General features: G+C 37.1%; 56 protein-coding genes and 1 pseudogene (1 of these 57 running past the window's edge). 34 read left to right on the top strand and 23 right to left on the bottom strand.

What is annotated here, in order from left to right; genetic code table 11:
* The 6 genes from C9E89_RS10275 to C9E89_RS10250 form a co-directional block, all read left to right on the top strand.
* Positions 1–2375: the 3' end of an LPD1 domain-containing protein gene (locus C9E89_RS10275; RefSeq protein ID WP_228199016.1), read on the top strand. 4846 nt of this gene lie to the left of the window's left edge; 2375 of the gene's 7221 nt are visible here — the last part of the coding sequence; its start codon lies beyond the left edge, outside the window; the stop codon is at positions 2373–2375.
* 9 nt (positions 2376–2384) lie between these two features.
* A complete protein-coding gene (locus tag C9E89_RS10270; protein WP_005005806.1) occupies positions 2385–2816 on the top strand; it encodes a hypothetical protein in 432 nt (143 codons plus the stop codon).
* Between the two features lie 272 nt (positions 2817–3088).
* Positions 3089–3661, top strand: a complete 573-nt coding sequence (locus C9E89_RS10265) for a hypothetical protein (protein WP_005028673.1) — start codon at positions 3089–3091, stop codon at positions 3659–3661.
* The gene (locus C9E89_RS10260; RefSeq protein WP_005028672.1) at positions 3615–4403 is read left to right on the top strand and encodes a hypothetical protein; all 789 of its coding nucleotides are present in this window, start codon (positions 3615–3617) and stop codon (positions 4401–4403) included. The genes C9E89_RS10265 and C9E89_RS10260 overlap by 47 nt, the downstream gene beginning before the upstream one ends.
* An 8-nt stretch (positions 4404–4411) precedes the next feature.
* A complete protein-coding gene (locus C9E89_RS10255; protein WP_005028671.1) occupies positions 4412–4894 on the top strand; it encodes a hypothetical protein in 483 nt (160 codons plus the stop codon).
* 97 nt (positions 4895–4991) lie between these two features.
* Positions 4992–6848, top strand: coding sequence for a phosphohexomutase domain-containing protein (locus tag C9E89_RS10250; RefSeq protein WP_005028670.1), 1857 nt, complete (start codon positions 4992–4994; stop codon positions 6846–6848).
* A 48-nt stretch (positions 6849–6896) separates the two neighbouring features.
* Here the strand turns inward: C9E89_RS10250 and C9E89_RS10245 are convergent, their stop codons facing one another.
* Both C9E89_RS10245 and C9E89_RS10240 read right to left on the bottom strand, forming a co-directional pair.
* Positions 6897–7298 (bottom strand): hypothetical protein, encoded by a 402-nt coding sequence (locus C9E89_RS10245; protein WP_005028669.1) that lies wholly within the window; start codon positions 7296–7298, stop codon positions 6897–6899.
* A gap of 49 nt (positions 7299–7347) precedes the next feature.
* Positions 7348–7761 (bottom strand): hypothetical protein, encoded by a 414-nt coding sequence (locus C9E89_RS10240; RefSeq protein WP_005028668.1) that lies wholly within the window; start codon positions 7759–7761, stop codon positions 7348–7350.
* Between the two features lie 266 nt (positions 7762–8027).
* On the opposite strand from C9E89_RS10240, the gene C9E89_RS10235 reads away from it, so the two are divergent.
* Positions 8028–11033, top strand: a complete 3006-nt coding sequence (locus C9E89_RS10235) for a DotA/TraY family protein (RefSeq protein ID WP_005028667.1) — start codon at positions 8028–8030, stop codon at positions 11031–11033.
* A 61-nt stretch (positions 11034–11094) separates the two neighbouring features.
* Here the strand turns inward: C9E89_RS10235 and C9E89_RS10230 are convergent, their stop codons facing one another.
* Positions 11095–11589, bottom strand: coding sequence for a hypothetical protein (locus tag C9E89_RS10230; protein ID WP_005028665.1), 495 nt, complete (start codon positions 11587–11589; stop codon positions 11095–11097).
* A gap of 243 nt (positions 11590–11832) precedes the next feature.
* On the opposite strand from C9E89_RS10230, the gene C9E89_RS10225 reads away from it, so the two are divergent.
* Genes C9E89_RS10225 through C9E89_RS10215 form a run of 3 tightly spaced genes read left to right on the top strand, consistent with a single transcriptional unit; the run spans position 11833 to position 14718 of the window.
* On the top strand, positions 11833–13845 hold the full coding sequence (locus tag C9E89_RS10225; RefSeq protein WP_005028664.1) for a peptidoglycan DD-metalloendopeptidase family protein: 2013 nt from the start codon (positions 11833–11835) through the stop codon (positions 13843–13845).
* Between the two features lie 22 nt (positions 13846–13867).
* A complete protein-coding gene (locus C9E89_RS10220; protein WP_005005820.1) occupies positions 13868–14278 on the top strand; it encodes a hypothetical protein in 411 nt (136 codons plus the stop codon).
* A 14-nt stretch (positions 14279–14292) separates the two neighbouring features.
* Positions 14293–14718, top strand: a complete 426-nt coding sequence (locus C9E89_RS10215; RefSeq protein ID WP_005028662.1) for a hypothetical protein — start codon at positions 14293–14295, stop codon at positions 14716–14718.
* 52 nt (positions 14719–14770) lie between these two features.
* Here the strand turns inward: C9E89_RS10215 and C9E89_RS10210 are convergent, their stop codons facing one another.
* The 7 genes from C9E89_RS10210 to C9E89_RS23785 all read right to left on the bottom strand — a co-directional run bounded on the left by C9E89_RS10210 (position 14771) and on the right by C9E89_RS23785 (position 21351).
* The gene (locus tag C9E89_RS10210) at positions 14771–15415 is read right to left on the bottom strand and encodes a hypothetical protein (protein WP_005028658.1); all 645 of its coding nucleotides are present in this window, start codon (positions 15413–15415) and stop codon (positions 14771–14773) included.
* Entirely contained in the window at positions 15408–16964 is a 1557-nt protein-coding gene (locus C9E89_RS10205) for a UvrD-helicase domain-containing protein (RefSeq protein WP_044100668.1), read from the bottom strand. Before C9E89_RS10205 ends, C9E89_RS10210 begins: the two co-directional genes overlap by 8 nt.
* A 3-nt stretch (positions 16965–16967) precedes the next feature.
* Positions 16968–17525, bottom strand: a complete 558-nt coding sequence (locus tag C9E89_RS10200; RefSeq protein WP_005028652.1) for a hypothetical protein — start codon at positions 17523–17525, stop codon at positions 16968–16970.
* Positions 17525–18094 (bottom strand): hypothetical protein, encoded by a 570-nt coding sequence (locus tag C9E89_RS10195; RefSeq protein WP_005028650.1) that lies wholly within the window; start codon positions 18092–18094, stop codon positions 17525–17527. The genes C9E89_RS10200 and C9E89_RS10195 overlap by 1 nt, the downstream gene beginning before the upstream one ends.
* Positions 18095–18106: 12 nt before the next feature.
* Positions 18107–18781, bottom strand: a complete 675-nt coding sequence (locus tag C9E89_RS10190; RefSeq protein ID WP_005028648.1) for a hypothetical protein — start codon at positions 18779–18781, stop codon at positions 18107–18109.
* A 12-nt stretch (positions 18782–18793) separates the two neighbouring features.
* Positions 18794–19699 carry a hypothetical protein gene (locus C9E89_RS10185; RefSeq protein ID WP_005028646.1) on the bottom strand — a complete coding sequence of 302 codons (906 nt, stop codon included), beginning with the start codon at positions 19697–19699 and terminating at the stop codon, positions 18794–18796.
* 122 nt (positions 19700–19821) lie between these two features.
* Positions 19822–21351 carry a secretion/conjugation apparatus DotM-related subunit gene (locus C9E89_RS23785; RefSeq protein WP_024160802.1) on the bottom strand — a complete coding sequence of 510 codons (1530 nt, stop codon included), beginning with the start codon at positions 21349–21351 and terminating at the stop codon, positions 19822–19824.
* A gap of 1081 nt (positions 21352–22432) precedes the next feature.
* Here C9E89_RS23785 and C9E89_RS10170 point away from each other — a divergent pair.
* Both C9E89_RS10170 and C9E89_RS10165 read left to right on the top strand, forming a co-directional pair.
* Positions 22433–23269, top strand: coding sequence for a ParA family protein (locus C9E89_RS10170; RefSeq protein ID WP_005028640.1), 837 nt, complete (start codon positions 22433–22435; stop codon positions 23267–23269).
* 9 nt (positions 23270–23278) lie between these two features.
* Entirely contained in the window at positions 23279–24340 is a 1062-nt protein-coding gene (locus tag C9E89_RS10165) for a ParB/RepB/Spo0J family partition protein (RefSeq protein WP_024160785.1), read from the top strand.
* A 45-nt stretch (positions 24341–24385) separates the two neighbouring features.
* Here the strand turns inward: C9E89_RS10165 and C9E89_RS10160 are convergent, their stop codons facing one another.
* The 5 genes from C9E89_RS10160 to C9E89_RS10135 form a co-directional block, all read right to left on the bottom strand.
* The gene (locus tag C9E89_RS10160) at positions 24386–25213 is read right to left on the bottom strand and encodes a hypothetical protein (protein ID WP_024160786.1); all 828 of its coding nucleotides are present in this window, start codon (positions 25211–25213) and stop codon (positions 24386–24388) included.
* The gene (locus C9E89_RS10155; RefSeq protein ID WP_024160787.1) at positions 25210–26316 is read right to left on the bottom strand and encodes a ParM/StbA family protein; all 1107 of its coding nucleotides are present in this window, start codon (positions 26314–26316) and stop codon (positions 25210–25212) included. Before C9E89_RS10155 ends, C9E89_RS10160 begins: the two co-directional genes overlap by 4 nt.
* Positions 26317–26621: 305 nt before the next feature.
* Complete coding sequence (locus tag C9E89_RS10145; RefSeq protein WP_024160788.1) at positions 26622–27917, bottom strand: ATPase, T2SS/T4P/T4SS family; 1296 nt, start codon at positions 27915–27917, stop codon at positions 26622–26624.
* Positions 27918–27944: 27 nt separating this feature from the next.
* Positions 27945–28754 carry a type IV secretory system conjugative DNA transfer family protein gene (locus C9E89_RS10140; protein ID WP_024160789.1) on the bottom strand — a complete coding sequence of 270 codons (810 nt, stop codon included), beginning with the start codon at positions 28752–28754 and terminating at the stop codon, positions 27945–27947.
* Positions 28755–28791: 37 nt separating this feature from the next.
* Positions 28792–29238: a DotD/TraH family lipoprotein gene (locus C9E89_RS10135; RefSeq protein WP_024160790.1), complete on the bottom strand. Its 447-nt coding sequence runs from the start codon at positions 29236–29238 to the stop codon at positions 28792–28794.
* A 1087-nt stretch (positions 29239–30325) separates the two neighbouring features.
* On the opposite strand from C9E89_RS10135, the gene C9E89_RS10130 reads away from it, so the two are divergent.
* The 12 genes from C9E89_RS10130 (at position 30326) to C9E89_RS10075 (ending at position 45443) form a co-directional block, all read left to right on the top strand.
* Complete coding sequence (locus C9E89_RS10130) at positions 30326–31546, top strand: hypothetical protein (RefSeq protein WP_228199015.1); 1221 nt, start codon at positions 30326–30328, stop codon at positions 31544–31546.
* Positions 31547–31834 (top strand): hypothetical protein, encoded by a 288-nt coding sequence (locus tag C9E89_RS10125; protein ID WP_024160792.1) that lies wholly within the window; start codon positions 31547–31549, stop codon positions 31832–31834. It begins immediately after the preceding gene.
* Between the two features lie 10 nt (positions 31835–31844).
* On the top strand, positions 31845–32528 hold the full coding sequence (locus tag C9E89_RS10120) for a DotI/IcmL family type IV secretion protein (RefSeq protein ID WP_005005897.1): 684 nt from the start codon (positions 31845–31847) through the stop codon (positions 32526–32528).
* An 85-nt stretch (positions 32529–32613) separates the two neighbouring features.
* Positions 32614–33489 (top strand): DotH/IcmK family type IV secretion protein, encoded by an 876-nt coding sequence (locus tag C9E89_RS10115; RefSeq protein WP_227518657.1) that lies wholly within the window; start codon positions 32614–32616, stop codon positions 33487–33489.
* Positions 33490–33510: 21 nt separating this feature from the next.
* Positions 33511–35022, top strand: a complete 1512-nt coding sequence (locus C9E89_RS10110; RefSeq protein ID WP_024160793.1) for a DotG/IcmE/VirB10 family protein — start codon at positions 33511–33513, stop codon at positions 35020–35022.
* 5 nt (positions 35023–35027) lie between these two features.
* Complete coding sequence (locus C9E89_RS10105) at positions 35028–35909, top strand: hypothetical protein (protein WP_024160794.1); 882 nt, start codon at positions 35028–35030, stop codon at positions 35907–35909.
* A 10-nt stretch (positions 35910–35919) separates the two neighbouring features.
* Positions 35920–36495, top strand: coding sequence for a hypothetical protein (locus C9E89_RS10100; protein WP_024160795.1), 576 nt, complete (start codon positions 35920–35922; stop codon positions 36493–36495).
* A gap of 167 nt (positions 36496–36662) precedes the next feature.
* Positions 36663–37076, top strand: a complete 414-nt coding sequence (locus C9E89_RS10095) for a hypothetical protein (protein WP_024160796.1) — start codon at positions 36663–36665, stop codon at positions 37074–37076.
* Positions 37077–37186: 110 nt separating this feature from the next.
* Complete coding sequence (locus C9E89_RS10090; protein ID WP_005005914.1) at positions 37187–38074, top strand: HNH endonuclease signature motif containing protein; 888 nt, start codon at positions 37187–37189, stop codon at positions 38072–38074.
* Between the two features lie 10 nt (positions 38075–38084).
* Positions 38085–39284, top strand: a complete 1200-nt coding sequence (locus C9E89_RS10085) for a hypothetical protein (RefSeq protein ID WP_005028615.1) — start codon at positions 38085–38087, stop codon at positions 39282–39284.
* Positions 39285–39345: 61 nt separating this feature from the next.
* Positions 39346–42528 (top strand): hypothetical protein, encoded by a 3183-nt coding sequence (locus tag C9E89_RS10080; protein ID WP_005028612.1) that lies wholly within the window; start codon positions 39346–39348, stop codon positions 42526–42528.
* Positions 42529–42650: 122 nt separating this feature from the next.
* Positions 42651–45443, top strand: coding sequence for a type IV secretion protein DotL (locus tag C9E89_RS10075; protein ID WP_042892356.1), 2793 nt, complete (start codon positions 42651–42653; stop codon positions 45441–45443).
* Between the two features lie 40 nt (positions 45444–45483).
* Here the strand turns inward: C9E89_RS10075 and C9E89_RS23215 are convergent, their stop codons facing one another.
* Positions 45484–45669, bottom strand: a complete 186-nt coding sequence (locus tag C9E89_RS23215) for a hypothetical protein (RefSeq protein WP_058952567.1) — start codon at positions 45667–45669, stop codon at positions 45484–45486.
* A 409-nt stretch (positions 45670–46078) separates the two neighbouring features.
* Here C9E89_RS23215 and C9E89_RS23285 point away from each other — a divergent pair, with 409 nt between their 5' ends.
* The 9 genes from C9E89_RS23285 to C9E89_RS10035 all read left to right on the top strand — a co-directional run bounded on the left by C9E89_RS23285 (position 46079) and on the right by C9E89_RS10035 (position 51800).
* On the top strand, positions 46079–46252 hold the full coding sequence (locus tag C9E89_RS23285) for a hypothetical protein (protein WP_162900306.1): 174 nt from the start codon (positions 46079–46081) through the stop codon (positions 46250–46252).
* A gap of 86 nt (positions 46253–46338) precedes the next feature.
* The gene (locus tag C9E89_RS10070; RefSeq protein ID WP_107008182.1) at positions 46339–47427 is read left to right on the top strand and encodes a DUF6685 family protein; all 1089 of its coding nucleotides are present in this window, start codon (positions 46339–46341) and stop codon (positions 47425–47427) included.
* A gap of 12 nt (positions 47428–47439) precedes the next feature.
* Positions 47440–47946 (top strand): hypothetical protein, encoded by a 507-nt coding sequence (locus tag C9E89_RS10065; protein ID WP_033917403.1) that lies wholly within the window; start codon positions 47440–47442, stop codon positions 47944–47946.
* A gap of 157 nt (positions 47947–48103) precedes the next feature.
* Entirely contained in the window at positions 48104–48634 is a 531-nt protein-coding gene (locus tag C9E89_RS10060; protein WP_033917402.1) for a hypothetical protein, read from the top strand.
* A 17-nt stretch (positions 48635–48651) separates the two neighbouring features.
* Entirely contained in the window at positions 48652–49002 is a 351-nt protein-coding gene (locus C9E89_RS10055; RefSeq protein ID WP_228199014.1) for a hypothetical protein, read from the top strand.
* A gap of 9 nt (positions 49003–49011) precedes the next feature.
* Positions 49012–49431 (top strand): hypothetical protein, encoded by a 420-nt coding sequence (locus C9E89_RS10050; RefSeq protein WP_000145713.1) that lies wholly within the window; start codon positions 49012–49014, stop codon positions 49429–49431.
* A 5-nt stretch (positions 49432–49436) separates the two neighbouring features.
* Positions 49437–49889: a hypothetical protein gene (locus C9E89_RS10045; protein WP_033917408.1), complete on the top strand. Its 453-nt coding sequence runs from the start codon at positions 49437–49439 to the stop codon at positions 49887–49889.
* Positions 49890–50165: 276 nt separating this feature from the next.
* Positions 50166–50675: a hypothetical protein gene (locus C9E89_RS10040; protein ID WP_005005975.1), complete on the top strand. Its 510-nt coding sequence runs from the start codon at positions 50166–50168 to the stop codon at positions 50673–50675.
* A 267-nt stretch (positions 50676–50942) separates the two neighbouring features.
* Positions 50943–51800 (top strand): hypothetical protein, encoded by an 858-nt coding sequence (locus C9E89_RS10035; protein ID WP_228199017.1) that lies wholly within the window; start codon positions 50943–50945, stop codon positions 51798–51800.
* A 55-nt stretch (positions 51801–51855) separates the two neighbouring features.
* Here C9E89_RS10035 and C9E89_RS10030 read toward each other — a convergent pair whose 3' ends face one another.
* The 6 genes and pseudogenes from C9E89_RS10030 to C9E89_RS10005 all read right to left on the bottom strand — a co-directional run bounded on the left by C9E89_RS10030 (position 51856) and on the right by C9E89_RS10005 (position 55816).
* Positions 51856–52233, bottom strand: coding sequence for a hypothetical protein (locus C9E89_RS10030; protein WP_024160775.1), 378 nt, complete (start codon positions 52231–52233; stop codon positions 51856–51858).
* A 13-nt stretch (positions 52234–52246) separates the two neighbouring features.
* A complete protein-coding gene (locus tag C9E89_RS10025) occupies positions 52247–52561 on the bottom strand; it encodes a hypothetical protein (protein ID WP_024160774.1) in 315 nt (104 codons plus the stop codon).
* An 85-nt stretch (positions 52562–52646) separates the two neighbouring features.
* Positions 52647–53398, bottom strand: a pseudogene (locus C9E89_RS10020) (IS5 family transposase).
* A 512-nt stretch (positions 53399–53910) separates the two neighbouring features.
* Complete coding sequence (locus tag C9E89_RS10015) at positions 53911–54861, bottom strand: hypothetical protein (protein ID WP_107008180.1); 951 nt, start codon at positions 54859–54861, stop codon at positions 53911–53913.
* Between the two features lie 11 nt (positions 54862–54872).
* A complete protein-coding gene (locus tag C9E89_RS10010) occupies positions 54873–55343 on the bottom strand; it encodes a hypothetical protein (protein WP_005005983.1) in 471 nt (156 codons plus the stop codon).
* Positions 55344–55408: 65 nt separating this feature from the next.
* Positions 55409–55816 carry a hypothetical protein gene (locus tag C9E89_RS10005; RefSeq protein WP_005005986.1) on the bottom strand — a complete coding sequence of 136 codons (408 nt, stop codon included), beginning with the start codon at positions 55814–55816 and terminating at the stop codon, positions 55409–55411.
* A 221-nt stretch (positions 55817–56037) separates the two neighbouring features.
* Here C9E89_RS10005 and C9E89_RS10000 point away from each other — a divergent pair, with 221 nt between their 5' ends.
* On the top strand, positions 56038–56331 hold the full coding sequence (locus C9E89_RS10000; protein WP_005005987.1) for a hypothetical protein: 294 nt from the start codon (positions 56038–56040) through the stop codon (positions 56329–56331).
* Between the two features lie 194 nt (positions 56332–56525).
* Here the strand turns inward: C9E89_RS10000 and C9E89_RS09995 are convergent, their stop codons facing one another.
* A complete protein-coding gene (locus tag C9E89_RS09995; protein WP_005005990.1) occupies positions 56526–57329 on the bottom strand; it encodes a DUF4942 domain-containing protein in 804 nt (267 codons plus the stop codon).
* Positions 57330–57671 lie beyond the last annotated feature (342 nt).

Below are 57671 nucleotides of genomic sequence, written 5' to 3'. Positions count from 1 at the left end.
CATTGGAATATATTTCAGCGACATCAGCCGATCAAACAGCTACGGACTATCGAAAAGCAAAAATCGTTGCAAATAAAGAATTCCAAGCTTGGTACACCAATACGCCACTCGGTATTGATGACAAAATATTCGTAAAGGCAATGTATGACTACTGCCCAACTAAACCGTTATTCTCTAAAAATGCGTTGATGCTTGATAGCCAACGAGCGACAGAATTACGTGCGTATGTGGCTGTTGTTTCTAACATCAGAAATTTGATGGTAGATACTCAAGAAGAGTTGATTCATGCGGTAAGAAACAATAAAAGCTTATCTGCTGAAAGTCTTGGTATGACTGATCGCCAACGTAAAGACTATATCGGGCTTTATAGTAAAGGTACCAAGAACAACTACAAAAACTACTTCGAATTGCTTAGCAATTTGAATGAGTACTACATTATGCCAGAACATACAGGCGGTATCAGTGTTCAGCTTGAGAAAATCATCGAAAAAACGATTGATAAAGAACTCAGTGAGATTCTATCAACAGGTAAGATCTTTGATTTTTACGGTAAGTCGAAAGTCACTAAAGATGTGAGCGATGCGATCAGCAACATGCAACGTACTGGCTTATATTCAACTGTGCTTGAACCATACGTTCTGAAAAGTGCGATTGAAAGTGGTTTAGTTAAAGCTGAATCTGCACCTATTTATGTTAAAGATCCTGTTGCACCAGTTATAGAAGCAACGACTGAAGCTGTGAATACACCTAAAGCACCACGTTTGCCGTCATTTACCAGTGAAGTGAAAAAACTTGAAAATGGCTTTGTGACTGAAAAAGTCCAATCAAGTATTTACGGATTGTTAAATTACTCTCGTACTGGTCCTGATCATCGCCAAGGTGCCGATGTGGATTCATTCAAGCTTAAAGATGACTTTTCTATCCGTGGTGTTGAAGTAGGCAATAAAGTTAGTCCTGTGGCTCAACAGTTGGTTAATGCCGTGTATGACTCATTGGCTGACTTAAAACAACTCATGGGCTTTAAATCAAACAATGGTTTATTGAACTTGGGTGTTGCTTTGGCTTCACGCGGAATTAAAGGATCTGCAGCGCATTTTGAACTGTCTAAGAACGTGGTTAACTTAACTCGTGATAGCGGATCTGGAAGTTTGGCTCATGAGTATGGCCATGCGCTAGATGCACACTTGGGAATGTTGGAAAAAGCGGAAGTATATAAAAATCACGCTCAAATGAATCGTTCTGTACTTCAGGACTATTATGAAGACATCCCTAATTTTGAGATACCAGGTGCACGACACTTCTTATCAAATATGTTGGATGCTGGATACTCCCCTGTTACTGAGTCCGGTCGTGCTTTTGAAAAGGTACATCGTGCGATGATGAATGAGCCAGTTCAGCCAATGAAAAATTACGGTCAAGTACTTCATGAGAATGCTGAGACTGCAATCAAGGCGTACCACACTGTTGCTGATTCAATGCATGATGAAGTGATTAAGAATAAAGAGAATTATCCTAATTCTACGCGCAAAACCTTAAACAGCTTCTTTGACTGGCACCAAAAGCACTATGAAGATCTCATTCGCCGTCAGTTTGAGAAAATTGAAGAGTACTTGAAGAAGTATGAGCGTGAATATAAAGCTGATACAAACCTATCTTTCTTCAGTACAGTTCAAGACAAGGTGGATGTCATTGTCTCTAAAATTAACACTGACATTAATGCTATAAGCTTTAAGTCGTTTGAGCGCTATCAGCAAAAACTTAATGATATGCGCCAGCCAGAACATCATTTACCTACAACCGGTTTGGAAGAAAAAATTACAGGTGTTGCGAACGCAGCGAATGTGGATTTAAAAACACTATCGCAAAACCTATCTGAATACTTGATAGAGTCATCTAAATACAAGTTCTATAACCTGGTAGAGAAGTACATGCCTGAGGGAGTTAAAAATCCTCATACTCAAATGCAAAACTTCTTTGATAAGTCGCAAGACGTTGAAGTTAACGTAGGTGATATTCGTTTTAGTGACAATCTATCGCGTTATAAAAAGGACTGTTTAAATATCGACAGTGCTGAAAATCGTGCAACGCCGTATTACGCGACCAGTACCGAAATGTTTGCTCGTTATTTTGAGACTTATTTGTACTCTAAAGTTTCAAATGAAAATGAAATGAAAAACTCATTTTTAATTGACGGCTACCCTACCGTACAACCTAAAGGTTTAGAGTTTGAGATCTGCAGAAACTTGACTGAACAATTAGTCGAAACTTGTGTAATATTTGATCAAGATCTGCAAAACGAAAATACCCAAAAAATTATTGCTGAAGTTTCGATTGAAAAAGAAAATGAAGCTGACCAATTAAGACTTGAGATGTGAGATAACTAAATGCAATACGAAAATATTCATGAAGCAAAAACGCCACTTAAAAGCATGATTACTCGTAGTCATGCCTATATTCGCCTGTTGGTAGAAAAAAGTATGGCTGATGGTATTAAGTTTAAATATCACAACGGTAGACGTTTAACTCAAATTGATGATCCTGAGCGTGTTGTTTCTCAAATCTTCCCTTATTTTTTCCGTTTAGTTTTCTTGGAAATATCAACTTATTACGGTCAAACATTTGATGGTCTTAAGTTTCATTCTAAGAAACGTGCAACAGGAACATTGCAATTAGAGGTCAGTATTCTTGAAGACAAAATACCGAACCAATTAGAGTTTTTCACCTTTATTAGTTACGTTTTTAACTATGGGTTTTTAAAAAATCAATTCCATGAAGACTTAACCCTTTTAACCAAAGCAACAAAGTTTGCCAGTTAAAAGTTAGATCCATTTTAAATCTTAGATTTAGGTATATACTAAAAATAATTTTTAAATATTTAAACTTTCAATGTGGCTTTATAATCAAATAAAGCCATATTGATTTAGAAACAAGTTAGATATTTCTGAATTAAAAGTGTGGCGAAAGTATCAGTTTTATAAGTCAAACAGTCTGCAGTCTTTTAAGTAACTGTTGTAACGAAATAGTCATAACTGAGTCGCTGTACATTTGATGTGTATGCCCTTTTATTAATCCCATTGGAGATGATCGAATGCAAAAACCATTGCATGAAAATCTTGAAAACTTTCTGCCTTACTTGAAAAGTGAACTCGCTGCCAAAGGTATTTTAAGTGCGTCACTCAAAACCATCTTTTTGAACTACATTGATCAGATCACAAAAGAGAATAGATTCGTCAGCCATACCAATACGACCGATCGACAAATTGTATATATAGAACGTGGCGATGATGCATTGATGTTGCGCTTTAAATATTTTGTTGAAAATAATGAGTACTTAGAAGTTGAGTTAATCATCACGGATACTCATGTAAAGTTGGTTTATGCTGAATCACCAGAATTACACTTGCTTTATGATGATGAAACACCAATTTGCTTAGATGCTGGCCAGTTAATCAAGTGTACCAATGACTATGGAACATCACTTGCTACTTTAATTAGCGCCCTATTCCAATGTTTACTCAGTGATGATCCACAAAAAAATATCCAAGACGTACTTAATCAAACTAATCTTTTTGACAAAGTTTCAGATGAAAATGCCGAATTAAACAAGGGTTCACATGATTTCGATAACCGACAAAATCAAGCAAATATCTGGGTTTTCTGATTCAGATTCAGAAGTTGTTAAGGATAGTGTTTTATCCTTATCTACTGCTTTGTGGATCATGAATATACTCATGTCTACAAATTTTGTTATTGGTTTAACCAAGAGAGATCAGAAGCTTTTTGATAATGCCAAAGAAACACTGATTACTGAAATGAAGCGGTTAAATTACAATCTTAGCGATTATAAAGTACTCCCTGTTTCAAAAAAGAATGAACCGCTTTTGCTTCAAATTAAACTTGAACAAAAATCAGATCGGATCATAGATTTAGTCAATGCCAATTTAAAGGATTTATCCAAAGACGAGTCCATGGTTATTGAAGTTCTTTATGCAAATTTAATGAATAGTAATAGTGGTGTTTGCATCACTATAAGCGATATTCATGATAAAACAGCGCTTCAAGTCAGTGAGATTCTTACTGACATTTCAAAAGAATTAAAGGTATCTACTTTATCCGATGTTCTTGATATTTATGCACGACCAATTGAACATAATAATGCCAAGGTGAGCTTTACCCTGGTGAACCCATGGGCATTATCAACCGATAGAAAAAAGACTCTTTGCATTGCTGCACCCATATTCAATGAATACAACAGTCCATTTAAATTAATTGCACTTCTTCAAAATATCATTTATCTAATTAATCAGAAGTGTACTAAAGAGACGGACCTTCTATTCGATTCCATTAACCTACCAAAATTTCAAAATAGACTTTTTGGCCAAAGCTTTTTTTATATTAATTAGGACTAACCATGAAAAACCAAACACGCCCATTTACTGTAGTGTTGTTGGCTCCTATTGCAGAACAACCTATTCATGCTTTAGTTGCGCCATCAGGTGATTCAATTCTGTTATCACAAGATACGAAAGTCTCTACTCTCGCAAATTGTCCAGATATGATCGAATCTGAGTTCGGTACATATGATGAATTTCTTATCGAACATCGCGATCAATTTATGCTGTTTAACCAAGTCGCATCTGATTTAGATCCTGATCTAATTTTTCCTAAAGTGCATTCAGACCTACTTGAAGATAGCTTATGTATTATTCGTTCTATTTTCGCTTTTGAACGTTTCAAATTAGAAGAAGAACAAAAGAATGCTACTCGTAAAGAGCCTAAAGAAATTAATCAAGAATATTTAATGAAACGTGCGATAGACCAGGCAATGACTTTAGAGCAAGATGTTTCTGACCTTTCATCAAATGTAGAGCGCTTACAAAGCCCCATGTCTTAAACTCCATTAAATATATTTAAAATTAACTTTAAACCCTCTCTTAAAACTTATATGCTTATTAGTAATAGTTTAAGGGTGTGGTTTAAAGTATTTTTAGATGGATACAAATTTAGTTTTTTTCGATGACTTTAACGCTACTTCTAACACCTCTTCTGGTGAAAATCACCGTTCTTTAAATAACGTACTATTCTTCTTTCTCAACTATCATAAAGGTACGTTTTTAGCTGATACGATATTTTTTGATACCCACTATCAAACAATTGACAACCGTAATATTGTCGGGGTTTTGCCTGTTCTTTTTAGTATCTGCCAGATTGACCGTTCAGAAGGTCACACCGGGCAAATAGTCGATATTCAACAGGATCTAAATAACGTAGATGAAGATGATTATGAACCTGTAATTGATATAGATGATACGCAAACATTTAACTTGTTCTACCACTTCCTTAAACCATCCAATGATGCACCTGTAAAACCACACCTTAATAAACTAAAAGTATTACCAGACAACTTAATCGATTCGATTAAACACCATGAGCTTTTAAATTACATTCTTGCTCTCATTGAGAATAAGATCTGGACCGATTCTGATGTATTTAAGTATGAGTACAAAAATAGGTTTTTGTTTTGCGTTTTTATCTATTTGTCCAAGACCGTAGATCTAAGTTTTAATAGCTCTCACGCTTCTTTCACGAGCTGGCTTGAACTGCGTAACCTATCTTGGTTTGGTGCTAATGAAGTTGATACCAGTAACTTTGCAACATTAGAGCTTTATATACATGCCCTATCCTACACGCTTAAACTGGCAAACCATATTGTAAAAGCAATCATCAATAATAATGTGACGCCGTTTAAAGTTGCACCGCAAGAAGAATTGTTTTACTTTTTTGCTGAACGTACAGACGCACGTTCTCCTAATGAAGAGACTACACCGCCGTATACGCCAGCGGAAGATGATGAAACTTTTTCCACTGAACTTTCTAGTGCTCCAGTACCAGCACCGTCAAATAAGGAAACACCAAAAGTAACCGATGCTTATTTATTGGTTGGTGCGGATCTTGAGGATTCTGAGTCCACAACATCAGAAAAGAATGTGATTACTCAAGACTTCAACTACCAAGCACGTTTAAATGAATTATATGAGCTGTCAAAATTCATCAAAGATGAAATTATAGATGCTCCAATCATTTCTATTAATCAAGCGTGGAATATAGTGCAAGATAAATGGAAGTTTTATCTCGATACTTTTTCAAGTAGCTACTTCAATATGAATGATTTTGAGAAGACGGCTATTCTTAAACAATTGAAATCACTCAAAGCCAGTATTTTTATGAACTGGTTTGATATTAAGTCGGGTGCTGGCCAGCAAGTATTTATTGATCTAGTGTCATACGACACGTTTAAGATTGAGTTTCTTTCTTCTGAAGCTAAGATGATCCAAACTTACATGAAGAACCGTATTAAAAATCAGATGTATTTTGAAACTACGGCGCCACAACCAAAGTTTTTGAGAAATCTAAACAACTTATTTAATGAACGTGTCGATACGCAAAAAATTAAAGACATAGAAAACACTGAACTTTTGTTGAAGGTGAATGGCATTCTTGACGGTGTTACCAAAGATCTCATTGACAATATCAATCTGCATTTATCAAATGACATTTATCTTGTGAACTACTTTTCTAATGTAGATAAGGAACTGGAACCGCCCAAATATCACTTATTAGATATTTTGCTTCGTACTTCAGTGCTTAACCTTATCTATGTTTGTCCTACAGCATCACTCAATGCAACCAAGGATCTTCTAAATGCAATCACTGATCCTGAAATTGAGGTTTCAGCTTTTGACACATTCGACCGCAAACAATATCAAAATCAAATTGTAAAAGAACTCGCATGTTCATTCCGTCAGCGCATAGATCCATCTGAACTTTTGAAGCTAGATATTACGTAGATATAAAAAATGCCCATCATTCGGGCATTTTCTTTTTAATGGTTAGGCTTACCAAGGTCTAGGCTCTGGTGGGCGTGATGTGTATTCATTATCCATATTGTTTTCAGATTCATTGTCTTGGTCCAATTCTGGATCTGTTTGTTTGTAGCGGTTTTGGTAATCTTGCTGCTCAATTAAATCTTCTAGAGCCATTTCTTTAAAGTGACCAACAAGTAATGAACGTGTTTCTTCTTGGTATTCTGGTTCTTGCGCTAATTGACGTCCAATTTCATTCGGTAGTTTATTGTCGTAGATATATTTTAGGTTGGTTCGTTGTGTTTGTAGTGTAGGTTGTGGGTTAAACTCGTCAGTAAGGGAAACTACTTTAGCTTCACTAAAACTAGTGCCACAATTAAAAACGGCTCTGGTCGCGTCTTGAAGTATATCTTCTTCGTTCTGTATGTTTTCCATTTGGCTTAAACCCTTTATTAAAGTCAGAATCTTAAAATTAAGAGATGTATTAAGATACCCAATTATACTTCAATAAATTTTCAATTTGTACCTTTAACGCTTCTTGCTCTAATCTGTCTAAACCTATTGTTGCGATGTTCTCTAAAAACTTGTCTTTATACTCGTTGTAACTTTCTATATCGTCTTTTTTAATGGTTTTGTCTAGATTTAACGTAAGCATGAGGTTTAATACTTTTAATATTTTTAGGTTCTTCCGTTTTTTGAGAACTTCAATAGGATCTAATTCAAAAGTATTTATTTTATCTAGTTTTTCTTTATAAGTTATTGCCATTAAAGGATTTATGCTTTGGTTGAGTATGTAGGATAACTCTAAAACAGTTATATCTTTCCCCATATCTTTAGATACAGATTTCTTAATTTCCGACAGTAAAATTAAGTGAGATGTAAACTTTGCTTTATCCATAATAGTCTCTTGTATTTAAACTAAATCTTTAAAACAATTAGCAAGTCATGTTTAAACTTTCTGTATATACCAATAACAGTTTTGTGGTACATTATTGCTAATTTAAAAACCATTGTTATTTGTAATAAAATGGTTTTAATGATTCTTTGGTTAAAAGGTATTAAGCCTTTTAGTTAAACGTCTAACTTGTAATTTATAACACTTTGCTTTTAGTCGTCTTAAGTAAGCGATGTATAAGAAGCATTAAGAAAAACGGTGAGTTAGCTATGAGTTTATTTTGTCAATCGACAAATCCGAATTGTGATGGCGACCAAGCCGTTACTCTTCTCTCATCTATCTTTGGACACGACTTCATCAATGCGTTTATCAATGCGTCTGGACCAGCCTCGACAGTACCATCATCAGGTTTACTCACTAATATATTATTAGGCGGTGTAGCTAGTGTGGCAATGTCGTTGGTTTTGGTTTTTGCGATCGGTATTGGTTTAACAGCACTTTTGAAAAGCGCCCAGGACGGTGAAGCTTTCGGGAAAGATTCAAAAGTCACTACGATGTTTTCCCGAATATTATATTCGATTATTTTACTTTTACCTACGGCGTCCGGCTACTGTTTCATTCAAGTAGTCGTGCTAGGTATGGTGCTATGGTCAAATAATGTATCCAATACAATTAATAATAGAACGTTAGGCGAATCCTTAATGGCTTCGGCTAGTTTGTCAGATACGCACGATCATCAGCGTGACATCTTTGGATTTAGGAAAAATGCGCCTGTTATGCTTCGCCAGTTGCATTGTATTAACGTTCTAAACCAAGAGTTTTATACTCTACCGCCAGCATTCGGGCGCTATTTTAGTGATGGTGCTTATGGGGCGAATGCTAATCCTGGTGTTAGCATGACTGCAGTAGAGAAAAAGCAAAACTACATTGATAAAACCGCTAAAACTGCAAGTAACTGGACATCTGTTACTTATAACTTCGCTTACGCTGACAGCCGTTTAGAAGTTGGGGGCAAAAAAGAGCCGATCTGTGGCGGTGCTTCAATGAACGTTGTTAATCCAGCTGCGGTTAATGCTGAGTTAATGGACATTCCTGTTTATAAACTTCGCCAATCAGATCAAAACAAGATCAACGTTGCTTTGGCAAATGTTCAAGCTAAGTTACAACAAGAAAAGAACAATCTATATCGTCAATTCTTTATCGATTTAGAAAAGTGGTATATCGCATATCAAGTAAGCCCTAATGCCACTGAACAGGAAGGAACATTCCCGATTAGTAAAGCTGCTATGGATGCTTTCAATGCGCTAGTTGATAATTATGTGAATAAGAGTCATACCGTAACGAATAATGTTCTGACTTCTGAAAATGGCTATACTGCGGTTCAAACTGTTGTTAATACGCTAAATCAGCGCGGTTGGATGATGACGCCTGAAGCTCGTATTAAAGTAGGTCAATATCGCGCTATTGTTGAGAAGTATATTACTGAACCTTTGTGGACGTTCAGCCCTCCTACACTGAATTCAGCAATCATGAGCAACTCAAAAGGTGAAGCAATTTATAACACCGTTTATGTTGCAATGGATAATGCTGTTGGTAGCATTACATCCAACAATAATTGGGTGGCAAACGGCGATATTGCCGACTCTACCAACTTAATATCAATGTCTACCGATGGTGGTGACTCAAACAAAGTATCCAACATCGATCAAAAGTTTTCGGCATATGGTTCTGCTTGGGCAACAAACATTACTAAATCATTGGTAATGGGTGTATTGGTCGGTGAAAAAGGCGATGCGGAATTATTAAATAATAATTCGTCAAGCTCAAATATCAGCCCTACTACATTGCACCGCAATACGAATGTTATCCGTAATATTCAAGATACTGGTGAAGCAATCTTAGTCTATAAAGCTGTGGCTCAAGGTACTGTTGTCGGCATGAAATTAGTCGTGCTTACTGCTCGTTCTGGTTCTGCTCTTGTTCAATGGGTACCAGGGCTTAAGGGCGTAACTGAAGAAGGCACCAACGCTTTAGAATATGCCGTTGAAAATATCTTTGCTCCTATCCTTGGTCAGCTAGTAACGTATTTGACGATTCTTGGTGTGTGGATGGCGGTTGTTATTCCATATATGCCAATGATCTTCTTTGGTCTAGCTTGTGTAGGTTGGATCATCCATATCCTATACGCTGTGTGTGGTTTGCCTTTATGGGCGCTAATGCACATGATCCCTGAGCGTACTTTTGTCGGTAGCCAAACACAAGGTTATGTCACGGTATTAACGTTGTTCATGCGACCAATATTTATCATTGTTGGTTTCTGGATGGCTGAAATTATTATCGGGCCAGCTCTTGTTACGCTTACTGATATGTTCTTTAGCTACCAAGGTGCAATGAGCATCGCTTATTCATCTAATACGTTTACAGTTATCTTTACTGAGCTGATTACGTTTATCTGGAAGTTCTTCTTATATCTATTCTTGATGACTTCAGCGATCTACCTGATTTACGGGTTGGTATTTAGTGTTGCTGACCAAGTACAACAATGGATTGGTTCTGGATTGAATGGCGGTCAGTGGGGTGAAACAAACTCAAAAGAAGCTATTCAAAAGTTTGGTGGCGCTGCAAGTACGTTGTCTGGTCCATCTCCAGCATCTCGCCGTCCTTTACCGCCTGGTAGACGTCCTGATGGTGGTAAGGGTGGTCCAAATAATCCGAAAGGTGGTGGTGGTGGCAATGGTGGTACAGGTGGTAATACATTAGGCGGTACTGGTAGTACGACTGCATATAGCCCTGTAAACATGCCAGCTAGATCCGCTTCTTTTGGCGCTGCAACTGGTGGTACAGGTGGTATTACTCCAAGTGGTGTCACTGGTGGTACGGGTGGTAGAACTGGTCTTGGTGCTAAACCAACATCACCTACCCCAAGCCAAGGTCAATCTACATTCGGTATGGGTGCTACAAGTGTAAGTGGTACAAATAATACGCCTACTACTGGTGGTGGTCTATATGGTGCAAATGCTTACGGAAAAACAGCTTCTACGTTTAATCGTGGTGTAGCTAAAGCATCAGCATCTAAGACTGGTTCTACTTTCGGTAGTGTGAATGTTGCAAGTGGTACTGGCTATACGTATGGTACTGGTTCGACTCCTAATGCACGTTTTGGTGCTAGTTCTAGTGCAACCAAGAAATCTAATATTTCTGGCCGTAGCACTATGACTAATCGTGTGCGTTCAGGTTTAAGTTCAACTCTGTCTAAGTTTAAAGGTAAACCTTAAAATCTAGACAATAAAAAATGGTGCTTTATAAGCACCATTTTTTTTATCAAAATATTCATAATTAAAAGTTGATTTTCTGAATGTTGTTTTTGTTTGTAGAGTTAAAAATAAATCTACGAACGCCGATATTAACAAGTTGCTGTTGATCTTTCTCTAGCTGACCAACTGCATGACTGTAAGCACGGTTCAAATTGTTATATGAACGGTTTTGCACAAGTAAGTCAAAGTTGTTGATACGCTCTTCTTCTAACTCAATTTGCTTGTTATTAAGCTCGATGTCTTTTGCTTTCATTTGGGCGCAAACATTGTTGTACTTGTTCGCCAGCTCATTGTGCTTGCTTGTAACGTCATCAATGTGTGCGTTCGCTTCAGTAACCAATTCGTTGTACTGATTTGTAATACCTTTGATTCTGTTTTCTAGCATTTCAATGTGAGCTAACAAGGCATTTTCATTCTTCATGTGTACTTTGTTTTGGATTAAAAAGTCTAATCCCATTGAAGCACGGTCAATCGCTTGGTCGAAAGTAGCGCTTAAAACGTGTGCGTGATTTAACATATTTAGATACCTCACTACTTTTATTAAATTAAAATATTAAAACCATGTAACCTTATTCTTAAACCTATCAATAAGATTAACGCTATATGTATATACTATCTTAAAACAAAACCTAAAAACTTTTTTTAAAGTATAAAATAAGTATTTAATCGTATATACTTAATCCGTCCACTTAGCTATTAGGGACATTTAATAAGAAGTTAATTTATTTTAAGAACTTCCTTTAAGCCTGGCGATTCACTTATGAAATTTAAACCCTCATTTCAATTAAAGCCCTTGAGCTGTGGCATTAAAGTCGCAATTTTAGTGACTTGTTCGGCTTTTATTTATACCGCTAACGCCGATCCTATTTCTGAAAACGTAACCGCTACAAATGCTAATACGGCAAAAGTTCCTAACAACGCTCAAAAAATGATTTTCCATAAATATTCGATCATGCCGAATGATGGGCGCCGTAGTGCTGGTCGTTTTGGTGAATTTCGTTTGCGAGGGGGCGCTGCTGGTAGTCATAACGGTATTGATATTAGTCGTGCGAATCCTAATGACCTTACACTTAAAGCAATTGGTTCAGGTTCTATTGTCTCTTATGACACACGTTCATCTGGTGCAAGCAACCAATCAACCACTAACCCACTAATTATGCAGATGGATACTGGCGATCGAATCATGTATCGCCATACTGATCCATCGTATCAAAAAAAATATAACGCTTACCCTGGTCAACGTATTCAAGCTGGTCAAAACATCGCACACATGTCAAATAAAGGCTGTGGTTCATGTGCCGTGCATTTGCACATTGAATATGGTGTAAAGGCAAAACGTGGGCTAGATGTTTGGCTGAATAAAAACTTAGATCAAGTTTTTAAAAATCCATCCATTGCACTTCAGCAACGCGTTAAAGGATCTGCGCCATATGTGGGTAGTTCTGAATATAAGTTAACAGATCCTACGCCATATTTACCTCAAGACGTTGTGATTAGTGTCTCGCCACAAGGACAAGCATTAGAAAACAAATACACACCGTACTTGGGTAACACCATTAGGACTCAATGGAATGCCTTATATTCATCATCAACAGGAATCACCCTCCCCGTTTCTTCATCGGTAGATGGCATTGCAGTAAAACAAGGCAAAAAGCTTCCAGCACTTGCATTTAGTGGCGATGTTTCGATGGATGCTTATGGATCTGCACAAGTGCAAGTCGCTCAAATGATTGCTGACGGTACTATCTCACCTGAAGCAGCTGCAAGCGGTACCATTTATGCAAATGATGTTGCTCAATATGCACCGCCTAGAACTATTTTTGGTGGTACGGCTGATGATGTGGGTTTTGATATTGGTGCACTTAATTCTACGCCAGCAGAATTAATTGAAAACATTGGTACTGGACGTTATGGCAACTCTAAATGGTTTAATGAATTAGCAACTATGTCGATGATGGGGCTTTTGATTGAAAAGCTAAACATTATCAATGCACAAAACTATTTGACTAAAGAGATCCATAAACAAAATGAACGCTTAGAGGCTCTTTTGGCAGCTTATACAGCGTCAGAAACTCAACGCTATTCTGGCCGTGTAGATGAACTTTATACGAAAGCTGAACAACCAACTGTTATTCCTGAAGTAGCAGTAGTTGAAATGAAACAGCTTTTTGAGGAAGGTGGAAACGGGCAAGTTTATTCAGATGCACAAATCTTAAAAGGTGGACAAGGTACTCCAGATCGTAAATGTGGTTGGGGTATACCAGGTGCTTTTGGTGCGGTTAAAGATGGTATTAAACGTGTTTCTTTAAAACATGGTTATAACCCTAATGACGTTGCAGCTATTCTTGGTTTTGAATCTGCCGGTTTTAATCTTAAAATTGACAACAACGCTGGTGCATATGGTTTAAGTCAATGGACTAAAATTGGTATAACAGATATTAATGCTTCAGATTTAACAGCGAGAGGAATACCAGCTTCAATTAAATCAAACCCTAAGCAAATCACTACACTGAGTGCTCAACAACAAGTCGAATTATTAGATTTATATCTTGCAGTAAAAGCACGACAACGTAAAAGCGACTATAATAATAAAACAATAGCTGGGTTTTATGCTCTAGTTTTAGGTGGACCATATAAAAGCCCTAGTCGTGAATATAATGCGAACAGAAACCTCGATAGAAACCCTCGAGATGGTGTTGTGACTTTAGCTGAAGCCGTTACATTTGAAGGTATTGTTATGCGTTTATGCCCTTACTATTCTGAATACCCTTAATAGAGCAATTAAAGGAAATATTATGAAAAACAGATTTTTGTCTTTATTGGGTTTTAGCCTTTTAGCATGTGCATCTTTTAATGCTAGTGCTAATACTAGCTCAGACTCTATTCGTGCTGAACTTGAAAAACTGCGCTTAGTAAACGTTAAATGTGCTGCGGTTTCTAACGATCCATTTGATGCAAAACACCTAAATTGCTATACAAATGTTTATAACCGCGCAAGTCAGCTTGGTAGCCTTGCTTCTAAATATATTAATAATGAAGAAGCTCCGCGTGTTCTAGCTGATCACAATCGAAACTTTACTCAGTTACTTGCTAACTGCGATCAGTTATACGCTGGCCAGACTGCAAAGTACAAAACACTAAGCATGCAATGTAAAGCGACCAATAAATTAGGTTGGGCAATGTTTATTCCGGCATTAATGAAGTAATAAAGGATCAGGTTATGAAAAAGTTTTTAAGTTTAGCTTTGTTATGTGCTGCTACCATTATTACGTCATCTGCCAACGCTGGTTATAAGACCAAAGCTGAAGCTATTCAAGCTTATAACAAGGTACAAGCTGAGTATCAAAAATGCGTGTTTAATTATAATGAAGCGCGTGATTCTGAGTACGGTTCACCAGAACTTAAGTGCAATACACCATACAACCAATCATTAACACGTTTCATCAAAGACGTTCGTGCGGAAAGTCAAAAGAATGCTGCAGCTTGGCAAGCAATCAATACACAACATATTAAATTTAGCCAAAACTGTGATAGTCAAACTATGGTGAGCTCATACAATCCATCGTTTTTTATTCGTCAATCTTTTATGTGTGAATCCTCTGCTTTTACATCTTTAGCACAAGTGGCAATCGACCTTTCTTATTAATTTCAAAACATAAAAAGGGCATCTATAAGATGCCCTTTTTTGTCGTTTGGTTTTAGACTTTTTCTATAATTGTTTCGGTATCTGGTGTTTCAACTTCAAACCCAAAGTGAAGATTACCGTATTCAATTGCTTCTTCTACCCAATGCAAGCCCATGTTTTGCTCATTTCCTACTTTGCTTGAATCATAAGCCTCAAGGGGCATCACCCTCTTAATATCATTTTCGATGAAAAAATATGTATAACAGTGAGGGTGCACATATATTCCATCAAAATAAAATGGAATTAAATATCTCCCCTTTAATTCCTTAAACTGCTCAATTGTATGTTTACTTGAAGCAATTCCACCGCCTGAATCTATGACAATGCTTCTAAAAGATCCTGAAGGAATATCAACGATAGCCAGGCCATCGAACGTTTCTACACCATTTAATATCTCTTTAGTTTTGAGATAAACACCTGGTTCAAAATGGCGTTGCTTGAAATTAAAATCTTCCGTGAAACTAAAGATTGACTTTGTTTCCTTTTCAATTAGATGAAACATTTCAAGAAGTGGTGTGATTATATCTGCGACCTGTGAGCCCTTTTTCTTAACAAGCTCCATGATATACGGTTCGTGATGAAACTCTCCGCGAATATAACTAGCATTGTGACATGCCTGAAACACTCTATTTTGCAGAACTTCAACTTGATTAGGCATTTGAAATCTCCGTATTTTTTGAATTTAAGTGTTCCAATAAATCATTAATGCCATCTGTAAATAATATGTTTTTGGCTCGTGTTACGGTCACATACAACAGCCGTTTTTCATCTGCAGAAATCATTAGCTTTTTATCGAGAATTTTATAGTTAAAGCCTTTTGCGATTAGGACATTATCCCACTCTAAACCTTTACTCTTGTGTGATGTGCTAATGACCAAAGTGTTTTTTGGGTCAGTTTCATCATCAGCCATACTATTTTCTAACGCCCACTCAATCACTTGCCATGAGTATTGGTTTGTTAGATTCAGAAAGGTTTTTAATTCTGTAGTTGCCCCCTCCACTTCTCCAAACACTTGTATATGGTCCACAAGCTCTTGGTAGGAAGAAAAGTTTTGAAGCTCTTTACACGTTGGCCGTTTATTTGCTCTCAGTTGAAAAATCCCACTGAAAATATCTTTACTGCGCTTTCCATCAACCTCAAGACGTATTTTCTTTTCGCCATTAAGGTAGCCATGAAACTTAAAAAAGTATTCAAAAGCCGTAGCATTTGTTCTACAAATAATCGCGTTCAATGAAGATGGTGCATAACTTGATGTACTGAAAGTGGTAACTTTTGACGTTTTACTTGGTAAACCTTTTAACTGTCTGGTTTCACCAAAAAGTTTATTGAGAAGTAGATTAGCTATATCTGCAACTGCATTACCAAACCGAAACGACTGTTCTAAGTACAATGCTTCAAGATCTAGGTTCTGTAAAATATCTTTCGCACCCCTAAAGCCATATATGCTTTGGTATGGATCTCCAACAAAAATAACTTTTGCTTTTTGACGTTTGAGTACGTCTAGTATTAATTGGTCACTATCTTGGCTTTCATCTACCATCACGTAATCAAAATCAAGTTGTGGTTTTTGCAGTACCCACCACTTGAGATAGTAATCGTGTGTAATACCATAATCACCGTTTGGATCAACTACATCATTCCAGATCATTTTCGCAATTGAAGTGATTTTATCTTCAAGAACGTCATTGCGCTTAATTGATGTTTGTTCTTTTAAAGCTATGTAAGCATGATCATTGGTAACAGTCTGATCCACTGTCATACAAAAATAACGTAATGTATTAAGGATAATCAGCGCTAATGTTAGATCGGTGAGTTGTCGGTTTTTCCCGTTGTACTGAAATCGAATGTTTTCAAGCTTAAACTTTTGAACAATATCTTTAGGAAGTAACGTAGGTTTGTTAATCTTATTTTTCAGCCAACCAGGTATATTTCTGTAAGCTAGAGAATGGAATGTAGAACATGTGACTGAATTCAGCCCATATTCAGCGAATTTTTGATTAGCTTCATCTGCCATCTTTTTATTAAATGATAGATATAGTCCAAGCTTACCTAGTTGTTGCAAAGCACTACTACAATGGATCAATGTCGTAGTCTTACCAGTACCAGCAAAAGCAATCAATTTAAAACTGGTTTTTAGTCGTGTTGCTTTATCAATTGCTCGTTGCTGTTCACTGGTAGGTTTTTGAGTAATTTTCTTCACAACCATTGCTTAATTTCGTGCTAAAAAAGAACTTGGTTTTTTGTTTTTCATTACAAGCACATCGCTTTCAACAATTTGCATCTGGCTTGCTAAAAAGTTAACTTGTTGCTTCAGTTCGTTTATATCGCTTTTTAGTTCAACTACTTGCACTTGCATCTCAAGGTTTGAATATTTGAGCTTGTTATTCTCAGTTTCTTTCTCTTTTAGTGCTGCCTGTAATCTTTTGATTTCCTGTTGGCTCTCTATGTTAGCCACATTAATATTGCTCTTGCTTTGAATATTTTGTGCTTGAGAAGATGTACTCTCAATTGCAACAGGTGTTGGCTTTGGTTGTACTGTGCCATTATATTTGGTTGTCTCTGAGATCTTATCCCATAGTGAATATGTGCGTAATGGCGCTGGTATATTTTGATTTGGTGTTGAAAAACTGGTGCGTAAAGCATTTGCACTGTCTTTAGATACAATGTCTCCAGAACTATTAATTTCAGTAAAGCCAGCATAAGCAAGTGAAACAACTGTTGAAACTGCTATTGCACCAATTACCTTAAAATAGTTTGATTTCTTCATTAGAATGCCCCTTTCAAGCGCTTATTTTTTGCCGTTTGATTTGATGATTTTCGAGTGATTGTGTTGTTTTCTAAATTGATAGAAACACCTACATTCATGACCTGATTTTTCTGTGGGTTGTATTGAATAAAGACCAGTTCTTTTGCATATTTCTTTGCGTGTGTTAAACGTTCAGCATGAATTTCATCAAGATTAAATCTGATTTGCATTCGCGATATATACAGCTTGAATAACTGATCATTTACTTCAGCTAAATTTAAAACTAAGCCTTTTTCATCTATAGAAGCAGACTCGAAAGTTAAATCATTTAAAAACCAATTTTCGGGTTGTATTAGTAAATAAAACTTTTCAACTTCGCTTGTGATTGCATATGAAAAACAAAACTCATTCACCTGATAGGTGCTTAAGCAAATGGTTTCATTGTTATAGCCACGTTTCATGTTTCGGTCATATGAGCTCAACCACCAAACTAAATAGTGTCGTGCTTCCAACTCTTTAACGGTTATTTGTGCTATTTCTGAGGCCTTTAGCTGTAATGCTTCAAGGTTTTCTATTCGTCTAGCTCTCATAGATATTTCACCTTATTTTTCTTGAAAGCATGAGTTATCAAAAGCCATTGAGTTAGGATCTAACCCCATGTTTTTAAGAGCCAAGGCTTTACCGTCAAGTTCAGGGTTATCAGATGTGCTTAGTTGTTGCGAACTTGTTTCTGAAGATGCATTTTTCTCATTAGTACCTGAACCTAAAAAGTAACCGCCTCCAGCAAAAACAACTACTGCAGCTACAATGCCCATAGCTGGCCAAGACGTTTTAAAACTAGAGAATCTATCTGCTAAAGATAAGCTGTATTTTTCTTCATTAGAACGTATAGGGCTGTCTGTAACATCAGCCTTATATTCATTTAGAGCTTGATGCCAAACTTCCTTTATGTAGCTCTGAAGTTCATATGTACTGAAACGAACCTTGCTTTTGTTTAAGTAATAGCATGGCTCACTTATAAGAATTTCTGTGTTTTCGTCAGACTTTAAGAAAACTTGTCCTCTAAACAAATTATTCTCGACCTGATCAAATCCTTTGATCGTTAATAGTAGATCCGTGGCCTTTGCATCTATATTGAAGATGCTCACCTGGCGATTTCTATCCGTATCTCCAGAAAGGTCAGAATCTAAAAACATAGACTCATTGTTTATCTTAGAGAAATAAGGTGAAAAGTTTCCGACAATCGATTGGAAAGCTTTCAATTGAGTTTTGTTCATCTCAATTCCCTCTTATTTGAAAATATAGTCAAGAGTGGCTGTTTCTGAAGTTCCTCTACGAGCTTCAACTTTTCCAGTCTTTTTATTTACAAAGATAGCAACTGGTACACCAGCAGTTAGTGGCTGTGGCTTTTGTCCAGCGCTACGAATTGCTTCTCGCTGTTCACGATCTTCTTTTGGCATTGCAACAATATCTTCGTGATAGAAGAAGATAGATTGAAGAGCGCCTAAGTGTTTATCCAACTCAGCAAGTTCCTGTGGTGTAGGAATCACTTTAATTGAGTTAATTTCTTCATCTGTTCCATTAAAGGTTTTATTAATAGTATCTTCAGATGGTTTACGAAGAATTCCAGCTGCTAATTGTTTTCCGTTTTCACTTTGGTTTAGAACTAAAGCTGGAATCCATTTAATAGTTGCACCGCTTTTAACGTATGAGCGAGAAAGGTTGAATGTTTCGTGACAATATTTACAGCGTGGATCGTAAATGATGTAAACAGTGTTGTTATCATTCGCTTTCCCCTCTTTAAACCCTGAAAGCGTTTTTACAGCTTTAAAGACTGGATGATTGTATGCACTGGCCAAATTCCCAACGGAAGCTGTTGGTTGTCGTGCTGGTGTATTCATTTTTTTTGCAGTTAATTTAAGAGGCTCAGATATATTTTTTTTAGTAGCAGAATCCCAAGCTGTACCATGTAAGATGACTTTTTCATCGGATGTTGTAAAAAACACCGCATTTTTCCCATTAGGTGCCTCAAGAATCCAAGAAGTTAAACCTCCACTAAAGGGTTTAACTTCTTTTACTTTGCCCATTTTTTGCATCTTAGAAGTAAGGTCCTGAGATGGTGCAGCGTAAGTAGAGATTGTAATAATACTAATAGCGCAACTTGCTACTATTTTAGTGAAATTATTTAAAAGCATTTTAGAGTATTACCTTTTAAGCCATGTTTTAGCAGTATAGTTAAAATATGGTTTTAAAAAAATAGTTAAATAAAAAAGACCGGTGTTTTAATACCGGTCAATTATAACTTATAAGTTTAAGACTAAAACCCTTTTTGCTTGTTTTTTTGTATTTCATCCTGTGGTATTTCTACGCTCACCATATCAAAAACATGATCGTCACTATACTTAAAATCATCTTTATCATTGTTTTTAGAGTTATAAGATCCGTTGTTTAATTCCTTGTCCGTAAACTCTACTACTCGAATAATACTGTTCACATCTTCAGCAGCTTTTTGTCTAGCTTCAGTCATGGCAAAACTCAATAATTCGTATTCAAAACCAACAAGGCCAATGTTAAAGTCTGGCTCTTCTAATGGCTTCCCTAATTTCACCTCAATTAGATAATGCGAGATTGGACCTAAACCCTCACTAAACAAAGACGGTCTACCAATATTCTGTATGAATGCGTATGCAGTTCGATTGTATAGTTTTAACCAGCGTATATCTGTTGGTGGCATTACACCTAGTTGTCTTGCTGTTAATACAACCTCACACAAAATAGTTCTTACATATGCATGGTTTTTAAAAATCTTAGTAGCAACGGGATGTTTAATGTATTTGTGAATTCTTTTTCTAAGGAAATCAAAATTAAACCCTACAAGCTTACGATCGCCCTCAACATACTGATTTTCAATTGCAAACAATGGGTTGTTAGGTATATTTTTTGTGCAAATATCCCAATAGTAATTAATTAATGTTGTTGAATCTTTTTTGATTTTACGGAACTCTTCATCATCCATAGATTCATCGGTTGCACATGCTACTGGTAAATACAAAGCTAGCAAAATTGTATCAACATCGGATAAATACGATAATTCATCGGGTGATGTTTCTTTTGAATTATCAAGGGTTATCCAAAGATCCCCTAGTTGTTCACGTAAGACATTTAAAAACTTCTCTTCATCTATGATAGGTACTGTTTCACTTTTATCATTATATTCTTTCGTTACTCCGTTGATTGTAATGTTCACAAGGCGCTCTTTAGTTCCTGTAATTAACTCATGCCTATTTGCAAACTCATAAGTTGAATCTAGCGCTTTAAAATGACCATTGTTCGTATCATATTTTGACAAGTCTAATGGACCAAAAACCTGTAAGTGTCTTTGGTTTGGAATTTGTTCCTCTATGAACTCTTCTAGGTTCATGCTTTTGATAAAGCCCCGTGCTGGATGCTCGCTGTTGAAGCGGTCATAAGCTTTCTTTATCCAAGGTGTTGCCAGCAAAAATATTAATAAATTCCATGCTTGACTGGCTTTTGAAATTTGAAAAATAGTGACTTCGCTAAACTTATTTTGACAAAATAATGGAAGCCAATTGTTTGTTGGTTTACATAGGTGTTCTGTTGAATACACCAACTCACTTAGTAAAGGCACGTAGTTAAGCCCGATAGCTTTGAATATGCTATGTATCCACCATAGAGGAATAATTAAAATGCCTTTTGTGTATACTAAAAACCCTACAATTTGAGGTTTATAAGCAAACCATACAGCCAAAAAAGCCACTAAAACCATAACAACAGTAAATATATAAATATGATTCTCATGTACAAGCTTATCTTTTGGATCTGCCATTTTATAGCCTATTAATATGTGTATTGTTGGGTATTATATAGTTAATATTGGTTTTAATCTAATTCCCCTTAAACCTTTTAAGGATTTTAAGTCTGGTTTTAAGCTCTTGACTAAAGTGGCATTTAATACCTTTTAAAGCTTAAATCAGGTCAATCTCAACACTAAGCCAGTATTCTTGGTCAAATACTAAAAAGAATGAATAAGAAGCCCTCCCCTACTAGACATTTAAGTGGATTAACCGCCTATATAATAAATTTCTCTATAAATATTGTTGGTAGTCTTTTTATTGAATAGGGCACTCCCCTACTCAGCTAATATAGATCATTTTCAGTTGTGCATTTCACAACGTCTACTCATTTATTTAACTGTAAGTAGTAGTAAGCCCTCCCCTCTTCTTGGCAACTCCATTTTTATCAGTCTGATAATGAATAAATCAACGATTTAGAATCGAAAAACCGTTATCAGCCTGATAATGAAAAAACCACGCCAAGGGATCTAAAGCTGTTATCAGTCTGATAATGAAAAAAACCATGCCAAGGAATCTAAAGCTGTTATCAGTCTGATAATGAAAAAAACCACGCCAAGGGATCTAAAGCTGTTATCAGTCTGATAATGAAAAAAACCACGCCAAGGAATCTAAAGCTGTTATCAGTCTGATAATGAAAAAAACCACGCCAAGGGATCTAAAGCTGTTATCAGTCTGATAATGAAAAAATCCACGCCAAGGGATCTAAAGCTGTTATCAGTCTGATAATGAAAAAATCCACGATTAAAAATCGAAAGCTGTTGTCAGTCTGATAATGAAAAAATCCACGATTAAAAATCTAAAGCTGTTATCAGTCTGATAATGTAAAAAACCACGCCAAGGGATCTAAAGCTGTTATCAGTCTGATAATGAAAAAATCCACGCCAAGGAATCTAAAGCTGTTATCAGTCTGATAATGAAAAACACATAAGATATGGACACATGTTAGGCATATAGATTGAAAAAGTTGAAATATATTAAAAATAAAGTGAAAAAGTATTTTAAATATTTTTCAAATATTGTATTGTTTGACTTTACTTGAAAGGTGATTGAAAAATGGAAAAGAACTCAGGAAAAACTTATATTTGTACAAGCATCCACTTTAAAGGTGGTGTGGGCAAAACAACATCTACGGTGAATTGTGCTGCTAAGCTTGGAAAATTAGGTTATACGGTTTTAGTAATCGACTTAGATAGCCAACGTAATGCAACAAAACATATTTCAAATGTTCCAGATATTAACGATATAGATGGCACTCTAAAAGATATTTTTGAAAACTATAAAACAATTAACATTCACGATGTTATACAAGGTCCAGATAAAACCAACTTTGAAAATGTGTCTTTGATTGCTTGTGCTAATAACATTCGTGATGTTGAAATCAATATTCAGCGTTCTAGTCCAGTTCCTAATGAAATTATTAGAAGTGTATTAAGAAAGATAAAAGGGGATTTCGACTTTATTTTGTTAGATTGTCCACCGCGAATGGAAACTCTAACTTTTAATGCTTTGTTAGCATCAAACAGTTTATTAATTCCATTACAGGGTGAATACAGTATTCAGGGTTTGGAAGATATACTTAACTCTATGGATGACTTAGAGACAAGCAATCCAGATTTAAAAATTCTATCGCCAGTACTAAACTTTTATAACAAGCGTAATACAGTGGATCTTACCTTGGCTGAAGATATTCGCAATGAATATGCTCAACCAAAATTGCAAGAAAAACTGGTAAATAAGGAATTAATCTGTATTCCAAATGCTACGGTTTTTAGTCAAGCATCATATGTTAAGTGTTCCGTATTTGATCTGGATGCTGGAAAAGAAACACCAGCAAAACAAGCAATTAATCAACTTGTAGATCTAATGGTTTCTGAATACAAAAAATTATAAGGTGCTGATATGAACTTTAAAGATAAAGTAAAAAGCATGAAAAAAACATCTGTTGCTAATGCAACAGGGAGTGATGCTCAAGTTACTGATGTAAAAGAAAATACAGCGACTCCAACCATAGAAGAGGGGAGTCTTAACCCACTAGCTAAGCGAGAAACAAAAAATATTGTTAGCGGATCTCATTTAGAATCAATCGACATTGATTTAATTGATCCATCACCTTATCAACCACGTATCATGAATAAACGTGTATATGAGAAGTTGCCAATTTTGGCTGCTGATATAGAAACTAATGGACAAATTAACCCGATTACAGTTCGACAGAAGGGTAATCGTTACGAGTTAATTGCTGGTGAGAGACGTTTTAGAGCAATTAAAGAGATTTTAAAGCTCAAGAGAATTACTGCTTTAGTTAAAACATCTATGAATGATGATAAAGCTGCTATAACAGCTTTATTGGATAATACTGCTAGACAAAATCTTTCAGATTTTGAAAGCATATTAAAAATCAAGCAATTATGTGAAGAGTTTGGTTATCCTTTTGAAAGTTATGAATTTGTTACTGAAAAATTTGCGATTGATAAGTCGAAGTATTTCCGTCTCAAATATATTCTAGACTTACCTGAGTTCATTTTGGACTCTTTGAACGAAGATCCTGAGCTAATTTCTGGATATATTGCTCAAGAAGTGAATACCGCAATAAATAAAGCTTTAGAAACTAAAACTGAAAAAGCAATTTTCGACTTGTTAAGACCAGAATGGGATAAATACGTTGAAGAATTTAAATCCACGGGCAAGCGTCATAAAGGATTTATAGCTATTTTGAGTGAAGAAGAAAAAGCAAATAAGGCGACTAAGCCTGAAAAAACTGAAGAAGCTACTACTGAAGAACAACCGAGTAAGATTAAATTCGATTTTAAGACAGATAAGGGCGTTAAATTTGGTTCTATGAGTTCTGAATGTGGTACCAAAGGTAAGAGTGTACTTAAGTTGCGAGTAGCCTTGGATGCAGATATTACAGAAGAGAAAGCTAGAAAAATTGAAGAGTTTTTTAAGAGCTTGAATGATTGAAGTTTCAAAACTTTGAATGAAAAAAACCGGCATTGCCGGTTTTTTTTATAATAGATCTGGATTAAAAGTCTGGTTAAGCCAATCCGAACTACTTGGATTGGTTACTGGTTTTGATTCAGATACGTTTTGACTTGGTTTAGCATTGTTAATTTCGGACGTTTCGGTATTTTGAGATGTTTCAACGGTAGGGGAGTGGTCCTGAATGTTTTTATGTTCAGTATGTTTAGCTTCCTTTATCTTAACTGCTTTTTGAACAGGAACCTCCTTGCTCTTGATAGAATTAGTTACGGGCTTTTTAGGTGATTGTTCAATTTGCTCCTTACTACTTTCTGGTATTTGTATGGATATATGATCAAGATACTTTTTTTCAAGATATTCAATATCGTACACATAGTAAGCAGTATTAAACTTGGTGTATGTTTCAACACAAGTACTTAAGCCAAACCTTAATAGGAAAGAATTGACAGAATATAGGCTTGCCATATCCTCATTAACTTCATACAACTTATAAAGGTATGAAAGCTCAATTAGAACCGCTATACCAGCATGTAAAACAGCAGTTATGTAATTTCTACGAAGCTTTCCTTGAGGATGTTTTTTAATTGAATTAAATAGTTTTTGATTTGCATTTTTATCTATTTTCATTCGTACAGGCTGTGCAAACGTCTCGTCTATTTCATTTTGCACTGGCGCATTTAGAAAAATCTTCTGCTTGTCAGTACAAAAGATAAATCCTAAATACAGCAGACTTAAACTAAAAGCGTTTAAGTCTAGACCTGGTAGATTTCTATTAACATTACTAATCACATCAAGATCTTCTCTTGTTAAGTGAATTAATTGATAGGATAGTTGTATGTAGTTTGAATCTGTCATTTGATTTCTGCGTACATTTTATACATGTATTTAGCTAACTTATATAAACCTTTAGCATTGGCGTACTCTGGTGATTCAGCGATTCTTACGTTCGGTAAGTCGTACTTTTCTTTAATCTCTTTTTCAAGAAAAGCTGCACCGCCTCCACAAAATAATACTAATGCTAAATCATCGCCTCCACCGATCTGTTTAGAGATAAAGTTATTTAATTCGATCATGAATTCGTTTTTAGCTTGCTGAATTAAACCTGTAATATCTTTGGCTTGAGATCCTATACCATAAGTTCCAGATTTTAGTGCGAAATCTAGCCAGTTAGCGTTAACTGTTTTATAGCCAGATTCAAGAATTAAGCTAGTGATTCGTTCATAGATGGTAAGAATACCAAGGTTACGTGATGTAGAACGATGGCCATCAAGCATGTTTCCTCCATCTAATGTGACTACAATATCAGTGGTTTTACCGCCAATATCGATTACAGCACATTCAGAACTTATTAAAAGATCACTATCTTCTGAACCGTTTCCGTGTACATCAATAATCTCATTAAAATAAGCTGTTTGAGCTTCACATTTAACAATATGTCTTTTAATGATATTAAGCGGTTTACCAGCTTTATGATCTTTTAAGTTGAAGCAAACATCACCATTGAGTAGAAAATTAGTTTTCATATCAATAAGTGGCATGTTTTTGGTTTTTTCAGGTGTGTAATAGCGACTAACAGGAAGTGAAGTAGCGATTGCAAACGCTCTACCATCATATGTTCCGATATGGTCAATATAGGCCTTAATTGCCTGGTGTATTAGTGCCTTGTTATATTCAGATGTCGGGTATTCGTCTGTTCTGGTATCCAGAGGAACACTACTATTGATCTTCTTACCAACTGTATAAAAGTTTTCATTTACTTTAACCACATAATAGTCAGTAGAATCCTCTTCGCCAGTGAGGACTTTTCCTGAATAAGCAATACTAGGAATAGTCAGTTTGATTTCATTTCCATCTTGATCTAGACCAGCATAAAGCTTTGTACCGCCATGTCCATCATCAATACCTAGAACAATATAACGTTCTTCAATCGCTGGTTTTTCATTTTGAGTATTTTTCATAAGTTTACCTTTCAATTTTTCAAGATTTACAACGAGTAACGTCTTCTACCGCGTCTAGTGTATTTATTGCCCCCAAAAACTAAGCGTCTAAGAGCAGAGGGGATATAGCTGTATTTGTATTTAAATACTTTTTCAATAACCAATGTTGCTACTATCAAGCCGATGAAAAGCATAAGTTTGAACAAGGAAAACTTAATAACAACAGCTAGAAAAGGTATAAACAAATATCCGTTTAAACCGCCCCATAGGATTAGATTTAATCTAAATTGCGACCAGTGTGCATATTGATCATCCATATTCGCCTCTTAATAAATCAGTTTGTAATAGTAGTCTTCATGCAAACGACCAGCTTTGAGTAGATCGTCAGCTTGTTTCCTGAAACTCTTACTGATGTTTGGATCTGAACCATCAGAATTAATCATTAACTCTCGAATAAACTTCTGTTGAGCATGAATATCATCAATTAAAAGCAATTCTTCTTTCAGTTGAGGTGATAAAATTAAGTGTTCCCTTACAGCAAATACCTTGCCGTTCACATCTTTAACAAGACGTTGAGCAATCAATGTATAAACTGAACCAATAATGTCAGCTGCAGCCTGAAGATGTTCTTCATGCTTAAAGCGCTTCAACATACGTGGAATAATTTTGTCTACGGTGGTTGCGTGAACCGTTGCAAAAACAGGGTGGCCAGTTAAAGAAAGTTCTAGAGCTGCAGAAATTGTTTCTTTATCTCGCAATTCACCGATTTCAACTGCAGCAGGACGTCTACGCATCGCCTCTCTATTTGCATCCGCAAAAGTCTCGAAGTTATTGGGGATTTCGCTTTGACTAACAATACTGTGTGTGCTTTCAATTGCGTCATACTCGTATTCGATAGGCTCGTTGTGAGTCAAAATATTTCCACGAATATGAGTATTATTTTCCAACACATAGCGAATATTTGAAGCTAGTGTTGTACTTTTACCAGAACCAGTGATTCCGCCAATGATGTAGCAACCATTGTGAGGTAGCGATCTTTTAATGAAATCTTCATCTAAACCCACTTTTGAAAAGTGAGGGGGAATGCCAGAAATTGTACGTAACGTTATCTGAAAAGAATCTCCAGATCCACGATACGAAGTTCGAGATACGTTCACACGAAAGTTATAACGAGTTTCCTTACCTGAAGCGTCTTTCTGCAGAATACGATATGCCTTATTAATAAACTTATTATTAATAAGGACTAAGTAGGCATTTTCATCAGCAATCGTTCTTAGGATGTGTAGAGCTTCATCACGATTGATAATACGGTGTGTTAACGAATATAACTCCAAGTCTTTCATCATTGTGATGGGGCGATCTGGACTAATGAAAATATCTGAAGCACCATGAGCTAATGCTTCATATAGAAGACTTTCAAATTCATCGCGACTTTTAAACCCTTGTTTCGGATCTTTGTATGTCGTTATGGCTGTTAATGTAGCCAAACCAAAACCACGGCTAGAATCGTAGTCTTTGCGAATGTCTTTGGTAGCTGTCAGAATCTTATTTTCAGATCCTTTAATCTTGTTAACATCAAATAATGCAGATTTTGCTTTTAATGTCGAAACCTTCATTTGCATTTAAAACTTCCAATTGAGTTAGCGAACTTAAGGTTCGCTAACAAGGTTAATTTTTGGAATTTGATAGCTAGGTGCAATTTGTTCAGGTTGGAGAATTGGTTTCCAAGTTTCAATATTTGAATTGAACTGCGGTAATTGTTGGATTTGAAGCAATTTCATATCAAGAGCAATAGTGTCTTGTGTAGAAGAAACAGCCAGTGATTGACTGCTAATTGCTGGCATTGATAACTTGCCCTCTAAAACAAACTTATGGAAAGTAACCATCCCCAAATAATCTCGTTTAAGACGATCTACTGCATCTTCAACAATATTTCGGCCCTCAACTAAACCCATTTCATAAGACTTAGCAGCAGTCTCTTTCCATATTTTTCGTTCTTGTTCGTTAGCTGGTAACATTTCTTTCGGAATGAAAGTCACGTAATCAACATTGCTATCAAGTGTAGGGAAAACAAGGTACTGACGCCAATCAGGTGCACGAGTACTGAAACGAGCTTGTTTCAAGATTTTATAAGTCTGCTTAGTCGTCTTGTACGACATGGCATTAGGTGTCTCAGTTACATCTTTTGATTCAATAATAACCGGGGGAACAACAACATCTTTGATCATGTAAGGTTTAAAGTTAAAGATTGTATCAAGGTTACGCTCTTGGCTTTTGATGACCTCACGAGCGTTGCTTAAATAAGTATTGATCCCTAACTTAATACCTTTTTGCTTAACTAATTCAAGCATGGCTTCATAACGAGCTTGCTGTTCAACATTACTAACATGAACTTCTAAAGAAGACTGGTTAGATGGGTTTAGTAGCTCTTGTAATGAAGCATTATTAGAGTAGTCCATAAAAACTCCAGATATGTATAAAAGGATTTAAAGGGTATTAGTTATAAGTCAATAAAATACTTTTATTTTGATGATCTAGAGTTATCGAAGCAGTATTTAAATATGCAGAAACATCGCGTAAAGCTTCTACACCAGTAAGACGCTTTTTATTAAAATTAACAATTGGAAGCTCATGAGTAGGACCAGCTTCTACAAAACGGTATCCGTATTGGCTAGAAATACTTTTAATTAAAGGTATTGGATCGCCTATGTAGTCGATATTTAAAAGGTCATGGTTGATGCTACCTTGTTTCTTCTGAACAGTTTGCATTTGAATTGCAGAAGAGTTCTTTAAGTTCTGTTGTGCAATTAAAGCCTCTTGAGATGCTTCAGATATAATAGATAAAGGGCTTGCTACGTTTAATTGCGTTACATCACGACTAGCACACCCAGACATCATTAAACCAATTACAAGAACGCTTAAAAGTTTTTTATTGTGCTTCATTTTTACTCCGGATTAAGTGGGTATAAAGACAAAATGATTTTAGTCTAAAAACTATTAAAATGCACTTTATTAATTATAAAAAATCCATTAAAAGGTATAAAGCCGACTTTTAGGCACTCGCTTAAACCTAATTTATAAGCTTTAACGTATATCTAAGGGCGTTCTTCAGGCAGTCGTACCTGGCCTAAACAAGACAAATCTGTAAAAAATACTCTTTTTAAGTGCATTGTCTGTCCAAAACAATGCTTTTTTTTAGTAGTACCTATCTGAAATGGAAATACAACGTACTTTTTTCAATCAATTATAGAGAGTAAATGAGCTCTTATAGTTTGCTAGACGTCTTTTATATTCCTTTATAGTCTTATTCTTTCTTTTTATTATCTTTTCTATTCTTTTTTGTTCTTTTTTTAGAATATAATTTATACAGAAAATAACAAAGTACATTTATTCTTTTTTTAATTAAAATATTATTAATACTGTAATTTATATTTTACAGTATAGAAGTATATTAATAAAGATGTTAATATGCTTTTTTTAATTAATATTAAAAATATTATTGGTGATAATGCAATTTATTTATAAGCCAGCTTCTTTAATATTAAATAAATTGATAAAAACTGTTTGAAGAAAAAATGCATCTTGGTATATACCATTCCTAATTTAAAAGTTTAAAGACATTAAAGCTGCTACTTATAAAAACCTATCTTATGGTTTAGTGCTGTGCATCTTAAATATAAAGATTTGACACCTTAAACACCAATTAAACTGCAATAATGATAGGCTTAGAGTCGTATTTTTCCCTAAAAATTTAAGGCATCGCAACTGGCAAAAGACTATTGAAACTATGCATATCAAGCACTTCACTGTAAAAAAGGACCACTGTGTTTTTATGATTTCTCAACTTCATTTTTTTGATTTTTCCACTGTACTAACAAGAGAGGAGTCAAAAAAGACATTCGCATTTATTGGGCTTAAAAGTGAAAAACATTTTGCTTAAAGTGAAAAACGTTTTAACGAGTACTTTTAGAAAGGTGTTTAACGTTGTAGTATGTGCTCATGTTTTGCATGTGGATAAAGGGTGGTAGTGGTGAGCAGTTTTGAGAATCCTAATAGCTATCCAAAGACATTAAAAGAATACACAAGTCGTATAGAAGATTTTCCGTATTCTACTAAGACCAAATATGATATTGAGCTTAAGCAAAAAATTGATAAACATTTAGATAGTTCAGAGCTAGATTTAAAAATGTTATATGAAAACATATATTCTGAATTTAAAACTAAATCTGAAAATGGTTATTACGCGGAATCTACATTTAGAACATATCGTGCATATTTAGTGTATGGAATCGGTCTAAAGCTTAATGAGCTAAATAATGGCTCTATTAATGATGAAGATATAGATGCTGGTTTTGATGAATATTTTTTAGAAGAATTATATTTAAGAATCATTAACACAAAATATACAGCTAATAAGGACAAACCTAAGCGTACTTCTGAGCTGAAAACAAAGTACTTTGAACGCACGTTTTACAACTACTTGGTAAGAGAATTCGAGCATAAGAACGAGAGTAACACCAGGGTTAGTGAGTTTGATCGGATGATGGTTGCTTTTGTTGATGCCAATCTTGTTGTTGGATTGCGTCCTGTTGAGTGGTTTTCCGTTTCATTCTGTTGTGCAGTAAAAGGACCAAAACTGATCATGATTGTGGAAAATGGCAAGGCTACACATGGTCGGGCTAATGGACTTAAAAGGTATTTAATACTTGATGACCTTAAACATGAAGATCAAGAAAAGATATACCTTTATTGGAACTTGCTAAATAGGTATGTGAGAAAGGTATCTAGTTTAAATAAAACTAGTGGCTATACCTTTGGATGGGATGAAAAACAGACTTTTATTAAAATACTGCAAGAGCGTTTACGTTTAAGTTATATCAATTACTTTAAGCTTAGAGGCAAGGTTTTAACTAATGAAGATCAACGACCTACTTTATACAGTACAAGGCATCAATGTATTGCAAATGCTAAGGTAAAGGGTATTGATAAGTTTGTGATAGCTGGTGCTTTTGGACATGCTGGTAAAGATACTGCTTCTAACTTTTATGGGCGAAAGTGGAGAGGCCATAGTGGTTTTAGTATAAAGCCTACTTTAGATTCTATTGAAAACGTTAATGGTAGCCATGAATTTGTTAAAACACTTTTAGCTAATAACCTAGATACCTTTTATTATTTTGATCTTAATATAGCAAATGAGTTTAATACCGACTATTATAAGGACGAATTAAAGTCGGGTTTAGTGATTGACTAAATGGATAACTCTAAAACTAATTTGACTACTTCAACATGGGGTTCTCCTTACGCTGAAGTATCAATAATAGGTAAAAGAAAATACGCAAGGCTTTTAAGAGTGTTGGTTAGTACGTTTGCCTCATTGTGCATTTTAACCGTTTTAACAACGCTTAGTTTTGTAGCTTTTAAACTCACCACAACAGATTTTGAATCTTTGGTTTTTGATGACGGCACACCAGTTAAGTGTGTGCTTAGCTCTAAATCAGATCGTCCAATTCCATCTGTTATATATCAGCCAGCGAAATAGGAGTGCTGTTGTGTCTAAAGACAAATCTAATGAAAACGCTGAAATAGGTTCTTGTGATCCTAGTCTTTGGCTCAGAAAACAGGTGGATGAAAAAGATAAGGAGATTGCAAAGTTAAGACGATGGCTTGTTTTCGTGTTTTTCGCTTTTATCGTGAGTGCTGTTCTTGCGATGATTATTTTTGCTGCCTTTAATGCATACCCAAAAGTCAAAGCTGTTCAAACAGTAGATAACTCGGTTATCTGTCCAATCGAAGCATCAAAAAACCCTCGCGTTACTGACGTTGTTATTTCTGAATTCGGTAAGAGTGCAATTCTTTCTGTCTACAACTTTGATTTCTTGAACTGGCGTGACGTTATTAACAATGCTGGTTCAATGTATTTCACTGAGGGCGGTAAAGATTCATTGATGAAGCAAATCGCTCAATCACAAACAGTTGGCACAATCGTACAAAACAACCTAACGATGCGAACTACTGCTACTGATGTTCCACAAATCGAAAACCGTGATTTACATGCTGCAGAACCTAGTTGGACTGTTCGTGTTCCTATCACTACTCAATTCTTCTTAGGTGACAAACAACCTAAAGAGACTCACCGCTTCATTGCGACAGTTACTATTGTTGAGCATCCACGTTCTTATCTGAACTACAACGGTATTGCTGTTAAGACAATTACGTTAACTCCAGCGCGTTAATTGGATGATACTTATGAAATTGAAAAAATTATCTTTGGCTCTTTTTGCTTCTACTGCATTAACTACAATAGTTAATGCTGCTGATATGCCTCCGAATACTTTTGCGGATGCTCAATCTCCTTTGGTTGCACCTGAGGTAGTTGATACAGCATCGGAAATTGACAGACAGGTTCACAATCTTGTTGGTTTGCAGTTCACACCTGAGCAAACAAAAATAGTTAAAGGACTTTTGTTGCAACAAAAACGAAGCCTTTCTAGTCCTTATGTAAATACGCCACAAGCGAAAACCCGTAGTTTGGGTATTTCATTAAACCCTGGTGAGGAACCGCCAGTAATTCGTTTAAGCGCTGGCATGCTATCTACTATTGTCTTTACCGATTCTTCAGGAAATCCATGGAACATTGAAAAGATTTCTTTGGACCGTGGACGTTTCTCAGATGGCTTAGGTGAGCAAAACGAAAAAGAGCCAGACGAAATCCCTGAAACTAACATCCTTTCAATCGAACCATTAGATCCAGCTGCTTTCGGAAACGTAACGGTCACATTAAAGGGATTGGGTGCTCCAGTAATTTTGATGTTAGCTACTGGCCAACGTGATTTAGATGTTCGTGTAGACGCACGTATACCTGGTCGAAGCCCAACAGCCAAAGCTATGTATTCAACAGGCAATCAAACATCGATTATTCCAGATGGTGTGAGTTTGCAATTTATGGATGGCTTAGCGCCTGAGGGTGCTGTTGAAATGCGAACCGATAGTCCTAATGTCCGTGCTTGGAAGTTTGGTGGCTATATATATGTGCGTAGTAACTTTGGTGTTATTCAACCAGCCTTTTTGAGTTCTTTCCGCGCTAACAACGGTATGAAGATCTTCCGTTATGAAGATTCTGAAGATCTGAAGTACATCACATTTTCAACGACTGGCGGTACACCTAAAACTGTTTACCTCGAAGACGCATTTTAAGTCATTAAGTGAGAATTAAAAATGGATTCAACGAACCAACAAAATAACCCGAATGACATTGAAGAGAATTCTAGTCGTAGCACTGAAGTAGGTACTACCGATGAAACTATTATTTCTGCAAACCAAGTTCATTCAGAAGAAGACCAACCTAAAAAACTGAAAAATACAAGTATTAAAACTGCTAACAAAAAACGTGTTTTTGCAGATACGCGCTTTCGCGTTGTTGCAATTATTGGTTTGGTAGTAGTTGGTGGATTAGGCTTTTTTATGTTTAACCCAATGGGGAAAAGTGACCAACTAGCTTTAGATAATCAGGTTGCTATTGCTACACCAGAAATCCAAGGACAGGGTACAAATGTTATCCCTCCTGAATATGTAGAATATGAACGTCAAAAACAAGCTGAAGAAGCTGCTCGAGCTGGCAAAAATGGTGAAAGCTATTTGCCCGAATTTAAAACAGTTGCAACACAAGATCCAAACGGCGATCTGAACGATCAGAATTTTATTACAGGTCCAAATGGGCAACCTGTAAACGGTTCTGCAACAGGTGGTACACCAAATATTACGCTTGAACTTGACCAGATGGCCAGAGCTAATATGGCAAATCAAGGTGGTGCATTACCTCAACCAACTAGCGGTGGTCTACCACAACAACCACAAACACAAAACGGTGCTAATCAAAACGCACCGATTTATCAAACTAACTACGCGCAACAATATGAACATGCTTCATCTGCTGCTAATGATGTTGCTAGTGTATATAGCCAACAAGCAGCTGCTTATGCAGAACGTAATGCTGCAACGCGTGAATTAAGTCAAACTGCTTTTGTTGATCAACTTGCTGCGTTTTCTAATACAAAGAACAAGGTCAACGGATATTCAACATATAAATATTCACACAACACTAAAGCATCGGAAGGGCAACAAAACCTTGGAAGCTTGAACGTTGCGAATACGACTAGCGAATCTACTAAAGGACTAGCAATCATTAAAGCTGGTACAACAATGAAAGCGCGTTTAGATACAGGTGTGAATACTGATAAAGGTAAAAACCTATTTGCTACTGTTATTGGCGGTAAATTTAACGGCGCAAAACTTATTGGTACTGTTGGTCTGAATACTGCGGATATTGAATTTAACTTTACCCGTATGTTGTTTAAGGGCGAAGAGTATGCAATCCAAGTACGAGCTTTAACTCTTGGAACAAAACAATCGGGCATGGCTGATAAAGTCCAAAAACACACTTTGCAAAAGCTTGGCGGTATGGTTACTGCTGGAATCTTTGAGGGTTACGGACAAGCCTATCAAAACATTGGTACAACCCAAATCACAAATACTGGCAATGTTGTAAGCACGAAGGAAGAGCCAAACGATAAAGAAATTGCCGGGAACATCATTGGTAACGTTGGTACGGAAATGGCGAACATGGCACGTACATCAACAGTTCGACCAACTACGTATATCGTTAACAGCGGAAAAGTATTTGAAGTCTTTTTTGATGCTGACGTAACAACACCGAAAAATAAGGGGTAAGCGAAATGTCTGATAATCAAATGACTGCTGAACAGGCAAAGAAAAATCTAAAAGATGCTGAAGGCAAACCCCAAAAAGGCGAAGGTAGTGCGAAGGGTGGTATTCCTCCAAAACTTCTTATTGTTATTGGTGTTATTGCCTTAATTATGATTGGTACTTTCTTTTGGATACAAATGAGTAAACCAAAAGACGTCAGCACGGCAGTTGCTCCAGAACAAACACCAGAATCCATTGATACTGTTGGTCAAGGCATTCAACAAACACAAGCAACATACAACCAAAATCAACAACCTTTAAAGGACAATAGTATTGCTGATGATACGGCGTTCATTGTTGATGAAAATATTGTGTTTAAAGATCCTACCACTGGTCAATACATGATTATGTACAAATCCATGTCGTATCCGATTGATTCTGATCTAGGAATAGAGGCAGTTAACTTCTATCAAAGTCAGGGTACGAATGCACTTATTTTATTACAACGTTTGAAAGAAAAAGAGCAAGCGCATGGGCAAGTACAAAACGGCGAACAAACTGCAGTTGCTCAATCAGAAACCATAATCAAAAATGAACAACTGAAAGCTGAAAATGACGATCTTAAAAACCTTGTTGAATTGCAAGAACAGGCAATTAAGGAATTAAAGACTAGTTTAATCAAAATAGCTAAAGACCAGACTAAGCAAAAGGCTTTAAGTACATCGGGATCTAAAACCTTATCAATTCCAAAAGGTGCAAAACGCTTGGATGCTTTTGCGGTTGTAGGCGATCGCGCTTGGATGACAGATTCTCAAAACCATACATATACAGTCTATGTAGGTCAGAAGATGCCAGACAATCGCACGGTCTATGCTGTTGACGAAAACGAACAAGCCATTTGGGTGAAATAAGGAAAATAGCGTGGATGCATTAGATATAGTTAAAGCGATATTAAACATATACGGTCCACTACTAAGCTTTATACGCATTTGCTTTGTTGTAACGGGGTTGGTGATTACTGGCACGGCGCTTTTTGACTTAGTGCAAGCATCATCACCTCAACAAAAGTTCTTTGGTCATGGAATGAAAGAGCCTACCACTGGTGGGGCATTGTTGAAGATTCTTATCGGTGGTGCTTTTGCATCACTTGGATATGACGGATATATCATTGGTGCACTAGGTTCTTCATTGTTTGGTGGTAATGGCATAGAACTTGTAACGGTACAAAGTTACTTGCCTAATGCTGGTGCTAATGATTTAGGTGCATATATCGTTACGGCGGTTGTAGGTTTTACGCAACTGGTAGGGATTATAGCGGTAGCTCGTGGCTTATATGGTTTTGTAGAGAAAATTGATGCTCAAGGCAATGCGACATACCGCAAAGCATGGGTTTTAATTATAACAGGTGTATTATGCGTATACGTTCAGGACGTACACGATGTCTTTGTTAATACCTTTGGAACACAAATAGGAGGAACCTTTTTTACAATATTTTAAACAATCTTCTTAAAATATGGTGAGAGTTTCTTAAAAACCTTGTATAAGATATTGAAGATATTTAACGAGAAGTTTAAAATTAAGCAACTTAAAGCAATAGGGTTTTAAGAATGTTTAATTACAGTGCGGAGATTAGCTCCCGTATATTAAATAAAAGGAAAATGACAATGGTATCATTAGTAAAACACTCAGTTCGCACTGTAAAAGCGACTGCATTCCGCGCAAAAGTAATGTTTTTAGCTTTTGTTTCTGCATTAATGGGTCAAGTTGCATATGCAAACACTGGCACATGGAACCCAGGTGGTACAGCTTACGGAAAACACGCTGCTGGTTCTGATGCGAATGAAATCTTAGGCCGTGGTGAAACATTAGGTCAAAACGTTTATAAATTCTTAATCGTAGTGTTCATGGTGCTTGGTTTAGGCTTAGTTGGTACTGGTTTGTATATGATGTATACATCAGAAGAAGATCAACAAAAGAAAAAGAAAACTGCTTGGATCTGTATTGGTGTGGGTGGTGCGTTATCAATCGTAGGCTTCATCATGTTCTCTGCTGCGAACACTATTACTGGTAAAGCGTAATACAATAATAAATAAGTTTAAAAGCGTGGCTTAGGCTGCGCTTTTTTTATTTTAAAAATAGTATATACATGTTTTAATTAGACCTTACTTAATAGTATTAAGGGGTTTAAGTGAAACATATAAACCGTAAGTTTGGTATTTTAAGACCTATTAACGGCGTAAACGACAAGCAAGAGATACGTCAAGATAAAACTATCCATGATGGTTTTAAAACCAATGAGACAATAAAGCAAATAATGTCTTCACAACCAGCTAAATGCTATTTTTGTGATTTCTATGACGAATACTTTTTAGAGCCACATCACTTAGACGGCGATCATAGCAACCATACGGCTGAGAACATTGTAGCGGTCTGTACGCTATGCCATGCACAAAACCACATCTTTGCACTATCACTGGAAAAGAAAGCTGAAATATGCGTATTGAGTACGAACATACCTCAAGAGATCTTTAATCAATATCAACGTTCATTACTGGTGTTATCGCATAAGTCTGACAACCAAGATCCTGAGCTTGCTAAGTTCGCACGGCGACATCGCCAAAGCTTGCTTGTAGAGCCGTTAAAGCGCCATCAACGCCCTAATCCTACAAAGATGTCTGAAGCAGAATACGCACGTAATATGTTTGAGGATATACAGGCGTTTAATGCGATTAAGACACGAGCCCAAAGCATTGATACCCAACTGTACTTCACGGACATTAAGTTCAACACAATGGCTGAATATGAAGAAGCCAAGCAAGAAGATATGTTGGTAGCGAACGTTGATTACGTAGACCAGCTCCGCAAGTACAAAGAGTGGTATTTGAATGCCATCAAAGAGAACAAAAACTTTTCTTTGTATCAACTCGCAAAAGCTTTGGAAAAGGTATCAGACGAAGCATACGAGAGCTTTAATCTGCCAAACCACTACATAGTATTTTCCCCGAATATCTTTACTGACGAGCAGTATGAGTACTACCAAACACTAGATGTATTTAAGGGTTTGGGTGATAAGTGAGCTCACAAAAATGACAGAATGCTTAGCAGATACCGAATACATAGATATGAGCTTAGAAGAGGTTATATCGGGCATAGTGTTACAGCCATTTAAGCCTGACATAGTGAATGATATAGCGGTATTGGATAGCGTATTTGAGACGGACATATTGAATGATGAATACTCATTTATTGGTCCATACATCTACAAATATTGGGAACTTGGGATAGATGCACTACCAAAGGAAACGCACGATCAGCTATCGATATTTCGCTTATGCGTTATAGGTACTGAGGCTTTCAACTTCCTGAACGATTTGTATATACCAACGACACGGGACACTGGCCATACATCTAACACGCTATTGCTACTCCATGTTGTACATATAGCGATAGGGAATCAGACAACAACTGGTGAAGACACAACGGGGCATTTTCAAGATCCACTGATTAAAGCGCTACTGTTGATGAATATCCCCGTTAACAGCGATTGTTTGCTGTTGGATGACACTTTGGTACACCTAAACAAAATAACGGCGCTGAGTGGCTTAGACGTTGAAATACAGGTTAAGCAAAGTGTGAGTGTGAAGCATAAGAAATTACTGAGCACCAACTTTGGATTTGACAATCCATTATCAATTATAAGCGTTTTGGAACAAAAGAAACTGTCTGAAGAACTGACACGCTACTTTCCGATGATACACCTACCAACGTCCGTAGAAGATGCGACAAACCAGATAGATACGGGCAACTTAAAAATGAGTTCGCTGCAATCTTTTTGTATATACCAAAACTTAAAGCTATCGGTGTCTAAAGTTTTCCACGAACAGGGCTTATACCAGAACAAAGAGATCTACATAGAGCTTGATAAGGTTCACTTCCAACTTAAAAATACAGGTTCCTTAAACTTCAAGGTGGGTACTTTAGGGGAAAGCCAAGAGGTTTTAGAAACGGCGTTTTGGCAACTGCTTAATAAGGGTTTAGTGTTTGACCTAAATAGTTTTAAGAAGTATGTCGAATTAAAAGAGGACGAAACCGTTAAAACTGATGTATTTACTAATTCAAAAAATGATAATATCCCTTTTAACAGTACCTTCTATGAGCTTTTATTAAGGTTGGTTTTAGATACAAGCTTAAAACCCTCTGTTAAAAGTCTTGAGGTCGCAATTCAAAAAAAGGATTTCGACAGTGCGATTAACGTTTTAAGAGAATTACCGTTTTTTAGTGCTTAATGCTTAAAGACATGTCTAATCAAAGATAGACGTAGAAAGGTGAATTAATAAAGGTGTTTAAATGAGTAAGAAGAAAGCTGAGAAGTCTGGTTATAATAAGACTGGTTACTCCAAGATTGAAATTATATTGATGTTATTCCTACAAAGCATGAAAGCTGACGTAGAGGATTATTGCGATTTAGAAACAGTATCGGACGAACATACGTTTGTCACAAAAACTGGTGCAATGATTACGATCATCGAATATAAGGGGATTAAGAGTTTAATTAGTGGTGATGCATTCAGCCGTCAAATTGGTTTGATGACGAGCAACATGCGTAACTACTTCAAAGACCGTGGACATACGATTCATCTAGCGTTCAAAGTAGACCATGAGACGCCATACGCCATTCATGACTTGAACGCCATGCAAAAGGCGACCACGGCGCGTTGTGCGATGAATCTAGACATCATCATTGATGAAATGACAGAAACCATTTCAGGCGGTGTATTTAACGAAAGCTGTTATATCGCTTTAATCTCTGAGCCAACCTTACTATCGCCAATCGATAAAGCTCAAGACTCAAAAAACCGTAAAAAGCTACTGTCGCAAATTACAATGCCAAGTACGGTCAATGCTCAAGACATGCTTAAATCATCGGACAGCTTATACGTACACCATGAGTCTTTTGTCTCACAATTCTTAAACTCACTCTCAACTGAAGAATTTCCAGCAATCTATGAAGTATTGAATGTTATTGAAGCTGGTCTAACGATTAAAAAACAAATTGCCTCACATTCAACTTCAGATGACTTCACCTTGTCTGTGCCGATGTTGAATACACGCTTACCGATGCGTTGGAAAGAAATACCATCAGAACATGATGCGTCACACGTTTTGTATCAACCGATCTCAGAACAACTCATGACGAATGCGATCTTACCTGGTACAAGTCAAGGTTCATTCTATCCAGTGGGAAGTGTTATCACTGACGGCGTTGTATATGCGCCATTGATGGTAGATATATATCCAGCTAAGACGAATACGTTTGAAACGCTATTCCGCTTACTACACCAGGCCAAAACGCACGACACTAACGGTAACATCCGTTCTATCCCATATGCGGTGAGTTACTGTATTACTGGTGATGGTATGGCTGGAACCATGATGAAACGCACGTTATCAAGCGTTATTCACTTTATGACGGCACAAAACAAAGCCATTCGTAATGCTGGTAACATTTTGATGGCCACTAAAAATGACCTAGATCAAGTAGACACTGTTGCTGGTCTGCAAATGACCATGATGACATGGGCACCGAATACCGAAGATGGTGTAAACATTCTTGTAGGACGGCGCCAAAAGCTTTGGAAGAGTTTTGAAGCGTGGGGCGGTGCAAAAGTCATGGAACAGGCTGGCGATCCTATTTTGACTTGGGCATCACATATACCGGGCTTGATGGTACGTAATCACGCACCTATTTCACCAGCACCGTTGTTTGATGTGTTCTACATGTTACCGCTGACACGTATTAACTCACCATTCCATAAAGGGCATCAGCTCAACAAAACCTTAGACGGTAAACTGATTATTCTTGATTCGTTCTCAAATGAAGTGACTGTATGGACGACTATTAACATTGGTAAACCGGGTACGGGTAAATCGGTCACAATGAACAAAGGCATGCTTGAGGACATCATGATGCCTGGTAACGAACGTATCCCGTTGACCTATATTGTCGATGTGGGTGAGTCAAGCCGTGGGTTAGTAGAAACAGTGCAAGATTCATTGCCTGAAGAGCTACGTCACTATGCCATCTATAAGCGTATTAAAAACTCAAAAGAAGAAGCGATTAATCCGCTTGAATTCAGTATGGGCTTACGCTACCCGTTGAACTACGAAATGCGTCAAATGACAGCGTTTTTAAGTTCATTGGTAACACCGCCTGAATTGAAAGGGCAACCAGCCAAAAACACTTCTGACGTTATTGGTGCGGTCCTACGCCGTACATTCTATTTTGCTGATGATACGAATGCTGATCATAAAGCACGTAAGTACATGCGCTTTGCAGATCCAGAACTAGATCGCATCATGGAAAAACACGGACTGATTGAGCCACATTCTGAACAAGGTAAGGATATTTCTTATTACGCTCTACGTGATCTTTTCCATTCAATGAATGAGATCCGTGGACGCACGTTGGCTCACCGTTACGCAATGCCGACTATTGGCGATATGATTGAAACACTTTCTGATTCATCAATTTTAGATGTTTGGAGTGATGTTCATATTGATAATGAACGAGCACTGGACTTTTTGGCGCATCAGATTATGGCTGCACAAAATACCTATCCAGCATTCTTCTATCACACTAACTTTGACATCGGTAACGCTCGTGTAGCTTCTATCGACTTAAACGAAGTTGCGACATCATCAGATCCTAAAACTACATCTCTATTCTTCCAGATTGTACGGATGTTCATTAAGCGTAAGTTCGCCGTGAGCCGTGACGATATTCCAAAATTCCCACAAGCTTATCGTGAATATGCAACCCAACTGATTAATGAGCTTCTTGAAGACCGCAAAATTATGTCTTATGACGAATTGCACGTTGCGAAAGGCGATCCAATCCTATTAGAAGAATTGGCTGAAGACGCACGTACATTGCGTAAATGGGGTGCTCGTCTTAACTTGGCATCACACAAAGTAGAAGACTTTAAAGACTTGGTTGGCTTTGCTACGGCGTATGTGATTGTCGATCCTGGTACACGCGAATCTCGTGAAGCTATTCGTGACAGTATCGGTCTAACTCAACTAGAAATGGATGCTCTTGGTTCAGGTAACGTAGGTTTCTCAGATCAAGGCTTAACGTACTTCAGTAAAATTAAACTCGAAAAAATGGAATGTTCGGGCTTATATACCGTTTCACTTGGTCCAATCCTTTTATGGTCACTCAGTACACATCCCGATGAACGTGCGCTCCGTAACTACACGTATGACCTTATCGGTGAACGTGGTAAGGCGTTGAAGGTCCTTGCACAATTTTACCCAAAAGGTGCGAAGAACCAGATTAAGACACGGCGTACCATGATTGAGAAAAATGCCAAAAATAAAGGCACGGACTTTGACGAAAACAAAGCAACTGCTTCAGTGATTTCTACCATGGCACAAGAGATGGTTGTTGAATATCAACGCTATGAACTTGAGCAAAACATGAAGAAAAAATTACTGAACCAACGTAAGTCTGAAGCTGTTTCTTCTTAACTCCAATCAGCTATATAGATTTGCGTTAATTGGTATATACATTGAAGTGCTTGGAAATGGGTAAGGTCGTTAAACAACGACTTTGCCTATTATCCTGAAGATAAAAGAGTAGGTCGCAAAGCATGGCTTCTACACAAAAATACGGCACACAAACAAAGTTCAGGCCAAGTTCGCTTAAGCGTGATACACGATCAGGCTTAGAGAAAATCCATTTAAAACTTACAGCGCCAGACGGCGCTAATTATTTGGTTGGCGTTCTTGGTGCTATTGCAGTTATTTTGTTTGTTGTTCCGTTTGGCGGTGAGATATTTATAGGGATCGCGTATTACCTATTAAAACGCTACACACATCCGAATGATTACTTTTTTGAGTGGCCATTCCGTGCGCCGTTGCATTCAAACTCACTGGATGCGTCAACTGACATTACATCACGCGTAAAAGATGACGTACTGGACAATCCAAAAGCCTTTTTGGAATACGCACGTACCAATCGCGATAAGCTACAAGGTGAGGGTGTGACTTACCTTGGTCGTTGCCGTGAAACTGGTCTACCTGTTTATGCATCTAACTCCGATGACCGTACACATCAAATTGTGTTAGGTACTACGGGTTCGGGTAAAACAGAATACATGCTAGGTAACTGTGCCAACCAGTACGTACAAAACTCAGGTTATATCTTTGTAGACGCAAAAGGTGATACCAAGGCTCAACAAGACCACTATCGTTTATGTAACCGCTTTGGGCGTAATGAGGATCTATTAACGATCAACTTCATTACCTCAGGTCGTAACATGCTACGTGCACAAACCGACAAGATGACCAACTCAATGAACCAAATGAGCAACACCAGCTCAGGGATGTTGATTGAATTCTTGATCAACTTGCTTGATGACTCAGGCGGTGGCGGTGGTGACATGTGGAAAGGTCGTGCGATGGCCTTTATCGCCGCACTTACACGAGTTTTGGTCTATCTACGTGACAATGGCTTCATTCAGCTTTCACCAAAAGTATTCACGCAATACATGGAACTTGAAGCACTTGAAGAATTGGTATTTTGTCATAACGATAAATACGGGATTGACTTTGAACGTGTGGCTGAACAACTTCAAGGCTACCTCGTTTCATTACCTGGTTATTCAAGCAACCCTAAAAAGTTAAAGAAACAAGAAACCAAAACCCGTGAGCAACACGGTTATATCACCATGCAGTTAACCAAAGCGATTAACGACTTGACGTTTAACTACGGTCACATCTTTGGTGTAGAGCATGGCGGTGATATTGATATTTTTGACGTTGTACTTAACCGCCGTATCTTAACTGTGCCATTACCAGCTCTTGAGCGTTCACCAGACTCACTCAAAATGCTCGGAAAATTAATCATTGGCTCAATTAAACAAATGATGGCTGGTTCCCTTGGTAACAAAATGGAAGGTTTACGCCGTGCCATTATTGACGCACGACCAACCAACGCCACTACTTCATTTAAGCTATTTTTGGACGAATGGGGCTACATCGTTATTGTCGGTGCTTCGGTTTTACCAGCTCAGGCACGTTCGCTTAACTTCTCTATTACGTTCGGTGCTCAAACATTTGAAGATATTGAACGTGGATCTAAAGAGGAAGCAGCTGCTACATGGGGTAACACGACCGTTAAAGCCATTGGACGTACTACTTCGGGTGCTGAAAGTACAACATACAAATTGGTTGATGGTTTTGCTGGTGAAGAGTGGCAAGGTAAAGTTAACTCAATCAATATGTATCAAGGTCTAGTATTCAACCGTTCGGTACCACAAACAGAAGTCCAGTTCGCCAAAGAAAAACGTGTGACAATTGAACAAATTGCCGGACAGCACAACGGCGAATTTACCTTGCTCATATCAACTAAAGGGGAAGGTGGTAAAACTTCAGACGTTAAAATCGTATCAATGTTGGCGTTCTATGTGGCTGGTGATCAACCCAAGTACTTACGCTTAAATGACCTTTGCCCAATCTTCAATATCCAAAAATCTGAAATCTACGATCCTACTTTAAAAATTGAAGACTTCATTCATGAGATTGAGGAAAAACACACGCTACTGACAGACAACAATTCATCTGCCAATGTCACGGCGCTTGGTGATTTTGAGATCTGCAGAAAGCTCAATAACACCTTGTACGAAAACAACAACACGGTAAAAGACTTTACTCAAGATTTTGTACATCAGATTCTTGAAGCAAGACGTCTTGAATCCATCACACCTGAAGGGATGGCACCTGGTCAAAGAACAGTAATGTCTTCGTCCACGGCGAAAGGTGAAATCTCCAAAGAACAAAAACACCGTGAAAGTATTGTTTCAGCACAAAAAGAAGCAAACATTAAAGACCAGATTATTGAGAAGCGAAAACAGTTCCAGTACTTCGGTAAAGATTCTGACATTTCACCTCAAGTACAAGCTGGTGCTTACAACAATGCGGATCTTGATGCTGAATTTAATATCTATGGTGAACGTATAAGCGAACCTGAACAGGCTCAACAGGAAAGTGATGTTGAAACTGTGACTCGCGCCGTTATCACACCAATGAACCTAGACAGCTACTATGATGAATTGAAAGAGATCCTAACAGGATATGACTTAACCGTTGCGCCAATTACTGAATATCAGCTTGTTCAGATACCACGCCATGTAAAACCTGAAGATCAGACACAATACATTGCGGAAAACAAAGCCAGTCTTGATCAAGCCATCTCACATAGCACTAAAAATGAAATGGAATTCGTAGAACAACAGTATGCAGCTAAGTTTGAAAAAGCTTTGATGAAAAACCCGTTCTCGCACGAATGCGTTACTTTTGAAAAATTGTTGGTGATACTTGGTTCAAAAGGTTCTTCAGCTTCATTACGATCAGGCATTACAATCAAAAAAAAGGATGACTAAACGCATCCATGTAGAAGACATAAGGCTGGTTATCCAGCCTTTAGTTTTTTTGGGTGAGCTGTTTGTACTTAATACGCCTTAATTCATCACTCGGCATGTATTGGGCTATTTCATATTCGCTCTTATACGGCGTTTCATTGAATATGGCCAATAACAACAACTGCGACAGCGGAATGGCTTCAGGCACCATCATTTCGATTAAGCGAAACTTTTCAGACGCATTCACATCAAATGCAACCAATAGCGCCGTATATGGAATGTGGCGATCTGCAAGTGATAAATCGGGGTAAATAGGTTGGTCCTAGTGCTAACGTTTGAAAGTCATACATATTCAAGCAAGAGATAGCTTTAGGTACATTGGATAGGTTCACGGCGTAAGATTCAATGTTTGAACACATATTGGCATCCAGTTTGGTTTTAACCCTAGTTTAGATGCATTTTAATATAATAACTTAGTTTTAACGTGCGTATTCTTAAACATAACTAAACCACTTCTTAAAACCTTGTTTTGTTTTAGGCTTAATCGGTATATACCATTTCATAAAAAGTTTAATGAACTGTGTTTTACCCTTTACAATCCTTAATACATCAATTAAATTGCCCTTAAATCACATCCAATATACAGGATATAGGCAATGACTAAAGAACAGCTAGACGACTTACAAACACTTGGAATGACTGACTATAAAACACGTTTACACGTTAAAGGTGTGCGAATTGTTGAAGTGCAACAGTACTCAAAGTCTGTCGATAACAACGCCGTACAACCACTTGCAACTAATACCACTCAACCGCAATTCTTAAATTAATTTTCCAAAAAAATACTTATAAGCACTTTCTGTATTAATATATCTTTATTAGTTTTAATAAAGCATTAATCAATGGAGTGCTTAAAATGTTAGACACTTTACTTTCGGTATTTTCAGCAAAACATAAGCTTTATAAGAATCTCAAGTTAAAACCCTTTATTGATACCCGTTTAGTCAATTCTGACAGCATCGCCATGAGCGATGTTTTCCCTTTTCATCAAATCAAAGATTCTCTTTGTATGACTGGTATATCTCCTACTAATTTTGTACCAGGCAAAAACATTGTTTTGAATCCACATGCCAAAGATAACGATTCCATCAGCTACCTTGGTCAAGATACGCAAAATCATAAGCCGTTCTACATCTCTCCCTTTGCTGAAGAATTGGCTGAAGTATTTAACCCGATTTTTGCAGAAATCATTCATCTTGAAACACCATGCTTACTTGACCTATCTGAAATTGGGGGCTTCTCAAATTCCAAGTCGGATTTAAGCCAGTACCGTAGCATTGATGATTTTGTAAAAAACGCATGCCCTGATTACATTAGTGATGTGAGTATGGAAAATTTAGATCGAATGTTGTTATGGCCAGAAATCCGTTTATTGAACTCTCCAGATACAACCACTGATCAATTTTTTATCTATGGCTGGAGTCCTAAGATTTTTGTTCAAAATGCTGGTGGATCACATCACATGGCTGCTGCACATTACTTGGCTAAGAAACTGAGCCAATGTGTGCCGATTCAAGGCAAAGTAAGTTTGAATCTAATCTCAAGTAAAGCACTTCAAAACTTTGATTCAAAATACGCTGCGTTCGCCGTGCCAGATGATGCATTGATTGATATGGGGAATGATTTATCAGAATCAGGGCTTGAATATCAGCTGGTGTTTTTCCGTGAACGTGAAGTTAATTTTATCTTCTTCAAAAAGAATGATCAGAATGCCCGTGTTATTTCGCTATTCAACAATCTGCATGCTTCATTGAATGGTGCATTAAAGTCGGCGGTTCAAGCGCAATTCAAAAATGAAGCACTACTCACAGTCATGAGTGCTAACCTCTCTGATACATCAGAAGATCAATTCTTTAGCACACGACCTCACTTGGCTGAGATCTACAATCACGTTCAAAACGAAATTTGTTTGAGTGGTCCTAAACCGACTAGCCCGACAATCTAAGGGGTAGGGAATATGGATCACCAATCATCAACTACACCACATGCACTCATTCTCGGTCTGACACTTGAACAGGCCATTTCTGTTTTAGCAAAGAAACCCGTTGATGCTACCCACTACAACTATCTTGAAGATGACGAGTACAACACCTACGTCATGATGAAACCTGAGTGGACTAGCCTCAACAAACATGCCTACCTACATGTAGATGGCTTAACCCATGAGCGTAAATGGATGTTTATGCCGAATGCTTTAGGTGAGTACAACTTGATAGAGGGCTGTATTGACCTGTTTGAACTTAACCAGGCCATCGAACAGCAATATCTTGTGTTTGAACAATTCCTGAATAGCCACGGCACACCGTTCCGCAAAGTTGGTGAGAAGTTTTCTTTTGTCACACAACTGCTCTTTGATGCATGGGTGATAGATCCAGAACGTGCGATTCAAAAACTTCATGAGATGAAGGAAACAAAAATCTCATTACAAGTGCCTTTGCTTCATGGGGATAGTCAGCATGATTGATACGCATTGCTCTAGATCAACCGCATCACCACTCGCCATTTGTACGTGGACCTAATCAATCCGCACGGTTCCACTTTTTACGGATGCATCGCATATGCCAAGCGTACCATCCGTTTAGCCACTTCAACTGAAATTGAATTACGGACGGTGAATAACAATGAACATGAATGAAAACATTGCTTCAGAAATTGAAGCTCGTAGCGCTTTTGAAAATAAATACGGCGTGGTCGGTAGTCTGTTGGCCAGTGGCAATTATTCTTCTTGGGTGCATCAGGCGAAATGGGAAGCTTTTCGTGATGGTTGGATGCAAAGTGAAGTAGAAACTAAAAAGTCTATCTATCAAATGCAAACACCAGCCATCAGCGATGACCAATTGGAAGTAGAAAAATTACTGCAGCTGCTTGATGACTTTTGGAATAAGAAATGGGGCGATTGGAAATCATCTGCAGATATGGTGGCGCAAGGTGAGGCAAATGCCTATGAACATGCGAGAGGATTGCTTGAAACGGCGATAAAACAAGATGAAGCCACATGCCAGTGGTTACGCAATCAATTGGCAACGATTCAAACTGAATTGGATGCTTTTATCACATTCGTTAATGAACACCTTGCTTACCATGAAAGTGATGGTCCAGATTTAATGTCGAAGATCCAGAAGCTCAAACATTTGATAAAGGTTAAACCATGATTACGGTTCAAATAGAGATGTGTGGCTTTGGGATTAAACGGCGTTGGGAGTTTGGAGATCCGCGCCGTGCGCCAATTACAGTTTTAGAAATGGGCTTCATTAAGGTTTGTAAAATGCGTGGTGATAGCAAACTGGTTGAGTTCATGAGGGGTTATGCAGACGACAAAGAATTCAACTGGCATCCCAAAGTTCGCATTGCACGTAGAAAAGCAGAACGTAAAGCCTATTCGTACTATGACAACCACTACAAACAGCAGATTAGAGAACTTTTCGATCGCCAAAATGTAGACCGCCAAAAACAATATGAATTGGAACGCCAAAACAAAGCGTTATTGGCTGTTATTGAACTTAAAAAAGAACAATCGTAGGTATATACCATGACGGGAATTGAATATTTTCAGAAGTATGGCTGGAGTCACGCCGTCCAGTCCGTTAGTCGAATTCCAAGTGAATACAACGAATATTCACCAGACCTCAAAACTGTTGTTGTAAACGGCAACTTTCGTTATGCGATGGCTGCGGAAATCAGCAAAAAGAAAACTGAAGTCTATGTTACTGAGCTCAAACAAATCATTGAGAGTGAAAAGCTACTAGAAGACTTCTTTAACTTGAATCTGGTTGGTATAGAAAAAGGCTTAAGTAATGCTAAGCGTGAAATGCAAGACATGGAAGAACAGGGGATTGTTGAATTCAACCATCGTTTTGATGACGACCTGACTTGCACCACGGAACGCATGAAACTTGCCATCGCTCAAATAGACCATCTTTATCAAAACAACATTACAAAAAGTGAGTAATGCCCATGTTAGAAATGTTCCAAAATCAAACCATGCGATATATCTCTATTGCCATTGGCGTGATTAGTATCTTTATATTCCTATACCTACTTAAACTCGGTGAGGGGCTTGTCATTAGCCTTATAGTTGCTGTGTTCATATGTGGTTTGAGTTTATTCAAACTGAAAAACTACTATGAAAAAAATAACCCATACATCAATGCAGAACACCTTGCTTGGCTGTATGGTGAATTGCAAGAATATGACCAGGATCTATTCACAACTGTCAGCAATCTGACCAAGAGTACTGGACGTTTAGAATTGAGCCAGCTTAAATCAATCCGTAACCGCTATGCTTCTTCCATGAACGAAACTCAACTACAAGCATTGGCCAGTGAACATACTGAAGAAAGCAAATATCGCTTAGACCAGTACAACTACTCAATTTATGTGATGGATGAAGTCATTAATCAATATTAATGGCTGTAATCTAATGGTGAGAAATATGAGTCAGCAAAAACAAATTAAGCAAAAAGTGAAGCTTTTAGATATATCCCCTCTATCCGCTTTTTTTGGATTTTAATGTCTGAACTCTCAGTCGTTTATGCGTTTTATTCGCCCTTATATGATGAATTATCGGGTGCCAACCTGATCATCATTCTTTATGCAATCTCTATTAACATCGCCGTGTTATATATCTGCTATACGCGGTATCAAATGTATAAAGAGCTACAAAACTATTGAAAGGTTTATAAAATGAACACAACTCTACCTATTCTTATTCATAGCGTTATTGGTGGTATTGGTGAACATCCAGATGCTAAAAAACGAAGCTTAGGATACGGCGCTATCATGCTGTATATACCGATTGAACATATGGTCGGTTCAGGTGTACTTAAGCTGATGATTGATGTGAATACACTGTCGATCTATGCGTCTGAAAATCCTAATTACCTAAAACAACCACATACCATCAATGAAGCTTCTCACTTGTGGAATGCATTGCGCTTTGACAGTGCTTCTAAAGCCAGTCGGAAGGTCATTCATGATAATGGGTATGTTGAGTGTTTGTTTTCCATTCCTATGAAGGTTCTTGAGCCATTTATGGGTGCTGAATTGATTCAAAACGAATTAGGACTTCCATACATGGCCATCGATCAAAGTGACAAGTCGAAATGCATGCCGATTTGGTATGATGTCAGTAAATCGACCAATCAATTTATTGATGGCAACTACAACGATTATCCTGGTGTGCAGCCAACTTAAATTTTTAAGAAAAGTTTTTAGCTTTGATGATTTGTTAATTATTTATATCGACCAGATTGGCGATGATGAAGAGAACAGACTCAATATGGCCCGTTTAATGGGCCACATTTATTTTTATAGATTAGGGATGCTAACTGCGTGAAAACAAAAATCATTTTAAACATCATTTCGTGGACCTTAACCGTCCTAACTTGTTATGCGTGGATTGCCTTTACGTTTATTGAACCAGTTGGCTACACCATGACTTTTCTTGTTATTTTAATATTGATGACAGTAGTGCTCAGCTGGTGCTTGGCAACACCTTATATTAAGACCAAAGACCGAACCAAGCGACTAGACGAAAACTTTAAGCTACTTATGCTCTCTGTTGCTGTTGTTCCACTCCTAATGTTTCTACTGTCATATGGTTTTATATGGTGTTTCAAGACGCTAGAAAAGAAACAGTTCAACCATGACCATATTGCTGCGATGGTACCGGGTAGTAACTTCAATCAACTACAAAAGTTTGCCAAGGAAAACTACAACGCGCCACTTGTGTTAGGTGACTTTAACGAAAGTTGGGCTTTAACTTCCTTAGATATACCGCAAGCTTCTCCAGCTTCATTAAGATCTAGTACAGGATATTGCCTGGTGAATATGTCTAAAACCAGCATGAACACCATGTATAAAGAAGCAAAAACCGATGTAAGCTACAACGATTGGGAAATGCTGATATTAGCGCACGAGTTATCTCACTGTTTAGATCGTGCGACCGATGTGCCTGGTGAACTTGGCCAGCCACTTAAAGCATTAAATTCAATTGCGCCGTCTGATCGGTCCAAAGTAAAGATGGATGATGTATCTACCTTTGTAACGGCTGAAAGTAGCGGTAAAACGCAACTATGGCGAGAATCTTATGCGGATCTGTTTGCGGTAGGTTTTATGTCACTTGATCCAAAATACGATACTGCAGCGTTAAGAGAAAGCCTGATTAAATTACGTGAAAAACGTAAGGCACAAGATCCAACCCATAATTCGGTGTGTTGGTTGCAGTATTCTAAGAGTCAGCCTTTCCCACAAAAAGGTTCGGATGTTTATTCTTGGGCAAATAACATCAGAATTAAAGCGGCGTGCGAGTTGAAATAACTTGTCTTCAGACAAATTAAAAGCCCGAATTTCGGGCATCTTTTATACCAGCTAATTAACAATAAAAGCCAGGGCTTATAGTTGGTGCAGACATATCATCATAGATGCAATCTATACTGACTGCAGGTTTATCAATGTGGCTAAATAAGCTTGGATTGACCAATTGATTTGTTAGCTTAGATTTTTCTATACTAAAGCCAACCAGTTCAACTTCACAATCACACACGTAATGGAATTTTGCCTTACCGTACAACACAAATACATTAGGTGACTTCTCATACATCTTGAAGTACTCGGCTTGAGTTTGTGACAATGGAACCTCCAGCACCACAAAGCCATTTGGTACGACAAAAACTGCAGATCCATCTTTTACTGAGTAAACGATGGCTTGAACATCAGAAGCACGTTCAAAACCCACACTTTTTTTTATCATTTAGATTACCTTTTTATTTTGTAATATTCGCCTCGAGCGCAGCGTTTCGTACATCAGCTAGGTTTAACCAATGGCGGTGCTCAGCTTTAGTTTTTTCAATTTTGTGTGGTGTTCTTGGGTATTCCCAACTCCAGTAATGCTTTTTATAAATCTCCTTATCTTTCACAAGATACGCCTGTATAGATTGACTATCCTCATTAGTTGCATAGCCAACGCCAAAGTAAATATCTAAACCTTGCTTTAGTGCAGTTTGATAATCGGCTTCAAATTGAATAACAAGGGATTCAATCCTAGCTTCATGAGAAAAGATACTAGATAGTTTTAACATCACACGGCTCCAAGTTTAAGGCAATATGCCTCGAGATAAAACCATTATAACGGTCAAAATCCACTAAATTAGGGTCTGTTGAGAATTACCGAGAGTTAATTAAACTCGCGCACAGTTGAATCATGGCTTCAAAACTCGTATCTGTTTTACAACTACGCATCGCTATACGTTTAAATTCTTTTAACTTACAGAAATAGTTTTCAATGAGATGACGCCATTTATACATAATCGTATCAAATCCTCTCATTACTTTTCGATTAGATTTAGGTGGGATCACCACTTTCACTTTACGTTCATTGAGTTCTTGGATGAGCCAATCTGCATCAAATGCTTTATCCGCTAGTAATGCTTGAAAATCAACATCTTCAATTAAAGGTTTGGTTTCTACTAAATCGTGATATTGACCAGGCATTAATCGAAACTTAATAAGGTTGCCTAGACTATCCACTAAGGCAAGAATTTTACAGGTCATTCCACCTCGAGATTTACCTATAGACTGTTTGAAAGTCCCCCTTTTGCACCTTGCCCATGTCGATGAACTTTAACAATCGTTCCATCAATCATGGCGTATTCCAAATCAACATCTTCATTTACAGATGCAAAAATATTTTCAAATACACCAGCTTTCACCCAATCACGGTATCTTTTAAAGACGGTATTCCATTTACCAAAATGAGGAGGTAGATCACGCCATGGACTGCCTGTACGGGCAATCCATAGGACTGCTTCTAAAAATAATCGATTATCTTTTCCACTACGACCTCGATCGGTCACTTTACCTAGGCAAAAAGGTTCCATTTTTGCCCATTGGGCATCAGTAAGTATGTATCTATCCATAGTACTATTATAAATTAATCAGTAGCCTTTGTTAATTCTCAACAAGCCCTAGTTTATTTAAAAAAAATTTCATTAAAGTTAAACCCTTGAAGATTAAAACATACGGCGAAAAACTTAGGTTTTTTATTCAATATTAATCAGACTTACTCAAATTTAGTCTAGATGAACTGGTATTTTTAAAATTAAGGCTGCTTCGCGTTCCCATTTGTGAACAGATTCTCATTTTTGAGAATGAATTATATTTCATTTTTTGACTGACACTGGAACAATTAGCCATAGACGAGTAGGGGGTGGGTAAAGCCATATACCACATTTAAGAAATAACGCCGTAGTGGTGTTAATTCATTGTTAATTGAATATGGTTTGAATTAAGGCTTGATGGAAATGCATTAGTAGAATTATGGGTGCTGAATTATCAAAATTAAGTTTTGGATTATTTTAATCAACTAAAAAAACATCGTTTGCGTTTATAAAGCCAGCAGTTGATCAATTAGCTGATCAACGCAAGGGTATTAACCTTTTTTATGGTTTAAATACTTTTGAGTACGTTCTAATAATTTCGGGATGGTTTTTTCTGCTTCTTCTTGGGTGAGATGCAAACCATAAAATTTATTAGTTGTTCCGTAGCTTTCATTAAGTACTGAATAGGGAATATATAAGGTGTACATGTCTTGTTCTACTGAGTACAACGTGATGAAGTCAGTCGTATATGAAAACTTGCCATTTTCGCTCTCTAGCTTGATTTGTTGGTGTTTAACGAGCTTGAGTGGTGAAATGCAGTCACCGCCATAGATCGCAACTGTGCCACGCTCTTTGTACAGCTTAATGAGTTTTTTGGTGCATTTTAACGGCTTGCCGTGTTTGTCCAATTTTGGTTGGTTGCGAACAAAGATGTTATAGCGAAGATTCGAGTCACCAAGCATCCCGCTTGTTGTTTCACTGATGGTCAATTGGCGTTTAGACTTCTTATAAAACTCTAATAAGCGTTGCTGTAAATTGAACCGTGAAACACCGCATTCGATGTCAAAATCTAGACCTTTAAAAGCGTTTTTATTACTGTTGTTTCCAAAGTAACAAACTGCATCGTTAAACATTTGCGTTAAGTTTGCAAAAATTAAGAGAAAGTCGTTTTGTGGGTACGGACGTTTTTGATACATGCACCCAAACTCACTGTCTGACAACTTATAAAAATAGGTGCGAACGCCAGTATAACTGCAAAGTGAATCATAAATGCGTGTGCCTTTAATTTGAATCTGAGTAACATAGCTAGATGAAAATTCAGGGGTAGCCCAAAGCATAGGGCTGAACAGGATGTCCTTCACTAATCCATTGTCGTATGCACGGTCGCCAACGCGACTTTTTTGGTTAATGCGGTCGTTTTGGGTGTAAACATGGATGTTCTTCAGCTCCAACGTTTCACGTTTGAACACTGTCTTTTCAGCGGTAGCAGTAGCGGTCGTCATGGTGAAGTTCCTTATCGGCTTAAATACGTGTGTGCAAAAATTGCTTGCATGGTTTTAAAAATTTGGTCTGTTTCAAAGTAGTCAGAAATTTGCTCTTGGAATGGGCTTTGATGGTTGCGAACCAACGTGCGAATCGCAGAACTATTTAAGGTGTCTGAGTTGGTAAAACCATTTTTTAGTACTTTGATCTCAAAATATGGGCTAGTGGATGCAATCACACTGACAATAATGTTGCCGTCTTGGTCTGTCTTAACTGACAAATCAGCAATTGGGCTTAGCTCATGGCGTAAAAAATACATATTGTCGGGGTTATAGATTGCTTTAAATCTGATTCCGTCTTGGCATATAGCGCAAAACAGTTCATTCACCGACTCAGCAGTAAAGATCGCCCCAAACGTCACAACAACAGGCCCGACATTTTTTTGCTGTTTTTCATCATGTTTGATGGTTAGCTCGCAATGCGCTGTAATTAGGTTTTGCATGGTTTATATCCTCAAATGTGATTCAGTGGCATACGCACGTTATCCGTGCGTATGGGTGAATTGAATTAAGAAAGTTCGCGTGACCAACAATCTTCTATACGGTCGTATGCGTAGCCGTTTTGAGCCATTAACGTGCAAATGTCTTCAAGGTTTTTGCCAAAGATATTTACTGAGGTAACTTGGTCGAGTACTGATGTATGACCAAAGTTTTCTTTTAATGTTGCAACATAGATTTCAACGTCCATGAAGAAGAAATTTGTTTTATCAGCCAATGTCGGCATGTGCTGTTGAAATTGAAGTTGAGCATAGTCACTATCCGCTTGAAGATCCGCAAGGGTTAAATCACAGTTGTTGTCGATGTAATCTGAGATTTCATCAAACAATGTTTCCATGTGAGCACCGCTAAAAGTTTTAGGGAAACCGATGTATAAAGTGCCTTGTAACTGTACTGATTGAGCGTTTAAATTTGACATGCTGTTCACTCCAAGTTTTAAGCTTTCTGCTTTTGATAGTTTCATTTTATGGGAAAACACAACCTGGCAAACCTTTCTCGAAAAATAAGATTTTCAATCTTTTTTTAATCAATTAAAAAACATCGCTTGCGTACTAATATGATTTTTCTATTAGCCGTATCGCCGTAATGCATTAAGAATAATTTAACGAGCAATTAGTTAATTAATTAAGTTTAATTAAATTGTTAAGTTTTAAAACATATGAAGATGAACCAGCTCAAGACCGTCTTGTGCTTGAAAACATCACCATTGCTGAAGCGATGAAGTTAGCTGAAAACAACGGATTCTTTAAAGCAAAGTACCAGGTGCTTAAAGTGATTCAATATTTTGATGTTGAATTGGTACTCACGGCGTCTGATGTTGAGTACTGTGCTGAATTACACCAGTTTAGCGGTGGCTATAACGTGACGGTGCTTGCTGATACACCTGAACAAGATCTTATTGCAATTCTCAATTCATTGGGGATATTGAATTAGAGCCATCTCGTGATAAGAGAATGCAGCTCCGAAAAATGGAGTCTAAATTTAAATCTGCCTTTAAGGGATATGATTTATCCCAAGTATCCATAGTGATATGGTCAGTGTATGTTCACCAGTGGCACGATCGCAAAATTAGTACCGTATATATCTAAAAAAAACCACAATAACAATTGATGGTTTTTTAATGAGCTTTATAAAATGGGTTCATCATACGCACGGCGTTTGTGTTTTACATTTGGATCTATGCCAATTTGATTCGGATATAACAGGTTTAATACCTGGTTAATGCGATCAACTACGCATTGATTAAACAAGATATGACAGTTACCGTTTTCGTAGATCTTAATGCGTAATAAATTATCATCAATGCTATGCCAGATACCACGATCTAACCTGAGTTTATCTAATCTAGTGTGGTCTAAAGGCTTGCCAAATAACTGCCTTGCTATAAAGCGTACTTCTTCCACTAAATTATCTCGTCTGCAATAAGAATGGTAGCTATTGTGATGAATGATCACGCACGGGTTAATACCAGCACCAAGATTGGTTTTGTATTTGCTTGATAATTGGCAAAACAATGAATCAACTTTACGAGCATATGCCATGTGGCGCGTAGACCAGATAGATTCTAAAAATACATTCACGTTATCCATCGTGAAATCTTCAATTTCATGACGAGCAATTTTATCTGACAACGCATCATATTCTTTTTCAGATATAAAGTTTCTAAGATTGATGATCTCAGTTAACTTCCTCCAGAAGCATGACGATATTTGTTTTAAAGCAGATTCTTCAGTATTGAATGATGATGAATATGATTTTCGGGTGATTGCACTCACAATCTGGTAAGCATCAAGTTCAATATCTTTGATGCTTTCATAAATAACCTTTATTGACGATTTTGCTTTTTCGCATTGCAAAATTAGCTTTTCGACTTCAATAAAGTCTAATTCAGATGCTTGCACTTCTCTTTTTATATTTACCAACATATTCATAATTGCCCACCTAATTAGCTTAATTGTCTATATAGATATTTTAATAAAAACCATGGTCATTAATTTTTTTTTAAAATTTATAAGCTAACTTTTTCACTATAATTAAATTAAATAAGCACAACGCTTAAAACTTGGTGTAGTGGAATATGGCTCAACCTTTAAAATTCCTTATTACCTCTACTCATAAATGATGATGTCGATATGCTTATGAAAAAACAACATTCAGTTATGTTCTCAACTGATCGAACAAATACCAATGCTATAAAAATCTGTAATGAGGATATTGTTAAATGAAAAAACTCTGTACACGACAAATTTCACAGAACCCTTATCCTATCAGGA

The organism is Acinetobacter sichuanensis (genome assembly GCF_003024515.2).
GTDB lineage: Bacteria > Pseudomonadota > Gammaproteobacteria > Pseudomonadales > Moraxellaceae > Acinetobacter > Acinetobacter sichuanensis.
The sequence above is the reverse complement of the archived record's forward strand: the minus strand, read 5'-3'. Positions and strand labels throughout refer to the sequence as shown.

What these genes read in the sequence shown, in the direction of transcription:
- C9E89_RS10215 (WP_005028662.1), top strand. Translation starts at nt 14,293, where the DNA reads ATGAAAAAGTTTTTAAGTTTAGCTTTGTTATGTGCTGCTACCATTATT.
- C9E89_RS10140 (WP_024160789.1), bottom strand. Translation starts at nt 28,754, where the DNA reads ATGGACTACTCTAATAATGCTTCATTACAAGAGCTACTAAACCCATCT.
- C9E89_RS10190 (WP_005028648.1), bottom strand. Translation starts at nt 18,781, where the DNA reads ATGAACAAAACTCAATTGAAAGCTTTCCAATCGATTGTCGGAAACTTT.
- C9E89_RS10155 (WP_024160787.1), bottom strand. Translation starts at nt 26,316, where the DNA reads ATGAAAAATACTCAAAATGAAAAACCAGCGATTGAAGAACGTTATATT.
- C9E89_RS10200 (WP_005028652.1), bottom strand. Translation starts at nt 17,525, where the DNA reads ATGAAGAAATCAAACTATTTTAAGGTAATTGGTGCAATAGCAGTTTCA.
- C9E89_RS10065 (WP_033917403.1), top strand. Translation starts at nt 47,440, where the DNA reads ATGGATCACCAATCATCAACTACACCACATGCACTCATTCTCGGTCTG.
- C9E89_RS10030 (WP_024160775.1), bottom strand. Translation starts at nt 52,233, where the DNA reads ATGATAAAAAAAAGTGTGGGTTTTGAACGTGCTTCTGATGTTCAAGCC.
- C9E89_RS10195 (WP_005028650.1), bottom strand. Translation starts at nt 18,094, where the DNA reads ATGAGAGCTAGACGAATAGAAAACCTTGAAGCATTACAGCTAAAGGCC.
- C9E89_RS10270 (WP_005005806.1), top strand. Translation starts at nt 2,385, where the DNA reads ATGCAATACGAAAATATTCATGAAGCAAAAACGCCACTTAAAAGCATG.
- C9E89_RS10075 (WP_042892356.1), top strand. Translation starts at nt 42,651, where the DNA reads ATGGCTTCTACACAAAAATACGGCACACAAACAAAGTTCAGGCCAAGT.
- C9E89_RS10005 (WP_005005986.1), bottom strand. Translation starts at nt 55,816, where the DNA reads ATGTCAAATTTAAACGCTCAATCAGTACAGTTACAAGGCACTTTATAC.
- C9E89_RS10240 (WP_005028668.1), bottom strand. Translation starts at nt 7,761, where the DNA reads ATGGATAAAGCAAAGTTTACATCTCACTTAATTTTACTGTCGGAAATT.
- C9E89_RS10135 (WP_024160790.1), bottom strand. Translation starts at nt 29,238, where the DNA reads ATGAAGCACAATAAAAAACTTTTAAGCGTTCTTGTAATTGGTTTAATG.
- C9E89_RS10235 (WP_005028667.1), top strand. Translation starts at nt 8,028, where the DNA reads ATGAGTTTATTTTGTCAATCGACAAATCCGAATTGTGATGGCGACCAA.
- C9E89_RS10015 (WP_107008180.1), bottom strand. Translation starts at nt 54,861, where the DNA reads ATGACGACCGCTACTGCTACCGCTGAAAAGACAGTGTTCAAACGTGAA.
- C9E89_RS10045 (WP_033917408.1), top strand. Translation starts at nt 49,437, where the DNA reads ATGTTAGAAATGTTCCAAAATCAAACCATGCGATATATCTCTATTGCC.
- C9E89_RS10085 (WP_005028615.1), top strand. Translation starts at nt 38,085, where the DNA reads ATGACAGAATGCTTAGCAGATACCGAATACATAGATATGAGCTTAGAA.
- C9E89_RS23285 (WP_162900306.1), top strand. Translation starts at nt 46,079, where the DNA reads ATGACTAAAGAACAGCTAGACGACTTACAAACACTTGGAATGACTGAC.
- C9E89_RS10165 (WP_024160785.1), top strand. Translation starts at nt 23,279, where the DNA reads ATGAACTTTAAAGATAAAGTAAAAAGCATGAAAAAAACATCTGTTGCT.
- C9E89_RS10255 (WP_005028671.1), top strand. Translation starts at nt 4,412, where the DNA reads ATGAAAAACCAAACACGCCCATTTACTGTAGTGTTGTTGGCTCCTATT.
- C9E89_RS09995 (WP_005005990.1), bottom strand. Translation starts at nt 57,329, where the DNA reads ATGAATATGTTGGTAAATATAAAAAGAGAAGTGCAAGCATCTGAATTA.
- C9E89_RS10110 (WP_024160793.1), top strand. Translation starts at nt 33,511, where the DNA reads ATGGATTCAACGAACCAACAAAATAACCCGAATGACATTGAAGAGAAT.
- C9E89_RS10250 (WP_005028670.1), top strand. Translation starts at nt 4,992, where the DNA reads ATGGATACAAATTTAGTTTTTTTCGATGACTTTAACGCTACTTCTAAC.
- C9E89_RS10060 (WP_033917402.1), top strand. Translation starts at nt 48,104, where the DNA reads ATGAACATGAATGAAAACATTGCTTCAGAAATTGAAGCTCGTAGCGCT.
- C9E89_RS10040 (WP_005005975.1), top strand. Translation starts at nt 50,166, where the DNA reads ATGAACACAACTCTACCTATTCTTATTCATAGCGTTATTGGTGGTATT.
- C9E89_RS10220 (WP_005005820.1), top strand. Translation starts at nt 13,868, where the DNA reads ATGAAAAACAGATTTTTGTCTTTATTGGGTTTTAGCCTTTTAGCATGT.
- C9E89_RS10035 (WP_228199017.1), top strand. Translation starts at nt 50,943, where the DNA reads ATGACAGTAGTGCTCAGCTGGTGCTTGGCAACACCTTATATTAAGACC.
- C9E89_RS10125 (WP_024160792.1), top strand. Translation starts at nt 31,547, where the DNA reads ATGGATAACTCTAAAACTAATTTGACTACTTCAACATGGGGTTCTCCT.
- C9E89_RS10050 (WP_000145713.1), top strand. Translation starts at nt 49,012, where the DNA reads ATGACGGGAATTGAATATTTTCAGAAGTATGGCTGGAGTCACGCCGTC.
- C9E89_RS10260 (WP_005028672.1), top strand. Translation starts at nt 3,615, where the DNA reads ATGATTTCGATAACCGACAAAATCAAGCAAATATCTGGGTTTTCTGAT.
- C9E89_RS10185 (WP_005028646.1), bottom strand. Translation starts at nt 19,699, where the DNA reads ATGCTTTTAAATAATTTCACTAAAATAGTAGCAAGTTGCGCTATTAGT.
- C9E89_RS10245 (WP_005028669.1), bottom strand. Translation starts at nt 7,298, where the DNA reads ATGGAAAACATACAGAACGAAGAAGATATACTTCAAGACGCGACCAGA.
- C9E89_RS10145 (WP_024160788.1), bottom strand. Translation starts at nt 27,917, where the DNA reads ATGCAAATGAAGGTTTCGACATTAAAAGCAAAATCTGCATTATTTGAT.
- C9E89_RS10070 (WP_107008182.1), top strand. Translation starts at nt 46,339, where the DNA reads ATGTTAGACACTTTACTTTCGGTATTTTCAGCAAAACATAAGCTTTAT.
- C9E89_RS10205 (WP_044100668.1), bottom strand. Translation starts at nt 16,964, where the DNA reads ATGGTTGTGAAGAAAATTACTCAAAAACCTACCAGTGAACAGCAACGA.
- C9E89_RS10170 (WP_005028640.1), top strand. Translation starts at nt 22,433, where the DNA reads ATGGAAAAGAACTCAGGAAAAACTTATATTTGTACAAGCATCCACTTT.
- C9E89_RS10265 (WP_005028673.1), top strand. Translation starts at nt 3,089, where the DNA reads ATGCAAAAACCATTGCATGAAAATCTTGAAAACTTTCTGCCTTACTTG.
- C9E89_RS10055 (WP_228199014.1), top strand. Translation starts at nt 48,652, where the DNA reads ATGTGTGGCTTTGGGATTAAACGGCGTTGGGAGTTTGGAGATCCGCGC.
- C9E89_RS10105 (WP_024160794.1), top strand. Translation starts at nt 35,028, where the DNA reads ATGTCTGATAATCAAATGACTGCTGAACAGGCAAAGAAAAATCTAAAA.
- C9E89_RS10225 (WP_005028664.1), top strand. Translation starts at nt 11,833, where the DNA reads ATGAAATTTAAACCCTCATTTCAATTAAAGCCCTTGAGCTGTGGCATT.
- C9E89_RS10115 (WP_227518657.1), top strand. Translation starts at nt 32,614, where the DNA reads ATGCCTCCGAATACTTTTGCGGATGCTCAATCTCCTTTGGTTGCACCT.
- C9E89_RS10095 (WP_024160796.1), top strand. Translation starts at nt 36,663, where the DNA reads ATGGTATCATTAGTAAAACACTCAGTTCGCACTGTAAAAGCGACTGCA.
- C9E89_RS10160 (WP_024160786.1), bottom strand. Translation starts at nt 25,213, where the DNA reads ATGACAGATTCAAACTACATACAACTATCCTATCAATTAATTCACTTA.
- C9E89_RS10010 (WP_005005983.1), bottom strand. Translation starts at nt 55,343, where the DNA reads ATGCAAAACCTAATTACAGCGCATTGCGAGCTAACCATCAAACATGAT.
- C9E89_RS23785 (WP_024160802.1), bottom strand. Translation starts at nt 21,351, where the DNA reads ATGGCAGATCCAAAAGATAAGCTTGTACATGAGAATCATATTTATATA.
- C9E89_RS10080 (WP_005028612.1), top strand. Translation starts at nt 39,346, where the DNA reads ATGAGTAAGAAGAAAGCTGAGAAGTCTGGTTATAATAAGACTGGTTAC.
- C9E89_RS10025 (WP_024160774.1), bottom strand. Translation starts at nt 52,561, where the DNA reads ATGTTAAAACTATCTAGTATCTTTTCTCATGAAGCTAGGATTGAATCC.
- C9E89_RS10230 (WP_005028665.1), bottom strand. Translation starts at nt 11,589, where the DNA reads ATGTTAAATCACGCACACGTTTTAAGCGCTACTTTCGACCAAGCGATT.
- C9E89_RS10210 (WP_005028658.1), bottom strand. Translation starts at nt 15,415, where the DNA reads ATGCCTAATCAAGTTGAAGTTCTGCAAAATAGAGTGTTTCAGGCATGT.